Source organism: Promicromonospora sp. NPDC090134, assembly GCF_044746965.1.
GTDB lineage: Bacteria > Actinomycetota > Actinomycetes > Actinomycetales > Cellulomonadaceae > Promicromonospora.
The window spans coordinates 599,854-654,940 of the sequence record NZ_JBIVCZ010000002.1 but is presented as its reverse complement, the minus strand read 5'-3'; the positions used below and the strand labels follow the sequence as shown (position 1 = coordinate 654,940).

The window sequence follows — 55,087 nt, the reverse complement described above, 5'->3', positions numbered from 1 at the left end:
GATCGAGGACGTCTACGCGTTCGACCCTCTCCCGGCGGAGCTGGTGCCGCAGGCTGAGGGCGACCGGACCGGGCGGCTGCTCGGCGCGCAGGCCCAGGTGTGGACCGAGCACCTCGACAGCGCGCGCCGCGTCGACTACGCGACGTACCCCCGGCTGGCCGCGTTCGCCGAGGTCGCCTGGTCGCCGCGCGGCGACCGGGAGCCGGGCTCGGCGGCGTCGAAGGAGTTCCTGGACCGGCTGGAGCGGCACCACCTTCCCCGCCTCGACGCGTACGGCGTCGAGTACCGGCCGCTCGCCGGGCCGCACCCCTGGCAGACCCGGCCCGGCGTCCAGGGCTACCCGCGGGACCTCGCGGCCGAGACCGCCGTCGGCGGCTGGGCCGGGCTCGGCGGCTGGCGGGAGGACGGCGGCGTCGAGAACCTTCCGGAGCGCGACACGTGACCGGCACCGTCCACGTCCGCGGCGCCCGCCTGCCGCAACCCGACGGGACCCTGTCCGAACCCCTGGACCTGCACGTCGTGCGGGGCCGGATCGCGGCGATCACCCGCCCGGGCGCGCGGGACGACGCCGCCCCGGACGGCCCCGAGCCCGACACCCGGACCCTCGACGCGAGAGGCCGCGTCGCCCTGCCCGGGTTCGTGGACGCGCACACCCACGCCGAGGCCGCCGTCTTCGAGCCGGACGTGCAGCTCGCGATGCTCCGCCAGGGCATCACGACGGTCGTGACCGGGCAGGACGGTGTGTCCTTCGCGCCGTCCGACCCCGCGACCTACGCGTGGGCGAGCACGTACTTCGCCGCGATCGACGGCGACCACCCCGTGTTCGCGGGCGGGTCCGTGAGCGACCTCCTGACGACCTACCACCGCACCGTCCCCGTGAACGTCGCCTACCTCGCGCCCCACGGCACCCTCCGGTACCGGGTGCTGGGGGCGGCGCAGCGGCCGGCGTCGGACGACGAGATCGCGGCGATGGCGGGCCTGCTGGAGCAGGCCCTGGACGACGGCGCCTGCGGCCTGTCGACGGGCCTCGAGTACGTGCCCGCCGCCTACGCCGACGAGCGGGAGCTGATCGCGCTCGCCCAGGTGGTCGCCGCGCGCGGGCTGCCGCACGTCAGCCACATGCGCGGCTACGAGGACAAGGGCGTCGCGGGGCTGGACGAGCTGCTGCGGATCTCCCGCGCGTCCGGCGTCGCCACCCACGTGTCGCACCTGCACGGCCCCGCGCGGGACCTGCTGGAGCGCATCGGGGCGGCGCGCGCCGCGGGCCACGACCTGACCTACGACTCCTACCCCTACCTGCGCGGCTGCTCGATCCTGTCGATGGTCTCGCTGCCCACGTGGCTCCCCGTGGCCGACGCCGCCGCGACCGTCGCCGCCCTCCGTGACCCCCTCCTCGCCGGACGCCTGGGCGACCACTTCGCCGGCCTCACGGACCTCTGGCCGCGCATCACCTTCGCGTCCGTGCCCGGCATGGAGTGGGCCGAGGGCATGACCCTGCCCGACGTCGCCGCCCGGCTCGGGCGCTCGGCCCCCGACACCGTGGTCGAGATCCTCACGACCACCGCGCTGCGCGCGAGCTGCGTGTTCGCGCAGCCGCCCACCAACTCGCCCGAGTCGGTCCGCACGCTCGCCGGCTACGAGGGTCACCTCGCCGGGTCCGACGCGATCTACTGGGGCGGCCGGCCGCACCCCCGCGGCTGGGGCGCCTTCGCGCGGTTCCTCGACGAGCACGTGCGCCGCGGCTCGTGGAGCTGGTGGGACGCGGCCGAGCACCTGTCGGCCCGGGCGGCGCGCCGGTTCGGCCTCGCGGGCCGCGGCCGGCTCGTGCCCGGGGCCGTGGCGGACCTCGTGCTCGTGGACCCCGGCCGGGTCCAGGACGAGGCGACGTACGAGCTGCCCCGCACCCCGGCCACCGGCATCGAGGACGTGCTGGTGGCCGGGGTGCCCGTGCTCGCCGGCGGATCGCTCACCGGCGCGACGCCGGGGCACGGCCTGCGGCCCGGCACGGGGGAGTGACGCCCGGCGGACGGACCGTGTCGTCGGCACTCCCACCCGCACGGCAAGATGGGGGCGTGCTGCGCATCGACGACCCCTCGTTCTCCTGGCCCTTGCTGACGCTCGACGAGCCGGCACTGGACCACAACATCGCCACCGTCGCGGGCGCCTTCGCCGCCGCTGGCGTGGAGCACGCCCCGCACGTCAAGACCCACATGTCCCGGCAGATCTGGGAACGGCAGGTCGCCGCCGGGGCGTGGGGCGCCACCGTGGCCACGCCCGCCCAGCTCCGCACGACGCTCGGCTGGGGCCTCCCCGGTGCCGGGCGGCGCGCCTTCCTCGCGAACGAGCTCGTGGATCCCCGCGAGATCGCGTGGCTCCGCACCGCCCTGGGCGACGGCACCGCGGACGAGGTCTGGGTCTACGCCGACTCCGCGCGCGGCGTCGACCTGCTCGCCGCCGGGTTCGCGGGCGCCGCCCCCGAGGTCGCGGCGCGGCTCGGCGTGCTCGTCGAGCTCGGCGTCCCGGGCGGTCGCACCGGGGTACGCACCGTGGCCGACATCGTCGCGCTCGCGCGCCGCGTGCACGACGCCGGGCTGCGCCTGGTCGGCGTCGCCGGCTACGAGGGTCCCGTGGCCGGCGGGACCAGTGCCGAGGAGCTGGCCGCCGTCGGCCGCTGGTGCGACGGGCTGCGGGACGCCGGGGCGCAGGTCGCGGACCTCGTCGACGGGCCCGTGGTGCTGAGCGCGGGCGGCAGCGCGTTCGCCGACGTCGTGACGCGGCGGCTCGGGGAGCCGCTCACGGGCGCGGACGGCGGACCCGTGCCCTCCCGGGTCGTGCTCCGGTCCGGCGCCTACGTGACCCACGACCACGGCCACTACCTGCGCACCGACCCGTGGACCCGCCTGGGCGCCGAGCCGCTGCGCCCCGCGATCACGGTCTGGGCCTCGGTGCTGTCCGCACCCGAGCCCGGGCTGGTCATCTGCGGGATGGGCCGCCGCGACGTCTCGTTCGACATCGACCTGCCGACGCCGCTCGTCGTGCGCCCGGCCGACGCCGACGGCCGGCTCGGCGACGCCCGCGAGCTGTCCGGCGTGGCCGTGACCGCGCTCAACGACCAGCACGCCTACCTGTCCCTCGACGCGGCGGCCGACGGTGCGCTGCTGCCCGGTGACGTGGTCGGGTTCGGCATCTCGCACCCGTGCACCACGCTCGACAAGTACCGCACCGCCCTGGTGACCCGCGGCGACGAGGTCGCCGAGCAGGTCACGCTGAGCTTCTGACCGAAACACCGAACGCAAGGAGAACCACATGACCGCGAAGACCGCCATCTCCACCCCGGACGCCCCGGCGCCCGCGCACACCTTCCACCAGGGCGTGCGCAAGGGGCCGTTCGTGCAGGTCTCGGGGCAGGGCCCCATGGACCCGGCGACGAACGAGTACGTGCACCTGGGCGACGTGGCCGCGCAGACCACCCGCACCCTCGAGAACGTCCGGGCGATCGTCGAGGCCGCCGGCGCGACGTTCGACGACGTCGTGATGCTGCGGGTCTACCTCACCAAGCGCGAGGACTTCGGAAAGATGAACGAGGCCTACGGCGAGTTCGTGACCAAGTACTGCCCTGGCGGCGTGCTGCCGAGCCGCACCACCGTCTTCACGGGGCTCCCGCACGAGGAGATGCTCGTGGAGATCGACGCGCTCGCGGTCACCGACTGACCCGGGCTACTCCGCGGGTGCGGGCTCGGGCTCCGCGGCGGGGGAGCCCGGGCCGCCGGAGCGGCCCTTGGTCAGCTGCCGGCGCACGCCGACCACCGCCAGCAGGACCAGGCCGGCCAGCAGGAGCCACGGCGTGATCGCGCCGAGCACGAGCACCACCACGTTGAACGTGCTCACCAGGGCGCTCCACCCCGCGGACAGGCCGCCGAGGAACCCGCCGGGCTGGGCCTGCGCCGCCGGCGTGCCCTCCGCGACGATCTCGACGTGCAGGGTGGACATGGCCACCTCGTCCGAGAGCCGGTTCCGCTCCGACACCCGCGAGTCCAGCTCGGCCTGACGCGTCGCCAGCTCCGCCTCGATCTCGATGAGGTCGGCGGTGCGGTCGGCGTCGGCCATGAGCTCGCGCAGCCGGTCGGTCGAGGCGCGCAGCGCCTCGATGCGGGCGTCGAGGTCCTGCGCGGTGCCGGTCACGTCCACCGTCTCGACGTGCCGGTCGCGCACGTCGCCTAGCTCGTCGAGCGCGTCCAGCGTGGCCGAGACACGGTCGGCGGGGATGCGGAGCGTCATCGACGCGCTGCCCAGCTCGTCGTCGGTCTCGGCCCGCTCGTCCCGGGCCTCGACGCGGCCGCCGGCGTCCTCGACCAGGTCGGCGATCTGCTCGGCCGCGCCGAAGGGGTCCTCTACCACGAGCGTCGCGTTGCCGGTGGTGACGAGCTCGCGGTCGACCGCCTCCTCGCGGGCCTCGGCGACGCCGATGGCGCCGGTGGCCGACTCGGCCGCGTCCCCCGCGGTGTCGGGCGCGGCCATCTCGCTGCGTGCGGCGCCGCCGTCGGTCGCCGCCTCGGAGCCGCTGGAGTCCCCTGCTCCGCCGCCCGAGCATGCTGCCAGGGACACGGCGAGCGTGCCCCCGACGACTGTGGCCACGAGCGCTCGGACGAGTCGGCGCGCGGGCGGGCCCGCGTCCCCCTGAGCAGACCGGTTGAGCTTCATGGGACGAGAGTAGGAGCCCGACTGTGTCGGAACCCGCCTCACCTGAGAACTGTGATCCCTTTGTGAACTTGTGGCCCTGGTGACCCGATTTTTCATCGGTTTTGCACGGTTCTTGATCACGTTCCGGTCACGTCGTGCTCCGCTCGCCCGCGTGCGGCAGGCTCGCTTTCGTCAGGCACGTGAAGTAATCCGTCCACGTCGAACAGGGTGTGTCCCAGGCCAGGAGCAGCGTGACCCAAGTAACAGTCTTGTTACGGGTCATACCGGGCAATGGACAGGGACTCTGTTAAGGAGGTCTACTAACAAACATGGCGACGGCGACAGGACGCAGCGGCACCGGGCGAGGGCTCGGGGCACGGCTGCGCGCGACGTCCAAGGTGCTCCCCGAGCACGCCAGGGCGCACAACCGGTCCTTGGTGCTGCAGCACCTCTTCCACGAGGGGCCCACCTCCCGGGCCGACCTCGCACGAGCCACCTCGCTCACCCGCGTCACGATCTCCGACCTGGTCTCGGTGCTCATCACCGAGGGCCTGGTCGAGGAGCTCGGTACGCGGCCCGGCCAGCGCGTGGGCAAGCCCGCGATCCTGGTGGGCCTGCGCACGGACGCCTACCAGATCGTGGCGGTCGACCTCACCGAGCACGGCCACATGCGCGGCGCGGTGCTCAGCCTCACCGGCGAGATCATGGTGCGCCGCCAGCTCGACATCGACGGGCGCACGGGGGACGAGCTGGTCGACCTGCTCACCCGCTTCGTCCGCCGGCTCGTCGCGGCGGCGAGCCACCCCGTGATCGGCGTCGGCGTGGGTTCGCCCGGCATCATCGACCTGGACGGGCGCGTCGTCGAGGCGCCGAACCGCGGCTGGTACGACGTGCCGCTGGCGGAGATCCTGGGCGAGCGCCTGGGCCTGCCCGTGCACGTCGCGAACGACGCCAACACCGCGGCGCTCGGCGAGTTCACCTACGGCGGGGCGACCGGCAGCATGCTGGTGGTCACCGTGGGTGCGGGCGTCGGCGCGGGCGTGGTGGTCGACGGCGTGCGGGTGCACGGCCAGCGCGACGCCGCCGGCGAGATCGGCCACGTCACCGTGGTCGACGACGGCGAGCCGTGCGCCTGTGGCCGCGTCGGCTGCCTCGAGACGGTGCTGTCCGTGCCGGCGCTGCGGCGCGCGGTCGCGGACAAGAGCCCAGAAGATTCCGACGCCGCCCTGGCGTCGGCAGGCCGGGTGCTGGGCGTGACCCTCGCCCCGGTCGTCAGCGCGCTCAACCTCACGGAGGTGCTGCTGAGCGGTCCGCGCGACCTGCTCGACGGCCCCCTGCGCGAGGCTGCGCTGGACACCATCCGACAGCGCACCATGCCGGCCATCAACACGGGCCTGCAGCTGCGGATGGCCGCACTCGACGAGGACGTGGTGCTGGCGGGTGCCGCCGTCCTCGTGCTTTCCGCCCAGCTGGGGGTCTCGTGAGCAGCAGTGCGCACGTGTGGGCGGCGGGCATCCCATCGAGCTTTCCCTTTGTTCCGCGACACACGGTCGTATCCCGGGAGGAACCCACACGTGAACACAAACCGTCTCGTCGGCGCTGCGGCGTCGGCGATCACCCTGACGCTCGCGCTCAGCGCCTGCGGTAACGCCGGCGGTGCCGCCGCCCCCGAGGAGACCGGTCCCGGCGAGGTCCGGGTCTGGCTCGTCGGTACCGACACGCCCCCCGAGGCGCGCGACTACCTCAAGAAGACCTTCGAGGAGGAGAACCCGGGCAGCACCCTCACGATCGAGGAGCAGGCCTGGGACGGCCTGGTCGACAAGTACACGACGGCGCTGGCCGGCTCGGACGCCCCTGACGTGGTCGAGATCGGCAACACCCAGGCCGCCGCGTTCACGTCGGCGGGCTACTTCCGCGAGATCACCGCGGACGAGTTCGAGACGCTGGGCGGCTCCGACCTGCTCCCGGGCTTCGTCGAGGCCGGTGACTGGGAGGGCAAGCACTACGCCCTGCCGTACTACTCGGGCTCGCGCGTGGTCTTCTACTCCGAGCAGGTCCTGGGCGACACCAAGGTGCCGACCACGCTCGACGAGTACGTCGAGACCGCCGTCGACCTGAAGACGGACGACCTGTCGGGCGTGTACTGGCCCGGCCAGGACTGGTACAACGCGCTGCCCTTCATCTGGGAGAACGGCGGCTACGTCGCCGAGCAGGCCGAGGACGGCACGTGGGACGCCGGCTTCTCCTCCGAGGGCGGCCTCGCCGGCCTGGAGCAGATCCAGACCATCATGACGAAGGGCAACAACGCCCCGTCCGACGCGCAGGAGACCGACCTGCAGGTGCCGTTCTGCGAGGGCAAGGTCGCCTTCCTGTCGGCACCGAGCTGGATCCAGTGGTCCATCAACGCGCCCGAGAAGCCCGAGGACCCGGACGGCGTGCCCGGCTGCGCCTCCACCTACGGCTCGGACCTCCAGGGCCTCGCCCTGCCGGGCAAGAACGGCGGCGCCGCGCAGGTGTTCGCCGGCGGCTCGAACATCGCCATCGCGCAGAAGTCGGCCCGTCCCGACCTGGCGATGGGCGCCTACGAGATCCTGCTCAGCGACGAGTACCAGTCCATCCTCGCCGGCATCGGGCTCTTCCCGGCCAAGACCTCGCTCTTCGAGAAGGTCGACCAGTCGACCTCGATCGGCAAGGCCGCCGCCGAGGCCGCTGCGAACGCCAAGCTCACGCCGGCCTCCCCGAAGTGGGCCGACGTCGAGTCCCAGAGCCTGCTGCAGACCGCCTTCTCGCGGATCGCCGCCGGTGATGACGTGAAGACGGTGGCCGAGAAGTTGGACGCCGACATCGAGGCGATCCTCAACAGCTGATCGTCGGTCAGCACGACTTCCCGTCCCGCCCGGCGATCCACGAGATCCCGGGCGGGACGGGACACCACTGCCCGTCTGACGCCCTTCGGCCGCTCCCTCGCGGAGCGCGGCTGTCGTGCGCCTCGCAGGAAGACAGGACATGAGCTCCACACTTCTCGACCCACCGGTGGCCGCGCCCCACCAAGAGATCCGGCAGAAGAACCGGACCCCCTACCTGCCGTGGCTGATGCTCTCGGCCACGATGGTCCTTCTCGGCGTGCTGACGGGCTACCCCGTCGTCCGCCTCGTCGTGATGTCGTTCCAGGAGTACGAGCGCGCCCAGCTCATGGGCCTGCCTGCCGAGTGGGTCGGGTTCGACAACTACGCGACGATCCTCACCGACGTCGACGGTTTCTGGACCGTCCTGCTGCGCAGCTTCGTGCTCATGGTCGTCCTCGTGGTGATCACGATGGTGATCGGCATGCTCGTGGCGTTGTTGATGATGCGCGTCGGCAAGGCCCTGCGACTCCTGGTGTCGGTGGGCCTGCTGCTGGCCTGGGCCATGCCGTCGCTGGCCGCGACCACCGTGTGGGGCTGGATCTTCGACACCCAGTACGGCGTGGTGAACAACCTGCTCACGGCGATCACCGGGGACCGGTGGTTCGGCTACTCCTGGCTGCTCAACCCGTTGTCGTTCTTCACGATCCTCACCTGCATCGTCGTGTGGGGAGCCGTGCCGTTCGTCGCGTTCACGCTGTACGCCGGCCTGACGCAGGTCCCGGAGGAGGTCATGGAGGCGGCGCAGCTCGACGGCGCGAGCGCGTTCCAGCGCTTCCGGCTCATCCAGGTGCCCTACGTGCGCAGCATCATCACCGTGCTCGTGGTGCTGTCGATGATCTGGGACCTGAAGCTGTTCACGCAGGTGTTCGTGCTGCAGGACATCGGCGGCGACCGTGAGCTGACCAACACCATCGGCGTCTACATCTACCAGATGGGCATGGCCCAGGGGCACTACGGCCTGGCGAGCGCGATCGGCGTCGTCTTCGTCGTCGTCATGCTGGCCATCGCCTATCCCTACGTGCGGCGCACGCTGCGGGAGGACGAGCAGTGATCAAGATCCGCAAGCGCCTGGCCGACACCGGGTACGGCGTCATCGCCGTGATCGTCTTCGCCCTGTCGGCGTTCCCCGTGTACTGGATGGTCAGTACGTCGTTCCTGCCGAACAACCGGATCCGCGGCGAGAACCTGGCGTTCTTCCCGACGCCGGACGTGTTCACCCTGGACAACTACCGCTCGGCGATGTTCGGCCAGGTGCGGGCGCCCTTCCCGCCGGCCGTGGCGAACTCCGTCGGTGTCACGTTCCTGACTCTCGTCATCACCCTGGTCGTGGGCTTCGTCGCGGCGCTGGCCCTCACCCGGTTCCAGTTCAAGGGCCGCCGGACGTTCATCGTGCTGATCCTGGTCGTCCAGATGATCCCGGGAGAGGCGATGATCATCTCGATGTTCCGGATCATCGACGGCTGGCAGCTCCTGAACACGATCATCGGCCTGACCATCGTGTACGCGGCGGGTGTGCTGCCGTTCACCGTCTGGACGCTGCGCGGATTCGTGAACGGTGTACCCAAGGAGCTGGAGGAGGCTGCCATGATCGACGGGTGCTCCCGGGTGGGCGCGTTCTGGCGGGTCACGTTCCCGCTGCTCGCACCGGGCCTGGTGGCCACCGGCGTGTTCGCCTTCATCCAGGCGTGGAACGAGTTCGTCATGGCGCTGGTGATCATGCAGCGGCCCGACTCGATGACCCTTCCGCTCTGGCTGCGGACGTTCGTGCAGGCCACGCAGGCCACCAACTGGGGTGCCGTGATGGCCGCGTCGGTGCTCATCGCCATCCCCGCGGTGATCTTCTTCCTGATCGTGCAGGGCCGGATGACCGGCGGTCTGGTCTCCGGCGCGGTGAAGGGCTGATGGGCGGTAGGCGGAAGTCCAGAGGTGGCAGTTCCACGGGTGGGTCCAGCAAGCGAAAGGTCGGGATGGGAAAGTACACGGTCGGCCTCGACATCGGCGGCACCAAGATCCTCGGTGCGCTCCTCGACCCGGCGGGCGAGGTGGTCGCCACGGTGCGCCGGTCCACGGTGCACGGCGCCGAGGGCCTGGTCGCCGGCGCGGCGCAGGCGGTGCGGGACGTGGTGGAGTCCGGCGGGGTGGAGCTCGCGGCCGTGGCCGGCGTCGGGCTGGGCATCCCCGGCATCGTCGACCACGTGTCCGGCACCGTGAAGCACGCGGTCAACCTGGGGGTGCACGACGACGAGCTGCCGCTCGCCGACCTGCTCTCCCTGGCCCTGGGCGGCGTGCCGGTGGTGGTCGAGAACGACCTCAACGTGGCCGCCGTCGGCGCCGCGCACGTGCTGGAGCGCTCGGAGACCCAGGCCGGCGGGGCGCCGGAGCACGAGGACCTCGCGTTCCTCGCCCTGGGTACGGGCCTCGCGTCCGGCCTGGTGCTGGACGGCGAGCTCCGCCGTGGCGCGAGCGGCGCGGCCGGCGAGATCGGGCACATCCCGGTGGACCCGCTCGGGCCGGAGTGCCCGTGCGGCCAGCGCGGCTGCCTGGAGCGGTTCGCGTCGGGCAAGGCGCTGGAGGCGGCGTGGCCGTCGCGGTACGGCAAGCCCGCCCCGGTGGAGCTGTTCGAGGCGGCGCGGGCCGGCGACGAGGAGGCGATCGCGGTCAAGGACCGGTTCGCGTCCGCGACGGCGTCGGCCGTGCGCCTGCTGGTGCTGGCCACCGACGTGCGGCACGTCGTGCTCGGCGGCGGCGTGGCGCTGCTCGGCACCGAGCTGCTGGACGCGGTGCAGGACGCGCTGCGCGAGCAGGCCAAGGTGTCGTCGTTCCTCGGGTCGCTGAAGCTGGCGGAGCGCGTCAGGCTGGCGCCGACGCACGTTCCGGTCGCGGCGGTGGGCGCCGCGGTGCTGGGGAGGAGGAGCTGATGGAGGTCGTGATCGCGCCGGCGGCGGAGCTGGCGAGACTGGCGGCGGACGCCGTGGAGGGTCTGCTGCGGGGCAACCCCGAGGCGGTGCTGGGGCTGGCCACGGGATCGTCGCCGCTGGCGGTGTACGACGAGCTGGCCACCCGGCACAAGGAGGGCCTCTCGTTCGCGCGGGCCCGGGCGTTCATGCTCGACGAGTACGTCGGCCTGGGCGCCGACCACCCCGAGCGGTACCGCAACGTGATCGAGAAGGAGTTCGCCTCCCGCGTCGACCTCGCGCCCGGCGCGGTGCAGGGTCCCGACGGCCTGGCGGACGACCTGCCGGCGGCGTGCGCCGCCTACGAGCAGGCGATCACGGACGCCGGGGGAGTGGACCTGCAGATCCTGGGGATCGGCACGGACGGGCACATCGCGTTCAACGAGCCGGGCTCCTCGCTCGCGTCGCGCACCCGGATCAAGACGCTGACGAAGCAGACCCGGGAGGACAACGCCCGGTTCTTCGGCGGGTCGGTCGAGCAGGTGCCGCGGCACTGCCTGACCCAGGGGCTGGCGACGATCATGTCCGCGCGCCACCTGGTGCTGCTGGCCACCGGGCGGGCCAAGGCCGAGGCCGTGCACCAGCTCGTGGAGGGCCCGGTCTCGGCGATGTGGCCCGCCACGATCATGCAGCTGCACCCGCACGCGACCGTGCTGGTCGACGACGCGGCGGCCTCCCGCCTGCAGCTCGGCGACTACTACCGGCAGACCTACGCCGACAAGCCGGCCTGGCAGGGTCTGTAGCGTCCGACCCGTCAGAGGTAGTTTCCCGCGACCGGCGCGGGCTTCCACCGGCCGGACGTCGCCACGTCGGCGACCCGGCCGGTCGTGAGGCCGTCGGGGCCGTGCTCCAGGATGGAGCGGCGGGCCACCTCGCGCAGGTCGGCGCCCGTGGCCCCGTCGAGGTAGGACGCGACCAGGTCCACGTCGACGGGGGCGTCCGGCGGCAGGAAGAGCCGCAGGATCTCCGTGCGCCCCGCCTGGTCCGGCGGCGGCACCTCGATGATGGTGTCGAAGCGCCCGGGACGCTTCACGGCCGGGTCAAGAGCGTCCGGGTCGTTCGTGGTGGCGAGGGTCAGCACGTCGTCCGAGCTGCGGGTGCCGTCCAGCGCGTCGAGGAACTCGGCGAACGAGGTGTCGCCGCGCGACCCCTTGGAGGCGACCGAGTCGATCTCCTCCAGCACGACGAGGCACGCCCCGAGGCCGCGGATCTCCTCGTACAGCTCGGTCATCCAGGTGCGCAGCACCTCGGCCGTGACGAGCACCACCGTGAGCGGCCCGGCGAGCTCCGTGGCGATGACCCGCGTGAGCTTCGTCTTGCCGACGCCGGGCCGGCCGGCCAGCAGCAGACCGCGCGAGGTGGTGTGGCCCAGGGCCCGCAGCGCCTCGCGGCGCGTGGTCACGCTGGAGCAGAACAGGTCGACCTCGCGCCACAGCTCGGCGGGCAGCACCACGTCGCCGCGTACCTGGACGGTGTGCCGGACCGGGGTGAGCTCGACGGTGCCGTTCCCGGACCTGGCCGACAGCACCCCGCCGCGGTACGGGTGGTCCGCCTCCAGCGTGCGGGTCAGGTCCGCCAGCACGCGCTCGGCCAGCGCCAGCCCGCCGGGCGGGGTGAAGGCGGTGATCGTGGGCGTCCCGTAGCGGTAGGCCACCTCGACGGCGACGGCCGTGTCGTAGGCGGACCCGGCCGGGAACAGCACCGTGGCGACGGCGGGCACGCTGACCGAGGTGCCGTCGCCGAGGTCGAGCGCGGCGCGCTGTGGTGCTCCGCCGGGGCCGAACACGGCGACGTCGTCGGGGTACCGGTCCACCCAGCGCTGGAGCGCGTAGGCGTGCAGCCGCTGCAGGGTGCGCGACAGGTCGCGGGAGACGTTGACGAGCGTGCTCTCGTCGACGTCCCACCGGCGGGCCAGCCACTCGCCCGACGAGCGGGGCTCCTTGGGGCGGTCCGGGACGGGGCGGCCGAGCATGGCCGCGACGGCGGCGACGGCGCGGCGCGCGGCCTCGTCGTGGTCGCCGAAGTCGGGCCAGACGGGGTCGGGCGCGCCGCGGGGGATCAGGTCGGTCGCGGAGGTGGCGCCGTCGTCGGGCAGGGTGAGGCTCCTCTCGGGGCGGGGATGTGACATGCGGACAGTTATATCCGTCGTCACCGACACGACCGCAAGGATTTCCGCGCACCAGTTGCCCGAACAGTGGTCGCGGGGGGCGTGCCGACGGCATCGGTGTCGGTGGTCCCGCGTAGACTTATGCGCATGACCGAACCTCTCTCCAACCCGCAGGACGACCCCGTGACACAGGGCGCTACGAGCGTCCTCGAGCGCGAGGAGACCCGGGAGGAGACGGAACCGGGAGACCACGAGCGTTTTGCGCACTACGTGCGCAAGGAGAAGATCATGCAGTCCGCCATGAGCGGCAAGCCGGTGATCGCGCTCTGCGGCAAGGTCTGGGTCCCGGGGCGTGACCCGGGCAAGTTCCCGGTGTGTCCCCGGTGCAAGGAGATCTACGACGGTCTCCGCGATCCGCAGGACGGCGGCGAGGGCGACTCCACCAAGTGACGAGCCAGCCGCAGCAGCTGCCCCACACACCGTCGTCTGCGGCCGCTTCGTCGCTCAGCCCTGCCTTTCCACGTCGTGCCCCCTGGGGTACGGCGTCGAGTCTGCGCGCCTGGCAGGCGGAGGCCCTGGAGCAGTACCGCGTGACCAACCCGCGGGACTTCCTGGCCGTCGCCACCCCGGGCGCGGGCAAGACGACGTTCGCGCTCCGCATCGCCACCGAGCTCCTCGAGCAGGGCATCGTCCGGCGGGTCACCGTCGTGGCCCCCACCGAGCACCTGAAGACCCAGTGGGCCGACGCCGCCGCGCGTGTGGGCATCCGCATCGACCCGGCGTTCAAGAACTCGCAGGGCCGGCACGGCTCGCACTACGACGGCGTCGCCCTCACCTACGCACAGGTCGCGGCCAAGCCGGCGCTGCACCGGGCCCGCACGGAGGCGGCGCGCACCCTGGTGATCCTCGACGAGGTGCACCACGGCGGTGACGCCCTGAGCTGGGGCGACGCCGTCCGCGAGGCGTTCGAGGGCGCCGAGCGCCGCCTGGCGCTCACCGGCACCCCGTTCCGCAGCGACACGTCCGCCATCCCGTTCGTCCAGTACGAGGCCGACCGCGAGGGCATCCGCCGCTCCAAGGCCGACTACACGTACGGCTACGGCGAGGCGCTGCGCGACCACGTCGTGCGCCCCGTGCTGTTCCTGTCCTACGCCGGCGACATGCGCTGGCGCACCAAGATGGGCGACGAGGTCAGCGCCCGCCTCGGCGAGGCCATGACCAAGGACATGACCGGGCAGGCCTGGCGCACCGCGCTGGACCCCGAGGGGCAGTGGATCCCGTCGGTGCTCGCGGCCGCGGACAAGCGCCTCACCGAGGTGCGCCGCACGGTGCCCGACGCCGGCGGCCTGGTCATCGCGACCGACCAGGACAACGCGCGCGCCTACGCCACGCACCTGCAGGAGATCACCGGCAAGCGCCCCGTCGTCGTCCTGTCCGACGACGAGGGTGCCTCCGGGCGCATCGAGGAGTACGCGCAGGGCGAGGACCGCTGGATGGTGGCGGTCCGCATGGTGTCGGAGGGCGTGGACGTGCCGCGCCTCGCCGTCGGCGTGTACGCCACCAGCGCCTCGACCCCGCTGTTCTTCGCCCAGGCGATCGGCCGGTTCGTGCGCGCCCGCAAGCGTGGCGAGACGGCGTCGATCTTCCTGCCGAGCGTCGCGCCGCTGCTCAACCTGGCGAACTCGATGGAGCAGGAGCGCGACCACGCGCTCGACCGGCCGCGCACGGCCGAGGAGCAGGGCATCGAGTACGACCCGGAGGCCGCGCTGATCGCGGAGGCCAACAAGGAGGAGAAGGCGTCGAGCGAGCTCCTGGGCTCGTTCCAGGCGCTGGAGGCCCAGGCCACGTTCGACCGCGTCCTGTTCGACGGCGGCGAGTTCGGCACGTCCGCAGACCTCGGCTCCGCGGAGGAGCAGGACTTCCTCGGTCTGCCCGGGCTCCTGGAGCCCGACCAGGTGGCGACGCTGCTGCGGCAGCGCCAGGCCGACCACCTCAAGGCGCGCGGCGGTGCCCCCACCGCGCGCGAGGTGGAGAACGAACGGTCCGAGCAGGAGCACCGCCGCGCGGGCGAGCTGCGCAAGGAGCTGTCCAAGCTCGTCTCGGCGTGGGCCAAGCGCAGCGGGCAGCCGCACGGCGTGATCCACACCGAGCTGCGCCGCAAGTGCGGCGGGCCCGAGGTGCCCCTGGCGACCGCGGACCAGCTGGAGGCGCGCGTGGCCCAGGTCCGGCGCTGGTTCGTCGGTCAGAAGTAGTGGGGAGCGCCACGATCCGCATGGTGAGACAAGACACCGTCAGGGGCCTGTTCATACCGCCCGGGCCAGTTCTCTGGCCTACCGTGAGTCCATGACCGACGAGCTTCGGAGCATCGGCGCTCCGCTCACAGACTCGTGGCCTGCGTACGACAACGGTGTCGGTGAACCGCGGCCGCTCCCCGCAGCACCCCTTCCGGCGGTCCGCCCGTCGGTCGCCCTGCTGACCGACCGCTACGAGCTCACCATGCTCCAGGCGGCGCTCGCCGACGGCACCGCCCACCGGCACTGCGTGTTCGAGGTGTTCACACGGCGCCTGCCCGCGGGCCGCCGCTACGGCGTCCTGGCGGGCACCGGTCGTGTCCTGGAAGCGCTGCCACACTTCGTCTTCGAGGACGCCGAGCTGGCGTACCTCGAGGACAACGGCGTGGTGGACCGCAGGACGCTCGACTACCTCGCGAACTACCGCTTCACGGGGACCATCCAGGGCTACGTCGAGGGCGAGGTGTTCTTCCCCGGTTCGCCAGTGCTGCAGGTCGAGGGGTCGTTCGCCGAGGCCGTGCTGCTGGAGACCCTGATCCTGTCGATCCTGAACTACGACTCGGCGGTGGCCTCGGCGGCCTCCCGCATGACGAGCGCGGCCGGGAGCCGGCCCGTCCTGGAGATGGGCTCCCGCCGGGCGAGCGAGCAGGCCGCCGTCGCGGCGGCCCGGGCCGCCGTCATCGGCGGCTTCGCCGGGACGTCCAACCTCGAGGCCGGCATGCGGTACGGGCTCGACACCATCGGCACCGCCGCGCACGCCTTCACGCTGTTGCACGACAACGAGCGGGAGGCCTTCGAGTCGCAGGTCGCCTCGCTGGGCCCGGGTACCACGCTCCTGGTCGACACCTACGACGTGCGGCAGGGCGTGGCGACCGCCGTCGAGGTGGCGGGGACCGGGCTGGGCGCGGTGCGCCTCGACTCGGGCGACCTCGGGGGACTGGCGGGCGAGGTCCGCCGTCAGCTCGACTCGCTCGGCGCGCGGGACACCAAGATCGTCGTCACCTCCGACCTCGACGAGTACGCCATCGCGTCGCTGGCCGCGGCCCCGGTGGACGTGTACGGCGTCGGCACGTCGCTGGTCACGGGGTCGGGCGCGCCGACCTGCGGCATGGTCTACAAGCTGGTGGCGCGCGCCGACGCGTCGGGCGTGCTGCAGCCGGTGGCCAAGGCGTCGGCCAACAAGGCGTCGGTGGGCGGCCGCAAGGCCGCCGCGCGGCGCTACGGTCGCGACGGGTACGCCGTCGAGGAGATCATGGTGACCGGTCCGGACACCGCGGTGGCGGAGTGGACGCCGCAGAGCGACGACCTGCGGCCGCTGCTCGCGCCGCTGGTCGTGGACGGCGCCGTCGACTCGCGCTGGGTGGGTCCGTACGGCGTCGCGAACGCCGCGATCAACCACGGGATGGTGCGTGCCGAGCTGCCGCGCGGCGCCCGCCGGCTGTCCAAGGGCGACCCGGCGATCCCGACCGTGGACCTCCGGCTCGACGACCTCCGCGACTGAGGTCACAGCCCGGCGACAACTTGGTGGGAATCTCAGACAGGGGTGTCCAGTCCAGGGACGAAACAGCCTAGAGTGAGACCTGTGACAACTTCCCCGCTGCCGCTGCTCACGCCCCTGGGGTCAGCCGGGACGGCGGTCGAGGAGGACACCGAGGAGGCGCTCGCCTCCGGGATCGCCGACCCGTGGGTGACGATCGTCTGGAACGACCCGGTGAACCTGATGTCCTACGTGACGTACGTGTTCGAGAGCTACTTCGGGTACCCACGCGCCAAGGCGGAGCGGCTCATGACGCAGGTGCACAAGAACGGTCGCGCAGTCGTGTCCAGTGGTGGGCGCGAGCGCATGGAGGTGGATGTGCAAGCGATGCACGGGTTCGGGTTGTGGGCGACGCTGCAGGAGTCGGGCGCGCGGGGAGCCGCATGACACCGTTCCGCGCCATGCGGCGGGGCTACGAGGCTCGGTTCGAACCGGTGGAGCGCGTCGTCCTCGCCAAGGTGGCACGCGACGTCTCCGCGATGCTCCGCGAGGAGGCGGGCCTGGACCTGTTCGCCGACGACGACCCGGGGCCGTCGTCGCACCCCGCGCCGGGCAAGGGGCAGGCCTGGGCCAACGGCCTCCTCGCGCCGGACGAGCTGACCGACGCCGACCTGGCCCGGCTCACGGGGGTGACCGGCGTGGGGCGCGTGCCGACGGACCCCGCGGCGCAGCGGCTCCTGCCGGACGCGAGCAAGGACGACGCGGACATCGCCGACGAGTTCCGCCGGCTCACGCAGAACGACGTCGCCCAGGCCAAGGTGGACCGGCTCGAGGCGTTCGCCGCGCTGCTCGACCTGCCGTCGGGCGAGGACGCCCCCGAGCCGCTGGGCCGGCACGGGGCGCCGCCGCCGGTACGGGTGCCGCGGGAGGACGCGGAGCAGTTCGCCGGGGCGCTCACGGACGTGCGGCTGGTGATCGCCGAGCGGCTCGGCCTGAAGACCGACGACCAGGTCATGCAGCTCACCGACGAGATCATGTGGGACCGGCAGGCCGGCCGCGAGATCCCGGTGGCCACCGACGGGCGGGCCGCCCGCCGGTTCTGGTCCGGGGTGTTCGTCGCGGCGGGCTACGCCCAGGAGACCCTCATGGACGTGATGCTCGCGGAGCTGCGCGGACGGCGGCCCCTGGCCTAGCGGGTCCCGTCAGAGCTCGTAGACGGTGCCCGGGACCGCGACGTCCACCGGGCCCGCGTACGAGCCGCGGGCCTCGGCCAGGGAGTCCTCCGGGTCGTTCCACACGGGCAGGTGCGTGAGGAGCAGCCGGCGGGCGCCGGCCTCGGTCGCCACCTGCCCGGCGCGGTGCCCGGTGAGATGGATCCCGCGCTCCACGACGTCGTCGCGCCCCTCCAGGAACGCCGCCTCGCTGAGCAGCAGGTCGGCGTCGCGCGCGAGCTCGACCACGGAGGTGCAGGCGTCGGTGTCGCCCGTGTAGGCGAGCGTCGTCGTGCCGCCGGACGACGACGGTCCGGTGACCCGCACGCCGTACGTCTCGACCGGGTGGTACACCCGGTACGGCTCGATGGTCAGCGGGCCGATCCGGACCAGCTTGTGGTCCGCCCACGACTGGAAGTCGAAGTCGTTCTTCATCGACTCGCCGTCGCTCAGCCCGTAGGACAGGGCGACGTGCCGCTCGGCGGTCGACGGCCCGTAGACGGGCAGGGGCTTGTCCCGGCGCCCGGCCCGCAGCGACCCGTGCTCGGGGTGGTAGCGCAGGTAGACGTAGAGACCCGCGAGGTCCGCGCAGTGGTCGGGGTGCAGGTGCGAGATCGACACCGCGTCGAGCGCGTGGGGGTCGACGTGCTGCTGCAGCGCGCCGAACGCGCCGTTGCCGAGGTCGAGCAGGACGTTCCAGTCGCGCGCCTCGTGGCCGGCCGCGGCCGCCTCCGCCGCGGTGACCTGCACCAGGTACGACGACGCGGGCGTCGCGGGTCCGGGGAACGAGCCGGAGACCCCCAGGGGGATGAGGCGCATCAGACGGCCTCCACGAGGGACACCTCGGGGCCGAGGAACCGGCTGGCAAGCTGCCCGAACGGTGCCGGGTCCCCGGTGGTAAGGAACTTGTGCACCGGGGCGCCGGAGTCGGGGGAGCGCTCCAGGTCGTGCGCCACGAGGGTGCGGTACACGTCCTTCGCGGTCTCGTCGGCGCTGGAGACCAGCGTGACGTCCTCGCCCATGACGTAGGAGATGGCGCCCGCGAGCAGCGGGTAGTGCGTGCAGCCGAGCACGAGCGTGTCGACGCCGGCCGCCTTGACCGGGTCGAGGTACTCGTGCGCGAACTTCTGCACCTCCGGGCCCGACGTGCGGCCCTCCTCGACGAAGCGCACGAACTCGGGGCACGCCTGGCTGGTGATCGTCAGGCCGGGGGTCACGTGGAACGCGTCGTCGTACGCGCGCGACTGCACCGTGGTGCGCGTGCCGATGACGCCGATCCGGCCCGTGCGGGTGGCGGTCACCGCGGCCCGGGCCGCGGGCAGGATCACCTCGACCACGGGGATGCCGTGCCGCTGCTCGTACCGCTCGCGCGCGTCGCGCATCATGGCCGACGACGCCGTGTTGCACGCGATGACCAGCATCTTCACGCCGTCCGCCACGAGCCGGTCCATGGCGTCCAGGGCCATGGCGCGCACGGCCGCGATCGGCTTGGGGCCGTACGGGCTGTTGGCGGTGTCGCCGAGATAGCGGACCTGCTCGTTGGGTAGCTGGTCGAGGATGGCGCGCGCGACCGTGAGGCCGCCGAGGCCGGAGTCGAAGATCCCGATGGGCGCGTCGTTCACGGGGTGAAGCCTAGCGACGACATCGTGTCGGAACCGTTACCGGCGCCACGCGGTGTGCGTGACGCGCGACACGTTCGGGCAGGTCAGCGGCGTGCTTTCCGGAGCACGAAATGATCGCCCCCGCCTACCACCTAGGCTGGGCGCATGACCTCCAGCACCGACGAGATCGTGCGCGCCGACGGGCGCGCCACCGACCAGCTCCGCCCCGTGAAGATCACCCGGGGATGGCTCGACGAGGCCGAGGGTTCGGTGCTCGTGGAGTTCGGGCGCACGCGCGTGCTGTGCGTCGCCTCGTTCACCGAGGGCGTGCCGCGCTGGCGCAAGGGCTCGGGCGAGGGCTGGGTCACCGCGGAGTACGCGATGCTGCCGCGCGCCACCAACGAGCGCAGCCAGCGCGAGTCCGTGAAGGGCAAGATCGGCGGGCGCACGCACGAGATCTCGCGGCTGATCGGCCGCTCGCTGCGCGCCGTCGTCGACATGAGCGCGCTGGGCGAGAACTCGATCGTGCTGGACTGCGACGTCCTGCAGGCCGACGGCGGCACCCGCACCGCTGCGATCACCGGCGCGTACGTGGCCCTCGCCGACGCGATCGCGTGGGGCCGCCGCCACGGGCACGTCAAGGGCGGCAAGCAGGTGCTCGCCGACTCCGTCGCCGCCGTCTCGGTGGGCATCATCGACGGCACCCCGATGCTCGACCTGCCCTACGTGGAGGACGTGCGCGCCGAGACCGACATGAACGTGGTGGTCACGGGCGGCGGCAAGTTCATCGAGGTGCAGGGCACGGCGGAGCACGCGCCGTTCGACCGCGCCGAGCTCGACGCCCTGCTCGACCTCGCGGTGGGCGGCACGGCCGAGCTCGCCAAGATCCAGCAGGACGCGCTCGCGCAGGAGCTGGCATGACGGCCCGGATCGTTCTCGCCACGCACAACGCCAAGAAGGTCCCTGAGCTGCGCGCGATCCTCACCGAGGCGGGCCTGGACCTGCCCGACGGCGAGCTGGTCACCTCGGGCGAGGTGGGCGCGCCGGAGCCCGTGGAGGACGGCGTGACGTTCGCCGAGAACGCCCTCATCAAGGCGCGCGCCGTGTGCGCCGCGACCGGGCTGCCCGCCGTCGCCGACGACTCGGGCCTGGCCGTCGACGTGCTGGGCGGGGCGCCCGGCATCTTCTCGGCGCGCTGGGCCGGCAAGCACGGGGACGACCTCGGCAACCTGGAGCTGCTCCTCGGCCAGCTCGGGGACGTGCGCGCCGAGCACCGCCAGGCCGGCTTCGTGTGCGCGGCCGCGCTGGTCACGCCCGACGGGCGCGAGGAGGTGCGCCTCGGCGAGATGCGCGGCGTGCTCGCCACGGCGCCGCGCGGCGCCAACGGCTTCGGCTACGACCCGATCCTGGTCGTGGACGGGGTCCGGACCGCCGCGGAGCTGTCCGCGGACGAGAAGAACGCGATCTCCCACCGCGGCAAGGCGTTCCGCGCCCTGGCGCCGGTGGTCGTCGAGGTGCTGGGCGCCTAGCTCGCCGCCGCGCGGGCCTGGCCGCGGCGGATCCCCGCGACCAGGCCGCGCCAGCCGAGCATCGTGATCGCCAGGAAGATCGCGGTGACCAGCGCGAACGACCACGCCAGCCCTCCGCCCGTGACGCCGCGCAGCGCCAGGCCGCCGAGCACGGTGACGGCCCAGATGATCACACCGGTGGGCCAGACGCGCGCCGGGTCGCGCCACGCGCGGGACACGGCCCAGCCGATCGCCGCGGCCAGGGCGAAGGGCCACACGACGCGGCCCAGGGCGGCGACCAGCGAGCCGTCGTGCGACGCGATGCCGACGACCGTGAAGACGAGGACGGCGACGGCGTCGGCCACGGCGGCGGGCCAGACGGGAATCGCGCGGGAGATCGGTGCGGGGGTGCTCACGCGTCGAGCGTAGTCCGCTGCCCGCGCCGGACCGCGCCTTGTCGGCTGGCACCAGAGATCGGCGCGTGTCGGAAGAAATTTACATCCCGGACATATGTGGCTCTTGCGGTCGAATCGTCCAGACCGCAGGATCACGCTGGCCGCCGTCTGGCGGCCAGCGTGATCTAGGAGGCAGCATGCGAAGCAACCTCTCCCGTACCTTGCTGGGAGCCGTGGCGGCCCTGGCGCTCGGCGGCAGCGTGGCCGTCGCGTTCGGTGCGCCGTCGCAGGCGAGCGAGAGCGTCAGCGATGTCGCGGTGCACAGCGCGGCGACCAGCCAGGCCGCTCAGGACAGGGTGGCCGAGTACTGGACCCCGAAGCGGATGCGTGACGCCCTGCCCGCCGAGGTGCTGGTGGCCGACAGGGAGAAGTCCTCGGCCGGTGGCACAGTGGCCGCGGGCAAGCCGACCGTCGTCCCGCAGGCGGCGCCCAAGCCGGCACCCTCCGCGGCGTTCGTGGGCGGCTACTACTCGGGCGGCGGTGAGGTGGTCGACACCACGGGCAAGGTGTTCTTCACGCTCGGCGGCGCGAACTACGTCTGCTCGGGCAGTGCCGTGAGCTCCGGCAACAAGGACGTCGTGCTCACCGCCGGTCACTGCGTCAACGAGGGGCCGGGGGCGTTTGCCACGAACTGGGCCTTCGTCCCCGCGTACGACGACGGCGCCCGCCCCTACGGTACGTTCACCGCGCGCCAGCTCACCACCACCACCCAGTGGCAGAACAGCGGCGACTTCGACTACGACGTCGCGTTCGCGGTGCTGAACACGCTGAACGGCGCCCACCTGACCGACGTCGTGGGCGGGCAGTCCATCGGCTTCAACCAGCCGCGTGGCCAGTACATGTACTCGTTCGGCTACCCGGCGGCCAACCCGTACGACGGCTCGGACATCGCGTGGTGCCACGGAACCGTCGTGCAGGACACGTTCGGCGGCAGCTCCGACCAGGGCCTGGACTGTAACCTGACCGGCGGCTCGTCGGGCGGCCCCTGGTTCGTCAACTACACCGAGTCCACCGGCGTGGGCGTGCTCAACTCGGTGAACTCCTTCAAGTACCGGGGCGGCAGCATGCGCAACTACATGTTCGGCCCGTATCTCGGCGACGTCGCCCAGTCGCTGTACAGCTCGGCCTCGTCACTCTGACGCGCTGAGCACGGTCGGGCTCGCGGCGCCTCCGCGCGAGGACGCCGCGGGCCCGGCCTGGCTCGCCGGCCCGCCGACTTCGGGCCCGGCAGCGGTCCCCCGTAGGCTGGGCGGATGCACCTCGTCGCCCAGGACCTCGGTTTCGCCTACCCCGGGCGGCCCGTCATGGACGGGGTCTCCTTCACGGTTTCCCCGGGTGGACGGCTCGGCGTCGTCGGCGAGAACGGCTCGGGCAAGTCCACCCTGCTGCACCTGCTGGCCGGCGACCTGCTGCCGAAGTCGGGCGAGGTGCGCCGGCAGGGCACCGTCGCGCTGGTCGAGCAGGAGCTGCACCCCGCCCCGGGGCAGACCATCGGCGACCTGGTCGCCGGGACGCTCGACGGCCTGCGGAGCGCCGCAGCCGAGCTGGAGGCCGCCGCGGCGGCGTTCGACCACGGTTCCGGCGACCTGGCGGTGCTGGAACGGACGCTCTCGCTCGCGGAGCACCTCGCCGTCTGGGACGCCGACCGCCGCGTCGAGGTGGCCCTCACGCGCCTGGGCGCCCCGCGCGACCCCGCCCGCCGGCTCGACCGGCTCAGCGTGGGGGAGCGGTTCCGGGTCCGGCTCGCCTGCCGCCTCGCGGAGCGCGCCGACCTGCTGCTGCTCGACGAGCCCACCAACCACCTCGACGACTCCGCGATCGAGTTCCTCACGGGCGAGCTCGTCGCGTGGCGCGGCGGCGTGGTGCTCGTGACGCACGACCGCGAGCTGCTCGACGACGTCGCCACCGCCATCCTCGACCTCGACCCGTCGTGGGACGGCAAGCCAGTGCTCTACGGGCAGCCGGGCTACCTGGCCTACCGGTTCGCCAAGAACCAGGCGCTGCACCGGTGGCGCCAGCGCTACCGGGCCGAGCGCAAGCGGGCGGCGACCCTGGCCGAGCGGCTCGACGAGTCCTACGAGGGACTGTCGGACGAGTGGCGCCCGGGCAAGGGCTCGCAGAAGCACCGCCGGGCCACCCGCGCCCGCATCCACGTCAAGGCCGCCGACCGGCTGGTCCAGAAGCTGGAGGCCGAGGCGATCGAGGTGCCCAGGCCGCCCGTCGAGCTGGGGTTCCCCGACCTGCCCGCGATGTCGCCGGGCTGGGACCCCAGCAACCCGGTCGTGGAGGTTCGCTCCCCGCGCGTCGGGGACGACGCCGCCGCCCGGCTCGACCTGCCTGGTACGCGGGTCGCGATCCCGCCGTCGGGCCGGCTGCTCGTGGTGGGGCCGAACGGGACCGGCAAGTCGACGCTGCTCGCGGCGCTCGCCGGCACGCTGGAGCTGGACCGGGGCAGCCGCACGGTCGCGCCGGGCGCCCGCATCGGCGTCGTGGGCCAGGAGAGCGAGGCCATCACCGGAAAGGCGCGCCTGCGGACCGGGTTCGAGACGTACGCCGACGAGGCGCTGCGGCTGCTCGCCTCGAACGAGCTGGACCCCGACCACGTGGTCCCGGTCGCGGGCCTCGGGCTGCTCGGCGAGGAGGACCTGGACCGGCCGCTGGCCGAGCTGTCCGCGGGGCAGCGCCGCAGGTTCGAGCTGGCGCGGGCGCTGCTGCACGCACCGCACCTGCTGCTGCTCGACGAGCCGACGAACCACCTGTCGATCGACCTGGTGGACGAGCTGACCCGGGCCCTCCAGGTCACGCCGTGCGCCGTCGTCGTGGCGACGCACGACCGCCGCATGCGGACCGACCTGGAGGACTGGCCGGTCCTGGACCTGACGCAGGCGGGCTGACTCCCGTTGCGGGGCTGGACGGCGGCGGCCTATCCTGATGCCAGCCCACCGCGCTAAGCGGAGGGAAGTGAGCCCGAGAGCCAGCCGGACGGCTGTGCGCTCGGGCTTCGCGCATCTCAGACGTCGACCACCTTCGTCACCATCTCCTCGCACCGCGGCCGCCATTCGCCGCCACGGGCCCAGGCCCAGGCAATGGCGTCAGGAAGTGCCAGCAGGGGTTCGCTCGCGGCTCGGTCGTGACGGTACAACAGGGTGTCCTCGGAGCGGTGGGCCTTCGTCACGGTTATCAGGACCCTGCGATCCACCTGGATCATGCTGGCGTCGTGCTCGAGGCAGATGGTGGTTCGCGCGTCCCGGATCGCCCCGGTGACGAGCTCCTCGAGACATGCCCTGCGCCGCTCGGCCTCCTTGCGCCGCGGCCGGTCGGCGTCGACGGCCCGGAAGATCGTGGCCTCGACCGGGAGTCGTGAGATGGCTGCGAGGATCTTTCGCCTACGCGAGTCGCTCTCGCGGTGCATGTGCAGTCGCGCCTGGCCCGGCATCGTCAGCGTTCTGATCTCGGCCCGAGCCGCCCTGAGATCAGCGCTGTCGAGCGCGACGGCGACGAGAAGGTAGTCACGAGCCTTGGTCTCGTCGACGAACACGTGCCCGCTCAATCGAGCCTCTCCTTGATCGGTCTGGTGGCGGGCTGTTGCGTATACGCAACGGGAACCGACATCTTCAGGTATCAAGGATCAGGCTAGGTGCACTCCTGGCAGAGCGCTCGTCCAGACGAGTGCCCAAGCCCCCCGAGCGGGAGGTCTTGGGCTGGTGCGGCCCCGGCTCAGGGCAGCCGGCCCACGTGGGCCATCGCCTGCTTGATCAGCATCCCCTGGCCGTTCATCATCTCGGCCTGGACGTCGTCCGCGCAGGCCTCCTCCGGGGTGAGCCAGGCGAGGTCGAGCGCGTTCTGCTGCGGGCGGCAGTCGCCCGTCACGGGCACCACGTAGGCGAGCGAGACGGCGTGCTGGCGCGGGTCGTGGAACGCGGTGATCCCCGGGGTGGGGAAGTACTCGGCGACGGTGAACGGCTGGGGCGACGGCGGCACCTGCGGCAGCGCGACCGGACCGAGGTCCTTCTCGATGTGCCGCAGCAGCGCGTCCCGGAGGCGCTCGTGGTACATGACGCGCCCGGAGACCAGGGCCCGCGTCATCGCGCCCTGCGGGTTCACCCGCAGGAGCAGCCCGACGGCGACCACGTCACCCGAGTCGTCGACCCGGACCGGCACGGCGTCGACGTACACGAGGGGGAGCTGCGCGCGTACGACGGCGAGGTCCTCGTCGGTCATCCAGCCCGACACCGGGGCGGGCTCGCGGTAGAAATCGTCGGCTGGGTAGTCGGCAGTGTCCGTCACGGGTCCGTTCTACCAGTTCGGGCGTTGCGGTGCCTGACCCCGCGCCGCCCGATCGGTGCCGGGATGTGACACGGATCGCCGAACCGCCGCTCCTGGAATAGCAGAGGGTGGGGCTGTGCTTCACCTGGTAGACGCCCAACGAAAGGAAGCGTGACATGGCAACTGTCGATATCACCGACGCCACGTTCGAGAAGACCGTCAGCGACAACGGGATCGTGCTCGTGGACTTCTGGGCCACCTGGTGCCCGCCGTGCAAGATGTTCGGACCTGTCTTCGAGGCCTCCTCGGACAAGAACGACGACATCGTGCACGCCAAGATCGACACCGACGCCAACCCGGGCATCTCGGCCGCGGCACAGGTGACGTCCATCCCCACGCTCATGGCGTTCCGTGACGGCGTGCTCGTGTTCCGCCAGGCGGGCGCGCTGCCGGCCAAGGGCCTCGCCGAGGTCGTCGAAGCCGTGCGCGGGCTCGACATGGACGTGGTTCGCAAGGACCTCGCCGCGCAGCAGCAGAACTGACGCGACGGGCGGGCCTGGCGGCCCGCCCGCGGTGCGGCTACCGGCCGAGCGCCGTCTCGACGGCCCCGACCAGGTCGGCCGGGCTCCGCGTCTCCAGCTTCTCGCCGTCCAGGAAGAACGTCGGGGTGCCGCTGACGCCGAGCGCCCGGCCCTCGTCGAAGTCGCTCTGCACGCGCTCCGCCGTGGCCGGGTCGGCCACGGCGGCGTCGTACCGGTCCAGGTCGAGGCCGAGGTCCTGGGCGAAGCCCCGGAAGACCTCGGCCTGGGAGTCCTGGACCTCGCCCCACTCGGCCTGCGACTCGTACATCCGCTGGTACATGGGCTCCAGCGCGCCCTGCGCCGCGGCGGCCTCGACCGCGACGGCAGCGTTGACCGAGTTGGCGTGCGCGGGGATCGGGAAGTACCGGAGCACGACGGTCAGCTCCTCGCCGTACTGCTCCTTGAGCTGCTCGACGGTGGGGTAGTACGCGCGGCAGGTCTCGCACTCGAAGTCGAGGAACTCGACGAGCACGGCCTGCTCGTCGTCGGCCTGGCTCAGGACGTGGCTGTTCTCGCGCACGACCTGGGCGTCCCCGGGCGGGGCGTCGGGGCGGGAGCTCAGGATGAACCCGACCAGCAGCGCGATCAGGCCGAGCACGCCGACCAGGAGGACGAGCTGCAGTGCGAGTCGGGGCGTGAGACGGCGGGTGGTGCTCGGGCGGCGGGCGGCGGAGCCCCCCTTGGCGGTCGGGCGGTTGGTGGCAGTGCGCTTCGTGGTCACAGGGGTTCCTTCACGGGTAGCAGGGCGTGCCGGCGGCCGGGTCGGGCCCGGCGGTCGGTGGTGGTGGGCGGACGACGGCGTCCGCCGGACGCCCTGCCTACGTGCGGCTGATGCCCCAGAGCATGGGGTCGTGCCCGAGCGCGCGCGCCAGCGTGTGGGCGTGTGGCGCGCGGTTCCCCGCGGTCGCCGGCGCCGGCGCCGCGACCCGGTAGGACGGCGCGCAGAGCGCCGGCTCGGTCCCGGTGCCGAGCGGCACGCGCAGGCTCAGCAGCCCCAGCGTCTCGCCGTGCTGTGACCCGTGGGCCGGGCAGTCGTCCGGTGCGTCATGGTTCGGGGCGTCGCCGTGGTGCTGCACCACGGCGACTGCCGGGGCCGCGCTCGCGGTGGTCGTACCCAGCGTGATCACGCCCACCAGCCCGGCCAGCGCGAGCAGCAGCACGACGAGCACGGACCGCGGGGCGGTCGCGCTCGATCGTGGCCGGGACGAGAGGGTCATGTCGGGGCGATCGTAGACGAACCGCCAGAGCTCCGGGGCTTGACGTGCTGAGGGTGCGCGAGGCGGGACTCGAACCCGCACGTCCGAGGACACCAGGACCTAAACCTGGCGCGGCTGCCAATTACGCCACTCGCGCGCGGCGCTCAGTCTACGGCCAGGTGAGCGTGCAGGTCAGCGGAACGCGGCGAGCCCGGTGAGGTGTCGTCCCAGCACGAGCGTGTGCACCTCGTCCGTGCCCTCGTAGGTGCGCACCGACTCCAGGTTGCTGGCGTGGCGCATCGGCGAGTGGTCGAGCGTGACGCCGTTGCCGCCCAGGATCGTGCGGGCGGTTCGGCAGACCTCGATGGCGATGCGGGCGTTGTTCAGCTTGCCGGCCGAGATCATGTGTCCCTCCAGCCGCCCCGAGTCCTTGAGCCGGCCCAGGCGCAGGGCCATGAGCTGTGCCTTGGTGATCTCCAGTGCCATGTCGACGAGCTTGGCCTGCGTGAGCTGGAAGCCCGCGATCGGCGTGCCGAACTGCTCCCGGCCCTGCGCGTACGCCAGCGCCGCCTCGAACGCGTCCCGGGCCGCGCCCACCGCGCCCCAGACGATCCCGTAGCGGGCCTCGTCGAGGCACGCGAACGGCCCGGCCAGGCCGGGGTGCTCGGGCAGCAGGGCGTCCGCGGGCAGCCGCACGCCCTCCAGCGTGATGTCGCACTGCACGGACGCCCGCATCGAGAGCTTCGGCTCGATGGGGACGGCGGTGAACCCCGGGGTCGACGTCGGCACCACGAATCCCCGCACCCGGTCGCGCTCGCTCCCGTCGTCCTGCGGCTCGCGGACCTTGGCCCAGATGATCGCGACGTCGGCGAACGAGGCCATGCCGATCCAGCGCTTGGCGCCGTCCAGGACCCACTCGCCTCCGGCGTCGCCGCCCTCCGAGCCGGGCTCGAAGCGGGCGCGCGTGGTCATGCTCGCCGGGTCGGAGCCGGCCTCCGGCTCGGTGAGCCCGAAGCAGCCCACGGCCTCGCCCGTCGCCATGCGCGGCAGCCACTGCTGCTTCTGGGCCTCGGAGCCGTGCTTGTGGATCGCGGACATCGCCAGCGAGCCCTGCACGGAGACGAACGTGCGGATGCCGGAGTCGCCGGCCTCCAGCTCCTGCGCCGCCAGGCCGTACTCGACGGCGGACCGCCCGGCGCAGCCGTAGCCGTCCAGGTGCATGCCGAGCACCCCGAGCTCGCCCAGCTCGGGGACGAGCTCGCGCGGGAAGTGGGCGTCGGCGAACCACCCGGCGATGTTCGGGCGGACCCGGCGGTCCACGAACTCCCGCACGCGGGCGCGCGTCGCGAGCTCGGCCTCGCTGAGCTCGGAGTCGACGTCGAGCAGGTCCGCCGGGCCGCCCATCAGGCGTCGAGCCCGAGAACCTTGCGGATGCGGGCCACGTGGCCCGTCGCCTTGACGTTGTAGAACGACTCGGCGACCGTCAGGTCCGGGTTCACCACGACCGTGGAGCGGATCACGCCCACGTACGTCTTGCCGTAGTTCTGCTTCTCGCCCCAGGCGCCGTACGCCTCCAGGGTCGCGTGATCCTCGTCGGAGGCCAGCGGGAACGTCAGCGTCTCGTCCTGCGCGAACTTGGCCAGCTTGGCGACCTTGTCGGGGGAGATGCCGACGACGGCGTAGCCCGCGCCCAGGAGGGACGCCTCCGAGTCGCGGAAGTCGCACGCCTCCTTGGTGCACCCCGGCGTCGCGGCGGCCGGGTAGAAGTACACGATGACGCCCTTGTCGGTGCTCTTCGCCAGGTCGGCGAGGCGGACGGAGGCGCCGTCGGCGGTCGGGAGGGTGAAGTCGGGAGCCTTGTCCCCGGGCTCGAGGCGAGTCGTCATGCCCGTAACGGTAGTCGCCATCGCGGGTCCTCGTGCCCCGTGCGACCGCGGCCTGTGGACAACCCGGATCGCTGGTCGCGTAGCGTTGTCCTGTGAGCACCTCCGCCGTGACCGACTCCGTGACGAAGCCCGGAAACCTCCCGATCCGCATGCTGCACGACCGGCTCCTGGTCGAGCCCGAGACGGACTCGGCGGAACGGCAGTCGACGGCCGGCCTCGTCATCCCGGCGACCGCCGTCGGCCCCAAGCGGCTCGCCTGGGCGACCGTCGTGGCCAAGGGGGAGCACGTGCGTCAGGTCGACGTCGGCGACCGCGTCCTGTTCGACCCGGAGGACCGCGCCGAGGTGGACCTGGCAGGCACGGACTACGTGCTCCTGCGCGAGCGCGACGTGCACGGCGTGGCCGAGAGCGCCGAGGCCGACGGTTCGACGGGGCTTTACCTGTAGGTCCGCGCACCGTGCCCGGCTGTCGTGCAGTTCACAGGGCGGGCCCGCTCGTTCGGTTACCGGTGACGCCCCTGGTCCTGGTAGTGTTTCTCTCCGTTGCGCGCCATTAGCTCAATAGGCAGAGCAGCTGACTCTTAATCAGCGGGTTCGGGGTTCGAGTCCCTGATGGCGCACCAGCACGACGGCTTCGCGGCCCTCTCTCGCCCAGTGGCGGCAGGGTGGATCACGGTCGTTCGTGAGGCGCAGAAATCGGTGCGCCGAGGGTCCCAGTCCCTGGTAATCTTCCCGTCGCAGGCGCCATTAGCTCAATTGGCAGAGCAGCTGACTCTTAATCAGCGGGTTCTAGGTTCAAGTCCTAGATGGCGCACCACAGGACGAAGGCCCCCACCACGGTGGGGGCCTTCGTCGTTCCGGTACGAGGGCGGTCAGAGCAGGTCGACCGGGAACAGCTCGGTCCGCGCCACGACCCGCTCCCGCTCCGCCGTCAGCGCCGTGCGGCGGGGGTCCGCGAGGTACCCGTCGAGCTCCCGCTGCCCGGTGAACCGGTAGAGCTGGACCTCGTGCGGCCGGCCGTCCGCGCCGTCGGACGCAGCGCGCTGCAGCACCGTGCCGCCGTGCCCCGGGACCAGCGCCAGCACCTTGTCCTCGTAGGCCGTGAGGCCCGCCTCCTGGCCGGGCTGCGCCCACAGCAGGCAGCACAGCCGGATCTCGTCGTCGTGGTTCGCCATGGCCCGAGCCTAGAGCGCCGTCCGGCTCTCTCCGGGTACCCACTATTTGTCCGCTTGTTGCCTGCTGCACCTGTTCCGTTCACCCGGCCCGTCCAGGTTTGTCCTCCGGGCGTGCTCGGAGCCGTCCATCTCACGGACCACAGGGAGGACGGCCATGCGGCCAGTCACCAGAAGACAGCGGAGCCGGCAGCAGGCCGGCCTCGTCGCGGCGGTCACGGCGGCCACGCTCGCCATGACGGGCTGGGCGGCGACGTCGTCGTCCGCCGCCCCCGCGGACACCGCCCGGACGGACACCGCCGCGACGGCGACGGCCCCGCACGAGCCGGAGGCCCCGACGTCGGGCGCCCCGATCCTCACTCCGGACGACGGCGAGTTCCTCGAGGGCACCGTGCCCGTCGCGGCCGGGCCCGTCGCCCCCGGGGACGACGTCGCGAGCCTGACCGTCGACGGCGAGGACGTCCCGGGCGCCACGGAGACCCTCGGCACGTCGGTGCTCGGCTACACCGTCGGCACGAACTCGACCGAGGCGCGGTACAAGAACTACGTGTCGGTCAACGGCTCGGAGCCGATCCACCTGCCCGACGCCGTGAGCGAGCGCGTCGAGCTGGAGGTCCCCAACGAGTACCTCGTGACCGGCGAGAACACGGTCGAGGTCGTCGTGGGCACGATCAGCTCCGACTGCGGCATCAACCACGACGACTTCGTGCTGTCGGACTTCACGCTGGAGCCCCTCGGCGAGCTCGCCGACGGCGAGGAGAACGAGTACACGTACTCCTTCGGCGACGGCACCTGCGGCAGCAACACGAGCCTGTTGCTGCGCGCCGAGCTGTCGTTCTTCGTCCAGGGCGACCCGCAGGGCACCACCGGCCTGAGCGCGGACCTCGACACCACGACCCTGACCAACGGCGCGCACACGATCGAGGCCACGACGGCCGCCGGCGACAAGACCGCGCACCGGGTCCGCGTGAACAACGCGCCCGCCGGCGCGCCCCGCCTCTCGCCGGTCGACGGCACCCTCAGCCGCGGCACGGTCACCGTCACGGGCGCCCGCCCCGCGGACGGCGAGGGCGCCACGGCCCAGCTCACGGTCGACGGCGACGCGGTGGAGACCACCGAGACGCTCGGCGCGGGCGACGCGGCCTTCTCGTTCAACGTCGGCTCGAACGCCGTCGACGGCGGGGCCGCCAACCTGCTGGTCGTCAACGGCATCGAGACGCCGATGGGCGGCTCGTACGCGAGCCAGCGCGCCGACATCGCGATCCCCAACGAGTGGCTGCGCCCCGGCGACAACACGGTCAAGGTGGTCACCGGCACGTTCGCGGGCGACTGCAACCGCGACGACTTCACGATCTCGAACCTGGCGCTGACGCCCGCGGCAGGCACCGCCGCCGGCGTCGGGCTCAAGCCCTCGTACGCGATGGGCGACGGCACCTGCGGCTCCAGCGGCACCGCGCTGCGCGAGGTCACGCTGACCTTCACGGTCGACGCCCCCGCGCGCGGCCTGCGCGCCGACGTCGACACCGCCACCCTGCCGGACGGCGAGCACGAGCTCGCGGCGACCTCGACCACGGGGGAGACCGCCACCCGCGCGCTCTTCACCGACAACTCCGGCCCGGTGCTGGTGTCCGCGACCCCCGCGGACGGCGACCGGCTCACCTCCACGGTGCCGCTCGCGGTCGTCGTCGAGGACGCCTCCGGCGTGGTGCAGGGCCCGGACGTCACGCTCGACGGCGCGGAGATCGCCGTGGGCGACCCGGTCGGCCCCGGCCTGACCGCCGGTGCGCACACGCTCGCGGTGTCCGCGACGGACGGCCTCGGCAACGAGGTCACGCACGAGATCGACTTCGTGAGCGCCGGGATCCCGGACGTGCCGGCGGACGTCGCTCCGGCGTCGGGCACCGAGGGTGTGGGGCACACCGCCACGCTGAAGGCGACCGTGGCCGCGCCCGACGGCGGCGACGTCACCGCGCGCTTCTCCGCGGCGGAGATCCTTACCCCGAACCAGGCCTGGCAGGGCAGCACGAGCGCCGTGCCGACCACGCTGGACGTGCGCGGCCAGAAGAAGCTGAGCACCAAGGCGCTGGAGCCGGGCGACGGGAGGTCGGCCACGTCCCCGGCGTCGGGCGACGTGACCTACCAGCGGTTCGACGTGCCGGTCCGCGGCCGCGTCGAGGCGCCGGTGCTGCGCTGGGAGGGCACCGCCGACCCTGCGCGCCTGGTCAGCCTGCGGGCCTGGAACCCGGACACCGACACGTGGGACGTCGTCGCCTCCGCGCGCGGCGCGGTCGAGGGCGGCACCGTGCTGGAGGGCACCGTGTCCCGCGACTACGTGGACCGCGGCACGGTGCACGCGATGGTCACCGGCGAGGACCCGTTCGCCGACGACATCGACGCCGGTGACAAGGACCGGTTCGACGACCCGGACGACTACGACTTCTCGATGGTCCACTACACGGACACCCAGTACCTCACCGAGGGCGCCGTGGAGCAGGAGACGGCCGAGGAGCGTGCCGTCTGGGCGCAGGGTTACACCGGCGTCATGGACTGGATCGTCGACAACGCCGACGAGCGCAAGATCGCCTACGTGGCGCACACCGGCGACATCGTCGAGAACAACATCCGGGCGTTCCCGCCCGAGATGGAGGACCAGGTCATCGGCGAGTTCGAGTTCGCGTCGCAGGCGCAGGCCCGGATCGACGCCGCGGGCATCCCGAACGGCGTGGTCGCGGGCAACCACGACAACCAGTCCGGCACCGACCCGACGCTGTACGACGAGTACTTCGGCCCGGACCGGTACGAGGCGCTGTCCGAGGACTGGACCGACGCGTCCTACGGCGGCGTCATGGAGCCCGGCTCGAACGAGAACCACTACGACCTGTTCTCGGCCGGCGGCCTGGACTTCGTGGTGGTGGGCCTGTCCTACGGCGTGACGCGTGACGAGGCCGAGTGGGCGGCGTCGGTCTTCGACCGGTACTCCGACCGCAACGGCATCCTGCTCACGCACGACTACCTGGAGCCGTCCTCGTCGCCCGACGGGCGCGGCGCCAACTTCGGCGGGTCCGACGGGCCGCTGCTGTACAACCTGCTCGTCAAGGACAACCCGAACGTGTTCATGGTGCTCGCCGGGCACCGGCACGGCGTGGGCACCAACGTGCGCCCGCCCGTGGTCGGGGACATCGGCGGCGGCGTGGTCGAGCTGCTTGCGGACTACCAGTTCTACACGGTGTCCGCGGGCCAGCTCGGGCTCACCGAGATCGGCGGGTACAACCCCGGCGACCAGCTCCAGTTCGGCGCCTCGTTCTTCCGCATGCTGCAGTTCGACGTCGACCGCGGTGAGGTCTCCATCGACACCTACTCGCCGCTGCTGGGCGAGTTCGGCGCCACGGAGTACGACACCGAGCACCGCTACAACGGGCTCGAGGACAACATGGTGCTGCCGGTCGACCTGACCTCCCGCACCACGTCGTTCAGCACCGACTCGGTGGTGCTGTACGACCCGGTGGACGAGATCGGCCGGGACACCGTGGCCTCCGGTGAGGTCGCCTCGGTCCGCTGGTCGGGCCTCAAGCCCGACCGCACGTACGCCTGGTTCGTCACGGCCCGCACCTCCGGGGGCGGCACGACGACGGCGTCGCCGGCGTACTTCACCACGGCGCGGCGTTGAGGCTCGGCCCTCTCCGCGGACGCTCCGTGGCCCTGGCGGGGCTGCTCGCAGTACTGAGCAGCCCCGCCGTGGGGCAGGTCGCCTCGGCGCACGACGCCACCAGTGACGTCTACGCCGAGGTGACCACGGCGCCGTCGTCCTCCGGTCCGGAGGGCGGCGGGCCGGATGTCGTGGCCGTGCTCGACCTCGAGTACGACCTGCTCATGAAGTCCGCCTGGCTGCGGGCCGAGGCGTACGAGGCGACCGGCCGGGACGACCAGCTCGCGCAGCTCGACGAGCACGAGGCCGAGGTGGACGGGTACGTCACCGACCGGTTCGCGGTCACGTACGACGGCGAGCCGTGCGGGCCTTCGCTCTCCGCTGCCGACATCGTCGAGCGGGGGGAGCGGGCCTATGCCTCGCTCACCTACTCCTTCGCCTGCGACGGCGAGCCCGAGGGCGTGCACGAGGTCTCCAGCGCCCTGTTCCCGGACGCCGAGTCGTTCGTGCACTCGACCGAGACGATCATCCGGTACTCGCTCGACGAGGAGGACGGCTCGGCGGTGCTCACCGCGGCGTCGCCCACCCTGACGACGGGGGAGAACCGCCTGCTGAAGCAGGTCGGGGAGTTCTTCGTGCTGGGCGGTGAGCACCTGCTGTTCGGCATCGACCACGTGCTTTTCCTGCTGGCGCTGCTGATCGGGTCGCGCCGGCTGCGCGACGTCGTCCTGACGGCCACGGCGTTCACCGTGGCGCACTCCGTGACGTTCCTGCTCGCGGCCCTCGGCGTCGTGTCGGTGCCGGCGATCGTGGTCGAGCCGGTGATCGCGGCGTCGATCGCTGTCGTGGCGCTGGTGGACCTGGTGCTGATCCGGCGGGGCGGGGCGGGGTCCGGAGGCGGCGCGGCCTCGGGTCTCGTGCGGGACGCCCTGCGCTGGCGGGCCCCTGCGGGGACGCGCGACGAGCACACCGCGTGGGACCGGTGGCGGCTGCCGGTCGTGTTCGTCTTCGGGCTGGTGCACGGCGTCGGGTTCGCGGGCGCGCTCGGGATCGACGCGGCCTGGTCGTGGACCCTGCTGTGGTCGCTGCTGTCGTTCAACGTGGGCATCGAGGCGGTGCAGCTCGGCATCATCGCGGTGGTGTTCCCGCTGCTGGTGCTGCTGCGGGTGCGAGCGCCGCGCACGGCCAGCTGGCTGCTCCTGTCGGCCTGCGCGGCGATCGCGGCGGTGGCCCTGTACTGGGTCGTGGACCGCCTGGCCGGCGCCGGCTAAGGGTGCGCCGACCAGAAGGTCTCGAGCTCCGCGTCGAGGGCCGGGGCGACCTGCATGGGCAGCGAGTGCGTGGTGTCCGGCCAGATCTTGACCTGTGCGTCCGGGATGAGCCGCGCCTTCTCGGCCGCCGCCTCGCCGCCCGCCAGCGACGAGTCGCTCGCGATCGCCACGTACACGGGCATGGCCAGCCCCCTCAGGTCGGCGTCGCTCAGCACGGAGGGGCTGGGCAGCCCCGACGAGCTGTAGCTCTTGGAGCCGACGGCGATCATCCGCGCCAGCGGGTCGTCGGGGTCCACCTCGTCGTCCGACACGCCGCCGATCCGGTTCAGCGCGGACTCGCGCCACGAGTCCGGGAAGAACGGCAGCGACACCGGGATGGTCGTCAGGATGACGGAGAGCGGCATCACGCCCAGCGTCATGACCGGTTCGAGCAGGGTGAGGCTGGCCAGCCGTTCCGGGTGCCGGACGGCGACGGCCGCTGCCAGCCCGCCGCCCTGCGAGTGCCCCACGAGGTGGACCCGGTCGAGGTCCAGCCCGGCCATCGCCTCGTCCACCCAGCGTGCGGAGTCGCCCATGTCGCGCAGCGGGACCGCCTGCTCGGACAGGCCCGTGTCGCCGAGGGTGTCGAAGGCGTAGACGGTCCGGTGCTCGACGAGGTCTGGCAGGTTGTCGCCCCACATCGGGGCCGCGGCGGAGCGGCCCGGCAGCAGGACGACGGGGGTCGCGTCGGGGTTCCCGGGATGCACCCAGGCGTAGGCGCGGACCGTGCCGAAGCTCGTCTCGACGTCGTGCGTCGCGGTGGGCTCGGGCAGGCGGCCCAGGGCGTCGGCGTACGCGTCCTCGTAGGCCTGGCGGGCCTCGGGGGTACGGAAGTGGCCGACGCCGGGGCCGCCCGCGGCGACGAGCAGCACCAGCCCGCTCGTGGACACCGCCGCGACGACGGCCAGCAGGACGGTCGGCCAGCGGCGGCGCTTCGGGCCGGTGGTTGAGGTGCGCATCGGAGGTCCTTCCGGGGCCGGACGGTTTTTACAATACGGTCGCATCGTAACAGGTAACGATGCGACCGCATTGCTATCCTCGTCGTATGCCGAGAGTCGTGGACCATGAGGAGCGTCGCTGGGAGATCGTCTTCGCGCTCTGGCTGGTCATCGCCCAGCACGGGATCGAGGGCGTCAGCCTGCGCCACGTGGCCGCGGAGGCCGGCGTCTCGATGGGGCGCATCCAGCACTACTTCGGCACCAAGGACGCCCTCGTCCTGGCCGGCTGCACCGCCCTGGTCGACCGCGCCCACGGCGGGTACCAGGAGACCGCCGACGCCGCCCCGCGCGAGCGGCTGCTGCACGTCATGACCCAGCAGATCCCGCGGGACGACGCCGGGCGCGTCGGCGTCACCGTCTGGTACGCCTACGTGGCCAAGTCGATCAACGACGCCGCCGTCCGCCAGGTGCTGGCCGAGGCGCGGCGGGGCGCCGAGGACGAGTGCGTCCGGCTGATCGTCGCCGACCGTGGCGCGAGCGACGGGCAGGCGCTGACCCAGGCCCGGCGGCTGCTGGCCCTCGCCGACGGGCTCACGCTGCGGGTGCTGGTCCGAGACCTGGAGCCGGGCGAGGCGGTGGGGATGCTGGAGGCGGAGGTGAGCCGGGCGTGACCGGCCCGGGCGTGTCTCTCAGTCTGAGCGGTCCGGACTGCTGAACAGGTCGCCGAAGGCCTCGTCGGCCTGGCGCGCGACCTCCACGTCCCGTACCAGGCGGGCGCCCCGGTCGACGGGCCCGTCCCAGGCGCGAGGGTCCCGGGCCGGGCCGTCGAGGAGCCCGCGCCGGATCCAGCCCAGGACGAGCTGCGGCCCGGAGGTACCGCTCCGGGCCGCCATGGTGGTGAGCTGGTCGCCGTCGGCGTCGGAGAGGTCGACGACGATCCGTCGCCCGTCGAGCTCCACGCGCGTGCAGGAGCCGCGGTCGGTCATGCGTGGTTCCGATCGGATGGGACTGACGACATGGTCACGACGGTCGGCTGTCGTCCGGTCCCGGGATCGTCGATCTGAGGATCTCGTCGGTGCGCGAGGCGAAGATCGGGTCGCCGCTCGAGACGAGCGGGAGGTCGACTGGTTCGTCCCGCTCGCAGTCACGCGGAAGGGCGGCCTTCTTGTGGGGTCGTGCTCCGGGTGCGATGGCGAGCATGCGTTGCTTCCTGACTCTGCGGGCTGAGGCGGCTGCGCCCAGCCTGCCCGGCGCGCCCGCGGGTCCGCACGTCGGGCCGGGAATCGGTGCGGATACGCAACGCCCGCCCGCGACCTCGTACGCTTTTCCCGTGAGTCAGCCCGCTTCCGCCCAGCCCGACACCGCGCGTCAGGACACCGAGACCCCGCTCGACCTCTCGGGGTTCCGGACCAAGCCGGTGTCGTTCGTGCGCCGCTCCGGCCGGCTCACGGACAAGCAGAAGCGGCTCTGGGCCGAGCGCCGCACGGCCTACGTCGTCGACGTGCCCCGCGCGATCGCGCGCACCTCCGTGCACCCGGAGTACGTGCTGGACGCGGTGGCGCTCTTCGGGCGCACGGCCCCGCTCGTGGTCGAGATCGGCTCGGGGCTGGGCGACGCCGTCGTCGGGGCGGCCTCGACCGATCCCGACCGGGACTACCTCGCCGTCGAGGTGTACCAGCCCGGGCTGGTGCACACGATCGCGCGCGCCGAGCGGGCCGGGGCGGCCCTCGGGCAGGACGGGCTGCCGAACCTACGGCTCGTGCAGGCCAACGCGGCCGAGCTGCTGGAGACCACCGTCGCGGCCGGCTCGGTGGACGAGCTCTGGGTCTTCTTCCCCGACCCGTGGCACAAGGCGCGCCACCACAAGCGCCGCCTGGTCACGGCGGAGTTCGCGGCGCTCGCGGCGCGCGTGCTGCGACCCGGCGGCACCCTCCGCCTCGCGACCGACTGGGCCGAGTACGCCGAGCAGATGGTGGAGGTGCTGGAGGCCGACGAGAACCTCGTCAACGCGCACGGTCCGGGCGTCCTGGCGCCGCGGTTCGAGCGTCGTGTGCTGACCGGGTTCGAGCGCAAGGCGCACGACGCCGGGCGGGGCATCGCCGACCTGGAGTACGTCCGCCGCTGACGTCGCGCTGACCAGGTCCTTCCCCGAGGCGGGGGGGCAGATACCGTTCGAATGTAACGACTTGGTCAAGTCCGGAAACGCGCCGTCTGAACTGTTTGCCCCCGGCGTGTGAGGTACGGCACATTGGGCCGGGTGCGAGATGCGCACATGGGCCGCGGCAGAGCGCGCGCCCCCATGAGCCAATGGAGGCGTCATGAGTGACGTACAGGCAGCAGGGCCTGCCGAAACCGATTACCAACGTGTCGAGCGATCGGACGAGTTCCAGAGCCTGCGCAGGGCGTTCCGGAACTTCGTCTTCCCGATGACGGCGCTGTTCCTCGTCTGGTACCTCCTGTACGCCCTCATGAGCACGTACGCGCACGAGTTCATGAGCATCCGCGTGTCCGGGACCATCACGGTCGGGCTGATCTTCGGGCTGCTGCAGTTCGTCTCGACGTTCGTGATCACCACGCTCTACGCGCGGTGGGCCAACAACAAGTTCGACGCCCGGGCGCAGGCCCTGCGCGAGGAGATCGAGGGGGGCGAGCTGTGAACGGGACAGTCATGGCGGCGGAGGCCACGAACGTCGGCAACACCTGGATCAACATCGGCATCTTTGCGGCGTTCGTGCTGGTCACGCTCGTCGTCGTCTTCCGCGTCTCCCGGCAGAACAAGAGCGCCGCGGACTTCTACGCCGGCGGCCGCAACTTCACCGGCACGCAGAACGGCACCGCGATCGCGGGCGACTACCTGTCCGCCGCGAGCTTCCTGGGCATCGCGGGCGCCATCGCCGTCAACGGGTACGACGGCTTCCTGTACTCCATCGGCTTCCTCGTCGCGTGGCTGGTCGCGCTGCTCCTGGTCGCCGAGCTGCTGCGGAACACCGGCAAGTTCACGATGGCGGACGTGCTGTCGTTCCGGCTCAAGCAGCGGCCGATCCGGATGGCCGCGGCGCTGTCCACGCTCGCGGTCGTGTTCTTCTACCTGCTGGCCCAGATGGCGGGCGCCGGCGGGCTCGTCGCCCTGCTGCTCGGCATCACGGACAAGGGCGGACAGGGCCTGGTCATCGCCGTCGTCGGCGCCCTGATGATCCTGTACGTGCTGGTGGGTGGCATGAAGGGCACCACCTGGGTGCAGATCATCAAGGCGACGTTGCTCATCCTGGGCGCCGGCGCCATGACCATCTGGGTGCTCGCGCGCTTCGGCTTCAGCCTCTCGGCCGTCATGCAGGAGGCCGTGAACATGGCCGGCGAGAACGGCGAGGCGATCCTCGAACCGGGCCTCCAGTACGGCGCCACGGCGCTGTCGCAGCTCGACTTCCTCTCGCTCGCGCTGGCACTGGTGCTCGGTACCGCGGGCCTGCCGCACGTGCTCATGCGGTTCTACACGGTGCCGTCGGCCAAGGAGGCCCGCAAGTCCGTGGTCGTCGCGATCTGGCTGATCGGCATCTTCTACCTGTTCACCCTGGTGCTCGGGTACGGCGCGGGCGCGCTGGTGGGCCCTGAGGCGATCCTCGCGGCGCCGGGCGGGCAGAACTCGGCGGCACCGCTGCTCGCGTTCGAGCTCGGCGGCGAGATCCTGCTCGGCATCATCGCGGCGGTCGCCTTCGCGACCATCCTCGCGGTGGTGGCCGGCCTGACGATCACGGCGGCGGCGAGCTTCTCCCACGACATCTACGCCTCGATCATCAAGAAGGGGCAGGTCTCGCCCGACGGCGAGGTCCGGGTGGCCCGCTGGACCGTGGTCGTGATCGGCATCATCGCGATCATCGGCGGCATCTTCGCCAACGGGCAGAACATCGCGTTCCTCGTGGCGCTGGCGTTCTGCGTCGCGGCGTCGGCGAACCTGCCGACGATCATCTACTCGTTGTTCTGGAAGCGGTTCAACACGTCGGGCGCGCTGTGGAGCATCTACGGCGGCCTCATCTCGACGGTCGTGCTGATCGTCTTCTCCCCGGTGGTCTCGGGGAAGCCCGCGGACCCCGTCACCGGGCTCAGCAAGTCGATGATCAGCAACCCGGCCATCGACTTCCACTGGTTCCCGCTCGACAACCCCGGCATCGTGACCATCCCGCTCGCGTTCGTGCTCGGCATCGTCGGCACCTACCTGAGCAAGGAGCGGTCGCACCCGGAGAAGTATGCCGAGATGGAGGTCCGCTCCCTCACGGGCGCGGGCGCCGAGAAGGCGGTCGCGCACTGATCCGGCACGCCTGAGGCGGCGTCCGGTTCGCTGCCCGACGACGGCCGTGGTCACCTCTCCCGGGAGGTGACCACGGCCGTCGTCGTGTCACGGCGGGTCACATGCGGCGGCGCACGACGTCGTCGACCGCAGGGGCGAGGTCGGGCCACCGGAAGGCGAAGCCCGCGGCGGTCAGCCGCTCGGGGAGCACCCAGCGGCTCTTGAGCACCAGCTCCGCCTCGTTCCGCAGCGCCCACACGGCGGGCTCCAGCAGCCAGCGGGGCGCAGGGATCCCGATCGGCATGCGGGTCGCGCGGCGCAGCTCCGCCATGAGCGTCCGGTTGTCGACCGGGTGCGGCGCGGCGAGGTTGACCGGCCCCGAGATCTCGTCGTGCTGCTCCAGGAACCGGACGGCCCGCAGGACGTCGTCGACGTGGATCCACGAGAACTTCTGCCGGCCGCCGCTGTGATGCACCGGCACGGGGCCGCCCGTCGGACGGTCGCCGATGCCGCGGTAGCGGCGGTGCTGGAACCACCAGCCGTCGAGCTGCGGGCCGCCCACGCCGAACCGCGCCAGCCGCGCGAGCATGTCCGACGCCGGGCCGCCCAGCACGATCGCCATGCGCAGGGCGACCCGCCGGGTCTCCGGCAGGCGCCCCGCGAAGAGCTCGTGCTCCCAGCTCCGCGCGACGTCCACGGAGAACCCGGCGCCGAGCTCGCCGCCGTCCTCGGTCTGCGGCCGGTCCAGCGCGTACCGGTAGATCGTCGCGGTGCTCGCGTTGAGCCACAGCCGCGGGGGACGGGCGGAGGCCGCGACGGCGTCGTGCAGCTGCCGGGTGGTGTCGACACGGGAGCGCAGGATCTCGTCACGGTTCCGGTCCGTGTACCGGCAGCCCACGCTCTTGCCCGCGAGGTTGACCAGCAGCTCGGCGCCGTCGACTACGTCCCGGAGGGTCGCCGGGTCGTCGGACCACCGCACGTCCGGGCCGCTACGACCGACGCGCGCGACGTCGTAGCCGCGCGCGACGAGGTCGTCGACCAGCGCCCGCCCGATGAAGCCGTTCCAACCCGCCACGACGGCCCGCTTCGCCTCGGTCATGCGCTGCAGGGTATCGGGAGTCCCCGTGGCGGGCTGGGGGTCAGGGGGCGATGGTCAGCTCCGCGATGCGGTCGGCGGTCAGGGTGTACCGGTAGCGCAGGTCGACCACGCCGCCCGGGAAGTCGCCCTCCAGGTGCCGCACGGCGGTCCAGTGCGTGTCGTCGTCCTGCCGGACGGCGGTGAGCTCGCTGGTGTAGGTGTACTCGCTCGCGGCGCGGGACAGCCAGGCGCGGATCGCCGCCAGCCCGCGGTACGTGCGGCCCTCGTCGGTGACGACGGCGTCGGCCGCGTAGCAGGCCAGCTCCCGCTCGGCGTCGCGGGCCTCGTGCGCCGCGAGGTGCGCGGTCAGGACGGCGGGCAGGGCCAGGCCCCCGGTGATGGATGCGTTCATGGTTCTTCCTTTCGTTGCTGGGTCTGTCGGACGACGTCAGCCGACCGTCGGGACGGTCCCGCCGTCGATCGTGTGCTCGGCGCCCGTGATGGCCGCCGCCCGGTCGCTGACGAGGAACGCGACGAGCTCGGCCACCTCCTCGGGCTCGCTCGGTCGCCCGAGCGGGATGCCGCCGAGCGAGTCCATGAGCTGCTCCAGCGCCGCCTCGCGGCTGATGCCCTGCCCGGCGGACAGGCGCTCGACCAGTGCCTCGGCGCTCGACGTGCGGATGAAGCCGGGCGAGACGACGTTGACCCGGACACCGTGCGGGGCGGCCTCGACGGCCAGCCCCTTGCTGTACGTCGTCAGGGCGGCCTTGGCCGCCGCGTAGCCGAGCGTGGCGGTGTGCAGCGGCAGCCGGCGCTGGATCGAGGAGACGTGCACCACCGCGCCCCTGCCGGCGGCGATCATGCCGGGCAGCAGGGCGCGGTCCAGGCGCACCGCGGCGAGCAGGTTCAGGGCGAGCTCGTCGGCCCAGTGGTCGTCCGTCATCGCCGCGAAGCCGCCCGACGGCGAGTGCGACCCGCCGAGCGTGTGGACCAGGACGTCGACGCCGCCGAGGTGCTCCGCGACGTGCTCGGCGACCCGGGCGGCACCATCCGGTGCCGTGAGGTCGGCCGCGACGAAGCCCGGTGGACCGGGGTGCGGGTCGGGTGCGGTGCGGGCCACGCCCAGCACCGTCGCGCCCGCCGCGCGCAGCCGCTTGGCGACCGCGGCGCCCGTGCCCTTGCTGGCACCGGTCACCAGGGCTCGCCGGCCGTCGAGGCGGTCGCTGAGGGAACCGTTGTTCTCTGGGGTGAGCATGTCCCCAGGCTGGGGTCTCCCGCAGGGAGAGGGTCAAGGCCCTCCGCGACCGGTCGAGCCTCCCGCCGGGGGAGGGTGCACAGTGGTGCCGTGACCCGAGGCCTGACCATCGGCGAGTTCGCCGAGCTCACCCACCTGAGCGTGCGGACGCTGCGCCGCTACCACGACTCCGGTCTGCTCGAGCCCGACCGGGTCGACCCCTTCAGCGGCTACCGCTACTACACGGCCGCGCAGATCCCGCCGGCCCAGGTGATCCACCGGCTGCGCGAGCTGGACGTGCCGCTGGCCGAGGTGCGGCAGATCCTCGCCACGTCGGACGCCGACGCGCGGGCCGAGCTGGTCGCCGGGCACCTGCGCCGGCTGGAGGCGGAGCTGGACCGGACGCGCACCGCCGTCGCCTCGCTGCGGCAGCTGCTCAGCCCGGCGCAGCCGCCTGAGGTGGTGCTGCGCGCGGAGCCGGCCCGCCTGGTCGCGGCGATCACGGGCGTCGTCGCGCACGACGAGGTGCTGACCTGGTACGCCGACGCCATGGCCGAGCTGGACGCCGCCGTCGCGGGCCACGAGCGGCTCGGGCCGCCGGGCGGGCAGTATGCCAACGAGCTGTTCCGCGACGGCCGGGGTTCGGTCCTGGTCCACCGGCCCGTCGTTGACCCGCCGGAGCGCGGCCGGGTGCGGCCCGTGGAGCTGCCCGCCGCGGAGCTCGCGACCGTCGTCCACCACGGCCCGCACGACGACATCGACGTCACCTACGGGCGGCTCGGCGCCTGGGTCGTCGACCACGCCCTCGCCGTCGACGGCCCCGTGCACGAGACGTACCTGGTCACCCCGGCCGACACGGCGGACCCCGCCGCCTGGCGCACGGAGCTGGCCTGGCCGGTCTTCCGCCTCACTCCCTGACCCGTCTCGCCAGCACTCGATGGAGTGGGTTCAGCGGGCCTGCCGACGATCATCTACTCGTTGTTCTGGAAGCGGTTCAACACGTCGGGCGCGCTGTGGAGCATCTACGGCGGCCTCATCTCGACGGTCGTGCTGATCGTCTTCTCCCCGGTGGTCTCGGGGAAGCCCGCGGACCCCGTCACCGGGCTCAGCAAGTCGATGATCAGCAACCCGGCCATCGACTTCCACTGGTTCCCGCTCGACAACCCCGGCATCGTGACCATCCCGCTCGCGTTCGTGCTCGGCATCGTCGGCACCTACCTGAGCAAGGAGCGGTCGCACCCGGAGAAGTACGCCGAGATGGAGGTCCGCTCCCTCACGGGCGCGGGCGCCGAGAAGGCGGTCGCGCACTGACCCGTCCCTGACACGCCCGGCGTGCAGCAGTCCGACGACGGCCGGGGTACCCCGGCCGCCGTCGTTCCCGTGGACCCGGTCACCGGCCGCCCAGCATCTACGATCCGACGGCCGGTAGGGCCTGTCAGGGGCGGGGGACGGCCAGCTGCACACCGTCGTTCCCCAGGCCGAGGAGGCTCTCCTCGGGGTGGCTCAGCGGGGTGAGGCGGATGGTCCCGTCGGGTGCCGTCCGGAGGACGTTGGCGGCCCCGCCGATCAGGGCCGAGCCGACCAGGACGGTCCGCCCGACGACGACCGGCGCCTCGGCCCAGCCCGCCTGGCCGCGGACCACGGTCGTGGACCCGGTCCGACGGTCCATCACGTACAGCTCGGTGGCTGTCCCGGTGGCGGTATCCGACCCGAGGAACCCTCCGGCCGTGTCAGCGTTCGCCTGGCCGGTCTCGCCGCCCATGCACCAGACGAGGATCTCCGCGGAGCCGGCGAGGCAACCTACCCGTCCGACGGATCCCTCGATCGGGGAGGCGACGGCGAGCCTCGCGACGGCGGCGCTCGTGCCGCCCACCCGGTGGGACGTGATCGTGAGCCAGTTCGGGTCCTCCGATCCGTCGGGTGTCGCGGTGAGGATCTCCTCGGCGTTCGTGGCGACGGCGTCCGCCCCGTCGGTCAGGACGGTAGGCGTCCCGGACCCGTCCAGCGGAGCGAGCCGGACCGCGCCCTGCTCGTCCTGCCAGACGACCCGGTCGTCCGTCAGCCACACCCGTCCGAGCCGGCCGGGCGAATCGGCGACGTGCTCCCTGCCGCCGTCGGCGGAGATCGTCGCGATGCTGAGCACGTCGTCGTTCTCGTCCCGCACGGCGTACGCCAGCACGCCCCGGCGGGCGGCGGTCGCGATGAGGGTGTGCTGGTCGGGGGCGACGTCCTCCCCGTACAGGAGAAGGCTCGCACCTCCCGGCTCGGTGCGGACGAACCCCGCCTCTTCGCCGGCCGGCCCGTTCGGGACGAGGCCGGGCCAGTCGATCTGCCAGAACACGCCGGTCTCCTCGAAGGCTCCCCAGGCCTGCGCGGGCGTGTAGCCCGCCGGGTCGCTCGTCGGCGCGTGCACGACCGTGGCATCCTCGGCGGTGAGCCGGCATGCGCCGGGGAGCCGGTCTGCCCCGGGTGACACCTCGGGCACCTGGACCACACCTGCCAGGACGGCCCCGTTCGTGACGAACGACCACTCGTCCACCGGGCCGACGACCGCGGGCTCCGCGGGTGCGCACCGCGCGATCGCCCCGGGCGGCAGCTCGTCCGTCGTACCGGACCGGTCGGCCTCCGCCACCGGGTCGAGGCCGATCCACGAGCGCAGCATGTCGGCACCGGGCAGTACCCGGGCTGACGTCGGCCACCAGGCCGCTGCGCCCAGGGCGAGGACCACCACCAGCAGGGCGGCGGCGGAGACCGCTGCGGCGCGGCCGACAGCGTGGCGGCGGGCCGCGGCCCTGCTGCTGGACAGCACGGCCTCCTCGTCGAAAGGCGCGACGGTGATGGTGTCGACGCTGCGTGCCGCGGTGGCGTCCAGCAGGTCACGCAACCGGGCCAAACCTCTGGACGTGGCTGCCTTCACAGTGCCCTCGGCGATCCCGAGCTCGGCGGCGACTGCCGCGGTGGGCAGGTCGTACAGATGACGCAGCACCACGACCCGGCGCTCGTTGCGGGGAAGTTGCTGCAGCGCCCGGACGAGCTCGTCGCGCACGAGTACCGCAGGGGTCTGGTCCTGGAACGGCGGGACGGGCAGCGACTCGTCGCCCGTGAGCACCTCGCGCGACCCGCGGCGCCACGCGGAGACGCGGTGGTTCATCAGGACCTTGCGCGCGAAGGCGCGGGCCGTCTCCGGCCGGACCGTTGCCCAGGACCGGTAGACCCGCTCGTACGTGGCCTGGACGAGCTCCTCGGCCACGTGGGGCACGCCGGACAGCAGGAGCGCGGTGCGGTACAGGTAGGCGTGGTTCGCCCGGACGAAGTCGGTGAACTCGTCGTCAGGATGTCTGTCCCGGCGCGGAGCGACGCGCACCCGGACGCGGTCGTCGTCGGCGGTCTTGTTGTGCATGGTCATACGAACCCTACGCACGGGCCTGGCGGGAGGTTGGGTCCGGTGTGGGACCCGGCGTCAGCCGTTGGCGGGCTCCAGGCGGATCACCACCGACTTCGAGGCCGGGGTGTTGCTCTGGTCCGCCGTGTGGTCCAGGGGGACCAGCACGTTCGTCTCCGGGAAGTACGCCGCGGCGCAGCCGCGCGCCGTCGGGAACGAGATGGCGCGGAAGCCCTCGGCCCGGCGCTCGTCGGTCCCGCCGCCCGGCCCGGGCCACTCGCTGACCAGGTTCACCGTGTCGCCGTCGGCCAGACCGCCGGAGGCCAGGTCGTCCGGGTGCACGAACACGACGCGCCGCCCGTTCTTCACGCCGCGGTACCGGTCGTCGAGGCCGTAGACCGTGGTGTTGAACTGGTCGTGGGAGCGGACGGTCTGCAACAGCAGGCGACCCTCCGGCACCTGGACGATCTCGAGCTCGTTGACCGTGAAGTTGGCCTTGCCCGTCGTCGTCGGGAACAGCCGGGCGTCGCGCGGCGGGTGGGGCAGCACGAACCCGCCGGGCTCGGCGACCCGCCGGTCGAAGTCCTCGAAGCCCGGGACCACGCGGGAGATCGAGTCGCGGATCCGGGAGTAGTCGGCCGCGAACTCCTCCCACGGCGTCGGATCCGCCGGGCCGAGCACGCGCCGGGCCAGGTCGCAGAGGATCGCGGTCTCGCTGCGCAGGGCGTCCGAGACCGGGGCCAGCCGACCGCGCGACGCGTGCACCACGCTCATGGAGTCCTCGACGGTGACCACCTGCTCGCGCCCACCCGTCGTGTCCCGCTCGGTGCGGCCGAGGCACGGCAGCACCAGCGACCGCCTGCCGGGCAGCACGTGCGAGCGGTTCAGCTTGGTCGACACGTGCACCGTGAGCGGCACCTCGCGCAGCGCGGCCTCGGTGACCGCGCTGTCCGGGGTGGCCGCGGCGAAGTTGCCGCCCACCGCCATGAAGACCCTGAGGTGCCCGTCGCGCAGGGCCCGGACCGTGTCGACGACGTCGTACCCGTGGGCGCGCGGCGGCTCGAAGCCGAACTCCGTGGCCAGCGCGTCCAGGAAGGGCTCGGTGGGCCGCTCCCAGATGCCCATGGTGCGGTCGCCCTGCACGTTGCTGTGGCCGCGGACGGGGCAGGCGCCCGCGCCCGGGCGGCCGACGTTGCCGCGCAGCAGCAGGAAGCTGACCACCTCGCGGATGGTCGCCACGGCCTGTTTGTGCTGGGTCAGGCCCATCGCCCAGCAGACGATGATGCGGTCGGCGGCCTTCACGTCGTCGACGAACGCCTCGATCTCCGCCCAGTCCAGGCCCGTGGCTCGCTCGACGTCGGCCTGGTCGACGGCGCGCCAGGCGGCCACCGCCTCCGGGAAGCCCGAGGTGTGCTCGGCGATGAACTCGTGGTCCAGCACAGGGGCGTGCCCGGCGGTCCGGGCGTCGTCGTCGGCCTCGACCAGCAGGCGGTTCACCGCCTGGAACAGGGCCAGGTCGCCGGCGAGGCGGACCTGGAGGAACCGGTCGGCGAGCTTGGTGCCCCGCCCCACGACGCCCCGCACGCGCTGCGGGTTCTTGAACGTCTGCAGCCCCGCCTCGGGCAGCGGGTTGATTGCCACGATCCGGGCGCCCCGGTCCTTGGCCTCCTCCAGCGCGGTGAGCATGCGCGGGTGGTTGGTCCCGGGATTCTGGCCGACGACGACGATCAGGTCGGCGTGGTCGGTGATGTCCTCCAGGGACACGCTGCCCTTGCCGATGCCCAGCGTCTCGACCAGGGCGGTGCCGGACGACTCGTGGCACATGTTCGAGCAGTCGGGCAGGTTGTTCGTGCCGAGCTTGCGCGCGAGCAGCTGGTAGACGAACGCCGCCTCATTGCTGGTGCGGCCGGACGTGTAGAACGCCGCCTGGTCGGGGGTGTCCAGGCCGCGCAGCTCGCCGGCGACCAGGTCGAGGGCCTCGTCCCAGGACACCGGCCGGTAGTGGTCGGCGCCCTCCTCGCGCAGCATCGGCTCGGTGATCCGCCCCGACTTGCCCAGCCGGTGGTCGGTCCACGTCGCGAGCTCCGAGATCGCGTGCTCGGCGAAGAACGCGGCGTCCGCGCGTTTGCGGGTGGCCTCCTCGGCCACCGCCTTGGCGCCGTTCTCGCAGAACTCGGCGAGGTGCGGCTTGCCGGGCTCCGGCCACGCGCAGCCGGGGCAGTCGAAGCCGCGCTGCTGGTTGATCAGGGGCAGCGTGCGCAACCCGCGCCCCACGCCGGCCTCCTCGAACACGTGGGCCAGGCCGTGGACCACCCCGGGCACGCCAGCGGCCGCCGTCTTGGGCGGCCCGATGCGCAGGGTCTTCTCGGGGGCGTCGGTGCGGGCCACGTCGCTCACGTCGGTCACGATGTCGACCCTACGCCGGTTCCACCTGGGCCGGGAGAGCGCGATCAACACCTGCCGACCATGGGTGGGATGGCGCCCACGTCCGAGCGGCGGTTGACTGGGATCAACTCCGGACGGCCTGTCCTGGGCCATCCGGTTGCCCCATTTGTTCCTCGGGAGGCACACCATGGGACAGGCACGTGAGTTGATGAGCAGGTTCACCGGAGCATTGGTCGCCGGAGACCTCGACGCGTTGCGGGAGGTCTACGACACGGACGTCGTGGTCACCACGCCGGACGCCGGGACACTGCACGGCATCGACGCCTTCATCCAGTGGAACCAAGACTTCGTCAGCGCGTTCTCGGACCGGGACTATCGCTCCGAGCGGGAGCTGGAGACGGACGAGTCCGCCATCGATCAGGGCGAGCTCAGCGGAACCCACACCAGTCCGATGAAGCTGCCCGACGGGCAGAGCGTTCCGCCGACCGGCAAGCGGATCCGTATGCGCAGCGTCGACATCGCCACGGTCTCCGACGGGAAGATCGTCCGGCACGACTTCTACTTCGACCAGCTTGACCTCCTCGACCAGCTCGGGCTGACGCCGACGACCTGACGACACCGGCCTGACGTCGCCGGGCCGGACATATCGGTCACGAAAGTGTGTGGCGAAGGTGCGAGACTGGCCGTATGGGAGTCGTCACCGACCGACGCCGCGTGGTCCGCGTCCGCGAGGGCGCCCGCGCGGCGCGCCCGGACACGCTCGCCGTCGAGGAACCGCTCATGGTCCGGCTGGTCGGGCCCGGCGATCTCGTCAGCAGGGCACGGCCGCTCGGCGCGGTCCCGGCCGGCGGCGTCGTCCCCGTGGGCGGCGTGCTGCCGGACGGCGTCCTGCCGGGCGCCCGACCTGCCGGGAGCACCCTCACCGTCACGATGCGGACCCCGGGCGACGACTTCGACCTCGTCGCCGGCTGGCTGGTCTCGGAGGGCGCCGTCACGGCCCGCGAGGACATTGCGGGGATGCGCCTGTGCCCCGACGAGGACAACACCGTCGAGGTGGCGCTCGCGCCCGGCGTCGAGCCCCCGCGCCAACGGGCGTTCGCGACGACGAGCGCGTGCGGGGTGTGCGGGTCGGACACCGTGGTGGAGGTGCGGGCCGCGCTGCGCTGGCCCGTCGCGCGCGACGCCGTCACGGTCGGGACCGGCGTGATCGCCGCCCTGCCGGACCTGCTGCGCGAGCGCCAGCGGGCCTTCGACCGCACCGGCGGCCTGCACGCCGCGGGCCTGTTCACCGCCGACGGCGAGCCGCTGTACGTGCGCGAGGACGTGGGCCGGCACAACGCCGTCGACAAGGTGGTGGGGGCCGCCCTGCGCGACGGCGCCCTGCCCGCTGCCGGGACGGTGCTCCAGGTCAGCGGGCGGGCGTCGTTCGAGCTGGTGCAGAAGGCCGCGCGGGCCGGGATCCCGGTGCTGTCCGCGATCTCCGCGCCGTCGACCCTCGCCGTGGACCTGGCCGAGGAGTGCGGCCTGACCCTGCTGGGCTTCGTGCGCGGCGACTCGATGAACGTCTACACGCGGGCGGACCGGCTGCGCTGAGCCGGCCCGCCCCCGGCACCTCACCCCGTGAACAGCGGGATGACGCTCCGGACCGTCTGGAACAGCCCGTAGGCCAGCGGGACGGTCACCACGAGCCAGGTGAGGACCAGCCGCGGGACCTGGTTCGGCGGCTGCTCCGGCGTGCGCTCCTGGGTCTGCTCGACCATGGTCACACCTTCCCTTCGATGAACTCGTCTACCCGGCCCGGCCGCTCGTGGAACCGCGCCGCGACGGGCCGTACCAGGGCGTTGGCCACGAAGCCGACCGCGAGCACGGCCACCATGGTGAACAGCGCGGGCCGGTAGTCCGCGGCGACCAGCTCGCCGGGCGTGCCCTGGGCGTCGAGGAACCCGTTGATGATCAGCGGGCCGGCGATGCCGGCGGCCGACCACGCGGTGAGCAGCCGGCCGTGGATCGCGCCCACCTGGAAGGTGCCGAACAGGTCGCGCAGGTACGCGGGGACGGTGGCGAAGCCGCCGCCGTAGAACGACAGGATCACGGCCGCCACCAGCACGAAGATCACCGTGGACGTGTGGCCGACGGTGGCCAGGAGCACGTACAGGATCATCCCGACGCCGAGGTACATGACGTAGATGGGCTTGCGGCCGATGTAGTCCGACGTGGAGGACCACACGAAGCGGCCGGCCATGTTGAACAGGGACAGGAACGCCACGAACCCGGCCGCCGTCGCCGGCGCGACGGACGAGACGCCGTCCACCCGGAAGAAGTCCTGGATCATGGGCGCGGCCTGCTCCAGGATGCCGATGCCGGCCGTCACGTTGCAGAACAGCACGGTCCACAGGAACCAGAACTGCGGGGTCCTGATCGCGTTCGCCGCGGAGACGTTCGCGGTCGAGACCATCGGCTTGGCGGCGACCGCGGCGGCGTCGAACCCGGCGGGCGTCCAGCCGGGCGGCGGGACCTTCACCGTGAACACGCCCAGCATCATCACCAGGAAGTACACGATGCCCAGGGTCACGAAGAGCGCGGTGACCGCGCTGCCCGACGCCACCGAGGTGGGGTCGGTGGGGTCGTAGCCGCTGTCGTAGGCGGCCATGAGCTGGCGGGACAGCGGCGAGGCGATGAGCGCGCCGCCGCCGAACCCCATGATCGCCATGCCCGTGGCCAGGCCCGGCCGGTCGGGGAACCACTTGATCAGCGTGGACACCGGCGAGATGTAACCGATGCCGAGCCCGATGCCGCCGATGAACCCGTACCCGAGGTAGACCAGCCAGAGCTGCGACGTCGCGATGCCGAGCGCCCCGACGAGAAACCCGGACGCCCAGAAGCAGGCCGAGGCGAACATGGCGGCGCGGGGGCCGGCGCGCTCCACCCAGGTGCCCAGCACCGCGGCCGAGAGGCCGAGCATGACGATGGCGATGGAGAAGATGACGCCGATCGCGGTGAGGCTGGTCTCGAAGTGGGCGACCAGCGCGCTCTTGTAGACGCTGGTGGCGTAGGCCTGGCCGATGCACAGGTGGATGGCGAGCGCGGCCGGCGGGATGAGCCACCTGCTGTAGCCGGGCTTTGCCACCGTGTGCTCCCGGTCGAGGAACGACAGTGCCATCAAGCACCTCCTCGTGCTCAGGGGATCAGGTCGCAGTAAGTGCGGTTTCTCCCGTTTGCGTGGGCACGCTACTGGCGCTGGATGCCCGGGTCAATGGTCGACGCCGTCGCGCTGGGCGCGCGTGGCCCGGCTCAGTGCTGCGGGTTGCGCACCGCGGCCAGGAACAGGGGAAGGTGCGTCTCGGTGTGGGCGATCCGGAGCAGGTAGGGGCGGTCGACCGTCATGCGGACCGCGGGTTCGCCGGTTGCTCCGCTGGTCGCCACGGCGCCGATCTCGGTGACGGCGGCCGCGACCGTGCCCTCCTCGTCCAGGCTGAGGTAGGCCTGCTGCATCACCTGGCTCACCCGGAGCCGTTCCGTGGTGCTGATTCCCGAGAGATCCGGACCGTCGTACAGCCCGCCGAGCCCCGCCTGGTCCAGGGCAGGGGCCAGGTCGAGCGTCGGCGGTTCGAGCTCCAGGGTGGGCATGGCGAGCTCTACCGGCTGGGGCGCCGCGTCGTCGAGGGCGGTGGTGAGGGCGGTCAGCGTCCCGGGCGCGACGTCCGCCGGGTCGGTGCCCTCCGGCGGCAGGACCACGTCGGCGTGGAACGCCTCGCCGTAGGGGAGGCGGACGGCGGCCCAGCCGTCGTGCTCGGCGTACCCCCAGGACTCGGTGCCGTGCAGCATCTCGACGGGCTCGGTGCCGGCGGGGCCGGTGAAGTCCTCGTCCCGGGTGGCATGCTCCGCGAACGGCGTGTCCCAGCGGGCCGCGAGCAGGATCGCGTTCTGCAGCACCAGGCGCAGCATCGGGTCGGGCTCGATCGCCGACTCCTCGATCAGGCCGCCCGTGTGGTGGTCCACCCAGGCGTCCAGGACCTTCTTGCCCTCGCCGGTGCCCAGGTCGGTGCGCTGCACGCCGGCATCGAACGCGGACGCGAGCGCGTCCAGGTAGTCCTGCTCCACGACGAGCTGGTCGTCCAGCACGGCCTGGTTCGCGAGGTGCAGCACCGGGCGGTCGGGGAGCTCGTCGTCCTGCGCGACGCCGGGGTCGCCGTCGTACCTGGCGAGCTCGGCCGCCAGGGCGTTGTAGGCCGCGGTGCGATCCGCGCCCGAGGCGCCGAGCGCGGCGTCCAGGGCCGCCGCGGCCTCGCCGCGCGCACCCTCGGCGAGCAGCGCCAGCGCGAAGGTGAGGGACGCGGGGGAGACCAGGGCGTTGTCGTCCGGCTCGGCCGTCGCGCGCAGCGCGAGCACGCCCAGCGACTCGGTCGCGGCGACGGCGTCGGCGCTCGCGGGGGCCTCGGCGACCGTCACGGCGACCCGTGCCACGTCCGACCGCTCCAGGCCCTCGTCCGCCGCGGGCCCGCAGGCGGCGAGGGCGAGGACGCCGGCTGTGCCGACGGCCGTCCACGTCGTCGCACGGCGACGGGCGCGCCGCCCGCGACGGCATGTGGCGGGATGCGCGGCTGAGTCGCGACGCTGCACGGTTTCCTCCAGGTCGGTGGCCTCGTGTTGACGGGCGGGTCCTGCTCCTGATGTGTCGTGGCGCGTTCCGGTCTTGCACCACGCCTGGGCGGATGCGACAGATGTCAGTGGCGCCGGGCACAATCTGTCCCGACCATCCCGGTGGGTTCGACCCCCTGAAGTGAGGTAGTGGACGTTGGCAAGCATCAACCAGCGCATCGCCGAGGAGCTGGGCGTTCGGGAGGGGCAGGTGACCGCGGCGGTCGACCTGCTCGACGGCGGCGCGACCGTGCCGTTCATCGCCCGCTACCGCAAGGAGGTGACGGGCACCCTCGACGACGCGCAGCTGCGCACCCTCGAGGAGCGGCTGCGGTACCTGCGCGAGCTCGAGGAGCGGCGCGCGGCGATCCTGGCGTCGGTGCAGGAGCAGGGCAAGCTCACGGACGAGCTGCGGGCCCAGATCCTGGCGGCGGAGACCAAGTCGCGTCTGGAGGACATCTACCTCCCGTACAAGCCCAAGCGGCGCACCAAGGCGCAGATCGCGCGCGAGGCCGGGCTGGAGCCGCTCGCCGAGGCGCTGCTCGGCGACCCGTCGCTCGATCCGACGGAGGCCGCCGGCCCGTACGTCGACGCCGACAAGGGCGTCGCCGACCCGGCAGCGGCCCTCGACGGCGCGCGGGCGATCCTGGTGGAGCGGATGGGGGAGGACGCCGACCTGATCGGTACCCTGCGCGAGCGGCTGTGGAAGCGCGGGCGCATGCTGTCCGCCGTCCGCGACGGGGCGCAGGACAAGGGCGCGAAGTTCTCGGACTACTTCGAGTTCGCCGAGGCCCTGTCCAGCCTGCCGTCCCACCGCGTGCTCGCCCTCTTCCGGGGCGAGAAGGAGGACGTGCTGGACCTGACGATCGAGCCGGAGGAGGGCATCGAGCCCGGCGTGCCGACGTCGTACGAGGCCACGATCGCCCACCAGTTCGACATCGCCAACCAGGGCCGCCCGGCCGACCGCTGGCTGGGCGACACCGTCCGCTGGGCCTGGCGCACCAAGATCCTGGTGCACCTCGGCATCGACGTGCGGCTGCGGCTGCGCTCCGAGGCGGAGGACGAGGCCGTGCGCGTGTTCGCCGCCAACCTGCGCGACCTCCTGCTCGCCGCGCCCGCCGGCACGCGGGCCACGATGGGTCTCGACCCGGGCCTGCGCACGGGCGTCAAGGTCGCCGTCGTGGACGCCACGGGCAAGGTCGTGGAGCACGCGACGATCTACCCGCACCAGCCCGCCAACCGCTGGGACGAGTCGCTGGCCGTGCTGGCCCGCCTGGCCCAGAAGCACAAGGTGGACCTGGTGGCGATCGGCAACGGCACGGCCTCGCGCGAGACCGAGCGGCTGGCCGCCGACCTCATGAAGAAGGTGCCGGAGCTCGGCCTGACCAAGGCGGTCGTGTCCGAGGCGGGCGCGTCCGTGTACTCGGCGTCCGCCTACGCCAGCGCGGAGCTGCCCGACCTGGACGTGTCCATCCGTGGCGCCGTCTCGATCGCGCGCCGCTTGCAGGACCCGCTCGCCGAGCTCGTGAAGATCGACCCCAAGTCGATCGGCGTGGGCCAGTACCAGCACGACATCACCGAGACCAAGCTGTCGCGGTCGCTGGACGCCGTGGTGGAGGACTGCGTGAACGGCGTGGGCGTGGACCTCAACACCGCGTCGGTGCCGCTGCTCTCGCGCGTCTCGGGCATCACCTCGACGCTCGCCGAGAACATCGTGGCTCACCGGGACGCCAACGGCCCGTACGTGTCGCGGGCGGCGCTCAAGAACGTGCCGCGCCTGGGCCCCAAGGCGTTCGAGCAGTGCGCGGGCTTCCTCAAGGTCTCGGGCGGCGACGAGCCGCTGGACGCGTCGTCGGTGCACCCCGAGGCGTACCCGCTGGCGCGGCGCATCGTGACGGCGTCGG

The 55,087-nt window shown here is 72.6% G+C and carries 54 protein-coding genes, 3 tRNA genes and 1 pseudogene (2 of these 58 running past the window's edge); 34 read left to right on the top strand and 24 right to left on the bottom strand.

Annotated elements, in window-relative coordinates:
• The 4 genes in view from ACIPN7_RS09300 to ACIPN7_RS09285 are tightly spaced (at most 56 nt apart) and all read left to right on the top strand, a layout consistent with a single transcriptional unit that may run on beyond the window.
• Window positions 1-442, top strand: partial view of a beta-N-acetylhexosaminidase gene (locus ACIPN7_RS09300; protein WP_400540276.1) — the final stretch only. The gene continues 1,319 nt to the left of window position 1, outside the view; only the last 442 of its 1,761 coding nucleotides appear in the window; its start codon lies off the left edge, out of view; it ends in the stop codon at window positions 440-442.
• Complete coding sequence (locus ACIPN7_RS09295; RefSeq protein ID WP_400540274.1) at window positions 439-2,016, top strand: amidohydrolase family protein; 1,578 nt, start codon at window positions 439-441, stop codon at window positions 2,014-2,016. Before ACIPN7_RS09300 ends, ACIPN7_RS09295 begins: the two co-directional genes overlap by 4 nt.
• Window positions 2,017-2,072: 56 nt before the next feature.
• Window positions 2,073-3,278, top strand: coding sequence for an alanine racemase (locus tag ACIPN7_RS09290; protein WP_400540272.1), 1,206 nt, complete (start codon window positions 2,073-2,075; stop codon window positions 3,276-3,278).
• Between the two features lie 28 nt (window positions 3,279-3,306).
• Window positions 3,307-3,711, top strand: a complete 405-nt coding sequence (locus ACIPN7_RS09285) for a RidA family protein (RefSeq protein ID WP_400540270.1) — start codon at window positions 3,307-3,309, stop codon at window positions 3,709-3,711.
• 6 nt (window positions 3,712-3,717) lie between these two features.
• Here ACIPN7_RS09285 and ACIPN7_RS09280 read toward each other — a convergent pair whose 3' ends face one another.
• The gene (locus tag ACIPN7_RS09280; protein WP_400540269.1) at window positions 3,718-4,701 is read right to left on the bottom strand and encodes a DUF4349 domain-containing protein; all 984 of its coding nucleotides are present in this window, start codon (window positions 4,699-4,701) and stop codon (window positions 3,718-3,720) included.
• Window positions 4,702-5,009: 308 nt separating this feature from the next.
• Between ACIPN7_RS09280 and ACIPN7_RS09275 the strand changes: the two genes are divergently transcribed.
• The 6 genes from ACIPN7_RS09275 to nagB all read left to right on the top strand — a co-directional run bounded on the left by ACIPN7_RS09275 (window position 5,010) and on the right by nagB (window position 11,283).
• Entirely contained in the window at window positions 5,010-6,164 is a 1,155-nt protein-coding gene (locus ACIPN7_RS09275; RefSeq protein ID WP_400540267.1) for an ROK family protein, read from the top strand.
• A gap of 90 nt (window positions 6,165-6,254) precedes the next feature.
• On the top strand, window positions 6,255-7,547 hold the full coding sequence (locus ACIPN7_RS09270) for an extracellular solute-binding protein (RefSeq protein ID WP_400540265.1): 1,293 nt from the start codon (window positions 6,255-6,257) through the stop codon (window positions 7,545-7,547).
• Window positions 7,548-7,686: 139 nt separating this feature from the next.
• Window positions 7,687-8,637, top strand: a complete 951-nt coding sequence (locus ACIPN7_RS09265) for a carbohydrate ABC transporter permease (RefSeq protein ID WP_400540263.1) — start codon at window positions 7,687-7,689, stop codon at window positions 8,635-8,637.
• On the top strand, window positions 8,634-9,488 hold the full coding sequence (locus ACIPN7_RS09260; protein WP_285102902.1) for a carbohydrate ABC transporter permease: 855 nt from the start codon (window positions 8,634-8,636) through the stop codon (window positions 9,486-9,488). The genes ACIPN7_RS09265 and ACIPN7_RS09260 overlap by 4 nt, the downstream gene beginning before the upstream one ends.
• Window positions 9,489-9,553: 65 nt before the next feature.
• On the top strand, window positions 9,554-10,504 hold the full coding sequence (locus ACIPN7_RS09255; RefSeq protein WP_400540261.1) for an ROK family protein: 951 nt from the start codon (window positions 9,554-9,556) through the stop codon (window positions 10,502-10,504).
• Window positions 10,504-11,283, top strand: coding sequence for a glucosamine-6-phosphate deaminase (nagB, locus tag ACIPN7_RS09250; protein WP_400540259.1), 780 nt, complete (start codon window positions 10,504-10,506; stop codon window positions 11,281-11,283). The genes ACIPN7_RS09255 and nagB overlap by 1 nt, the downstream gene beginning before the upstream one ends.
• Window positions 11,284-11,294: 11 nt before the next feature.
• Here the strand turns inward: nagB and ACIPN7_RS09245 are convergent, their stop codons facing one another.
• A complete protein-coding gene (locus tag ACIPN7_RS09245) occupies window positions 11,295-12,668 on the bottom strand; it encodes an AAA family ATPase (RefSeq protein ID WP_400540257.1) in 1,374 nt (457 codons plus the stop codon).
• A gap of 126 nt (window positions 12,669-12,794) precedes the next feature.
• Between ACIPN7_RS09245 and ACIPN7_RS09240 the strand changes: the two genes are divergently transcribed.
• The 5 genes from ACIPN7_RS09240 (at window position 12,795) to ACIPN7_RS09220 (ending at window position 17,608) form a co-directional block, all read left to right on the top strand.
• Complete coding sequence (locus tag ACIPN7_RS09240) at window positions 12,795-13,097, top strand: DUF3039 domain-containing protein (RefSeq protein WP_400540255.1); 303 nt, start codon at window positions 12,795-12,797, stop codon at window positions 13,095-13,097.
• Window positions 13,094-14,899, top strand: a complete 1,806-nt coding sequence (locus tag ACIPN7_RS09235) for a DEAD/DEAH box helicase (RefSeq protein WP_400540253.1) — start codon at window positions 13,094-13,096, stop codon at window positions 14,897-14,899. Before ACIPN7_RS09240 ends, ACIPN7_RS09235 begins: the two co-directional genes overlap by 4 nt.
• A gap of 91 nt (window positions 14,900-14,990) precedes the next feature.
• A complete protein-coding gene (locus ACIPN7_RS09230; RefSeq protein WP_400540251.1) occupies window positions 14,991-16,439 on the top strand; it encodes a nicotinate phosphoribosyltransferase in 1,449 nt (482 codons plus the stop codon).
• 114 nt (window positions 16,440-16,553) lie between these two features.
• Entirely contained in the window at window positions 16,554-16,862 is a 309-nt protein-coding gene (gene clpS, locus ACIPN7_RS09225; protein ID WP_397393825.1) for an ATP-dependent Clp protease adapter ClpS, read from the top strand.
• Window positions 16,859-17,608, top strand: coding sequence for a DUF2017 family protein (locus ACIPN7_RS09220; protein WP_400540249.1), 750 nt, complete (start codon window positions 16,859-16,861; stop codon window positions 17,606-17,608). The genes clpS and ACIPN7_RS09220 overlap by 4 nt, the downstream gene beginning before the upstream one ends.
• A 9-nt stretch (window positions 17,609-17,617) precedes the next feature.
• Here ACIPN7_RS09220 and ACIPN7_RS09215 read toward each other — a convergent pair whose 3' ends face one another.
• Entirely contained in the window at window positions 17,618-18,445 is an 828-nt protein-coding gene (locus tag ACIPN7_RS09215) for an MBL fold metallo-hydrolase (RefSeq protein ID WP_400540247.1), read from the bottom strand.
• Complete coding sequence (murI, locus tag ACIPN7_RS09210; protein ID WP_400540245.1) at window positions 18,445-19,248, bottom strand: glutamate racemase; 804 nt, start codon at window positions 19,246-19,248, stop codon at window positions 18,445-18,447. The genes ACIPN7_RS09215 and murI overlap by 1 nt, the downstream gene beginning before the upstream one ends.
• Window positions 19,249-19,392: 144 nt before the next feature.
• On the opposite strand from murI, the gene rph reads away from it, so the two are divergent.
• Both rph and rdgB read left to right on the top strand, forming a co-directional pair.
• A complete protein-coding gene (gene rph, locus ACIPN7_RS09205; protein ID WP_400540243.1) occupies window positions 19,393-20,148 on the top strand; it encodes a ribonuclease PH in 756 nt (251 codons plus the stop codon).
• On the top strand, window positions 20,145-20,756 hold the full coding sequence (gene rdgB, locus ACIPN7_RS09200) for an RdgB/HAM1 family non-canonical purine NTP pyrophosphatase (RefSeq protein ID WP_400540241.1): 612 nt from the start codon (window positions 20,145-20,147) through the stop codon (window positions 20,754-20,756). Before rph ends, rdgB begins: the two co-directional genes overlap by 4 nt.
• Here rdgB and ACIPN7_RS09195 read toward each other — a convergent pair.
• Window positions 20,753-21,151 carry a DUF3054 domain-containing protein gene (locus tag ACIPN7_RS09195; protein WP_400540239.1) on the bottom strand — a complete coding sequence of 133 codons (399 nt, stop codon included), beginning with the start codon at window positions 21,149-21,151 and terminating at the stop codon, window positions 20,753-20,755. The two genes, rdgB and ACIPN7_RS09195, sit on opposite strands and share 4 nt — an antisense overlap.
• 176 nt (window positions 21,152-21,327) lie before the next feature.
• Here ACIPN7_RS09195 and ACIPN7_RS09190 point away from each other — a divergent pair, with 176 nt between their 5' ends.
• Entirely contained in the window at window positions 21,328-22,329 is a 1,002-nt protein-coding gene (locus tag ACIPN7_RS09190) for a trypsin-like serine peptidase (RefSeq protein WP_400540237.1), read from the top strand.
• Between the two features lie 114 nt (window positions 22,330-22,443).
• Window positions 22,444-24,084, top strand: coding sequence for an ATP-binding cassette domain-containing protein (locus ACIPN7_RS09185; RefSeq protein ID WP_400540235.1), 1,641 nt, complete (start codon window positions 22,444-22,446; stop codon window positions 24,082-24,084).
• Window positions 24,085-24,200: 116 nt separating this feature from the next.
• Here the strand turns inward: ACIPN7_RS09185 and ACIPN7_RS09180 are convergent, their stop codons facing one another.
• Together ACIPN7_RS09180 and ACIPN7_RS09175 are read right to left on the bottom strand one after the other, a co-directional pair.
• On the bottom strand, window positions 24,201-24,728 hold the full coding sequence (locus ACIPN7_RS09180) for a hypothetical protein (protein WP_400540233.1): 528 nt from the start codon (window positions 24,726-24,728) through the stop codon (window positions 24,201-24,203).
• A gap of 179 nt (window positions 24,729-24,907) precedes the next feature.
• Window positions 24,908-25,477: an NUDIX hydrolase family protein gene (locus ACIPN7_RS09175; RefSeq protein WP_182614170.1), complete on the bottom strand. Its 570-nt coding sequence runs from the start codon at window positions 25,475-25,477 to the stop codon at window positions 24,908-24,910.
• 155 nt (window positions 25,478-25,632) lie between these two features.
• Between ACIPN7_RS09175 and trxA the strand changes: the two genes are divergently transcribed.
• The gene (trxA, locus tag ACIPN7_RS09170; RefSeq protein WP_400540231.1) at window positions 25,633-25,998 is read left to right on the top strand and encodes a thioredoxin; all 366 of its coding nucleotides are present in this window, start codon (window positions 25,633-25,635) and stop codon (window positions 25,996-25,998) included.
• A 37-nt stretch (window positions 25,999-26,035) separates the two neighbouring features.
• On the opposite strand, the gene ACIPN7_RS09165 is transcribed toward trxA, so the two are convergent.
• The 5 genes from ACIPN7_RS09165 to bcp all read right to left on the bottom strand — a co-directional run bounded on the left by ACIPN7_RS09165 (window position 26,036) and on the right by bcp (window position 29,119).
• Window positions 26,036-26,635, bottom strand: coding sequence for a DsbA family protein (locus ACIPN7_RS09165; protein ID WP_400540429.1), 600 nt, complete (start codon window positions 26,633-26,635; stop codon window positions 26,036-26,038).
• Between the two features lie 220 nt (window positions 26,636-26,855).
• Window positions 26,856-27,254, bottom strand: coding sequence for a hypothetical protein (locus ACIPN7_RS09160; protein ID WP_400540229.1), 399 nt, complete (start codon window positions 27,252-27,254; stop codon window positions 26,856-26,858).
• 54 nt (window positions 27,255-27,308) lie between these two features.
• Window positions 27,309-27,390, bottom strand: a tRNA-Leu gene (locus ACIPN7_RS09155).
• Window positions 27,391-27,425: 35 nt separating this feature from the next.
• Window positions 27,426-28,637 carry an acyl-CoA dehydrogenase family protein gene (locus ACIPN7_RS09150; protein WP_400540227.1) on the bottom strand — a complete coding sequence of 404 codons (1,212 nt, stop codon included), beginning with the start codon at window positions 28,635-28,637 and terminating at the stop codon, window positions 27,426-27,428.
• The gene (bcp, locus tag ACIPN7_RS09145; protein ID WP_400540225.1) at window positions 28,637-29,119 is read right to left on the bottom strand and encodes a thioredoxin-dependent thiol peroxidase; all 483 of its coding nucleotides are present in this window, start codon (window positions 29,117-29,119) and stop codon (window positions 28,637-28,639) included. The genes ACIPN7_RS09150 and bcp overlap by 1 nt, the downstream gene beginning before the upstream one ends.
• Before the next feature lie 149 nt (window positions 29,120-29,268).
• On the opposite strand from bcp, the gene ACIPN7_RS09140 reads away from it, so the two are divergent.
• The 3 genes from ACIPN7_RS09140 to ACIPN7_RS09130 all read left to right on the top strand — a co-directional run bounded on the left by ACIPN7_RS09140 (window position 29,269) and on the right by ACIPN7_RS09130 (window position 29,935).
• A complete protein-coding gene (locus ACIPN7_RS09140; protein ID WP_400540427.1) occupies window positions 29,269-29,565 on the top strand; it encodes a GroES family chaperonin in 297 nt (98 codons plus the stop codon).
• Window positions 29,566-29,665: 100 nt separating this feature from the next.
• Window positions 29,666-29,741: transfer RNA gene (locus ACIPN7_RS09135), tRNA-Lys, on the top strand.
• A gap of 118 nt (window positions 29,742-29,859) precedes the next feature.
• Window positions 29,860-29,935: transfer RNA gene (locus ACIPN7_RS09130), tRNA-Lys, on the top strand.
• Between the two features lie 55 nt (window positions 29,936-29,990).
• Here the strand turns inward: ACIPN7_RS09130 and ACIPN7_RS09125 are convergent.
• Window positions 29,991-30,293 carry a hypothetical protein gene (locus ACIPN7_RS09125; RefSeq protein WP_400540223.1) on the bottom strand — a complete coding sequence of 101 codons (303 nt, stop codon included), beginning with the start codon at window positions 30,291-30,293 and terminating at the stop codon, window positions 29,991-29,993.
• A 154-nt stretch (window positions 30,294-30,447) separates the two neighbouring features.
• Between ACIPN7_RS09125 and ACIPN7_RS09120 the strand changes: the two genes are divergently transcribed.
• The gene (locus ACIPN7_RS09120) at window positions 30,448-33,957 is read left to right on the top strand and encodes a hypothetical protein (RefSeq protein ID WP_400540221.1); all 3,510 of its coding nucleotides are present in this window, start codon (window positions 30,448-30,450) and stop codon (window positions 33,955-33,957) included.
• A gap of 26 nt (window positions 33,958-33,983) precedes the next feature.
• Window positions 33,984-35,207, top strand: coding sequence for a HupE/UreJ family protein (locus ACIPN7_RS09115; RefSeq protein WP_400540219.1), 1,224 nt, complete (start codon window positions 33,984-33,986; stop codon window positions 35,205-35,207).
• Here ACIPN7_RS09115 and ACIPN7_RS09110 read toward each other — a convergent pair.
• Entirely contained in the window at window positions 35,204-36,205 is a 1,002-nt protein-coding gene (locus ACIPN7_RS09110; RefSeq protein WP_400540217.1) for an alpha/beta fold hydrolase, read from the bottom strand. The genes ACIPN7_RS09115 and ACIPN7_RS09110 overlap by 4 nt on opposite strands.
• A gap of 86 nt (window positions 36,206-36,291) precedes the next feature.
• On the opposite strand from ACIPN7_RS09110, the gene ACIPN7_RS09105 reads away from it, so the two are divergent.
• Window positions 36,292-36,855 carry a TetR/AcrR family transcriptional regulator gene (locus ACIPN7_RS09105; protein WP_400540215.1) on the top strand — a complete coding sequence of 188 codons (564 nt, stop codon included), beginning with the start codon at window positions 36,292-36,294 and terminating at the stop codon, window positions 36,853-36,855.
• Window positions 36,856-36,873: 18 nt separating this feature from the next.
• On the opposite strand, the gene ACIPN7_RS09100 is transcribed toward ACIPN7_RS09105, so the two are convergent.
• Window positions 36,874-37,170 (bottom strand): hypothetical protein, encoded by a 297-nt coding sequence (locus ACIPN7_RS09100; protein ID WP_400540213.1) that lies wholly within the window; start codon window positions 37,168-37,170, stop codon window positions 36,874-36,876.
• A 34-nt stretch (window positions 37,171-37,204) separates the two neighbouring features.
• Window positions 37,205-37,384 carry a hypothetical protein gene (locus ACIPN7_RS09095; RefSeq protein ID WP_400540211.1) on the bottom strand — a complete coding sequence of 60 codons (180 nt, stop codon included), beginning with the start codon at window positions 37,382-37,384 and terminating at the stop codon, window positions 37,205-37,207.
• Window positions 37,385-37,514: 130 nt separating this feature from the next.
• Here ACIPN7_RS09095 and trmB point away from each other — a divergent pair, with 130 nt between their 5' ends.
• The 3 genes from trmB (at window position 37,515) to ACIPN7_RS09080 (ending at window position 40,487) form a co-directional block, all read left to right on the top strand.
• Window positions 37,515-38,309, top strand: coding sequence for a tRNA (guanosine(46)-N7)-methyltransferase TrmB (gene trmB, locus ACIPN7_RS09090; RefSeq protein ID WP_400540209.1), 795 nt, complete (start codon window positions 37,515-37,517; stop codon window positions 38,307-38,309).
• A 193-nt stretch (window positions 38,310-38,502) separates the two neighbouring features.
• Window positions 38,503-38,841: a DUF485 domain-containing protein gene (locus tag ACIPN7_RS09085; protein ID WP_397392813.1), complete on the top strand. Its 339-nt coding sequence runs from the start codon at window positions 38,503-38,505 to the stop codon at window positions 38,839-38,841.
• An 11-nt stretch (window positions 38,842-38,852) separates the two neighbouring features.
• Window positions 38,853-40,487 (top strand): cation acetate symporter, encoded by a 1,635-nt coding sequence (locus ACIPN7_RS09080; protein ID WP_400540425.1) that lies wholly within the window; start codon window positions 38,853-38,855, stop codon window positions 40,485-40,487.
• Between the two features lie 97 nt (window positions 40,488-40,584).
• On the opposite strand, the gene ACIPN7_RS09075 is transcribed toward ACIPN7_RS09080, so the two are convergent.
• From ACIPN7_RS09075 to ACIPN7_RS09065, 3 genes are read right to left on the bottom strand one after another with little or no spacing between them, the layout of a single operon-like run.
• Window positions 40,585-41,565 carry an epimerase gene (locus ACIPN7_RS09075; protein WP_400540207.1) on the bottom strand — a complete coding sequence of 327 codons (981 nt, stop codon included), beginning with the start codon at window positions 41,563-41,565 and terminating at the stop codon, window positions 40,585-40,587.
• 40 nt (window positions 41,566-41,605) lie between these two features.
• A complete protein-coding gene (locus ACIPN7_RS09070; protein ID WP_400540205.1) occupies window positions 41,606-41,956 on the bottom strand; it encodes a nuclear transport factor 2 family protein in 351 nt (116 codons plus the stop codon).
• Window positions 41,957-41,992: 36 nt separating this feature from the next.
• Entirely contained in the window at window positions 41,993-42,799 is an 807-nt protein-coding gene (locus ACIPN7_RS09065; RefSeq protein ID WP_400540203.1) for an SDR family oxidoreductase, read from the bottom strand.
• A gap of 90 nt (window positions 42,800-42,889) precedes the next feature.
• Here ACIPN7_RS09065 and ACIPN7_RS09060 point away from each other — a divergent pair, with 90 nt between their 5' ends.
• Window positions 42,890-43,696: a MerR family transcriptional regulator gene (locus ACIPN7_RS09060; protein ID WP_400540201.1), complete on the top strand. Its 807-nt coding sequence runs from the start codon at window positions 42,890-42,892 to the stop codon at window positions 43,694-43,696.
• Between the two features lie 3 nt (window positions 43,697-43,699).
• Window positions 43,700-44,089: pseudogene (locus ACIPN7_RS09055) on the top strand (cation acetate symporter); the annotation flags it as partial.
• Between the two features lie 124 nt (window positions 44,090-44,213).
• Here ACIPN7_RS09055 and ACIPN7_RS09050 read toward each other — a convergent pair.
• Together ACIPN7_RS09050 and ACIPN7_RS09045 are read right to left on the bottom strand one after the other, a co-directional pair.
• On the bottom strand, window positions 44,214-46,178 hold the full coding sequence (locus ACIPN7_RS09050) for a sigma-70 family RNA polymerase sigma factor (RefSeq protein ID WP_400540199.1): 1,965 nt from the start codon (window positions 46,176-46,178) through the stop codon (window positions 44,214-44,216).
• 60 nt (window positions 46,179-46,238) lie between these two features.
• On the bottom strand, window positions 46,239-48,566 hold the full coding sequence (locus ACIPN7_RS09045) for an FdhF/YdeP family oxidoreductase (RefSeq protein WP_400540197.1): 2,328 nt from the start codon (window positions 48,564-48,566) through the stop codon (window positions 46,239-46,241).
• Window positions 48,567-48,753: 187 nt separating this feature from the next.
• Between ACIPN7_RS09045 and ACIPN7_RS09040 the strand changes: the two genes are divergently transcribed.
• Both ACIPN7_RS09040 and fdhD read left to right on the top strand, forming a co-directional pair.
• On the top strand, window positions 48,754-49,158 hold the full coding sequence (locus ACIPN7_RS09040; protein ID WP_400540195.1) for an ester cyclase: 405 nt from the start codon (window positions 48,754-48,756) through the stop codon (window positions 49,156-49,158).
• Window positions 49,159-49,232: 74 nt separating this feature from the next.
• On the top strand, window positions 49,233-50,138 hold the full coding sequence (gene fdhD / locus ACIPN7_RS09035) for a formate dehydrogenase accessory sulfurtransferase FdhD (RefSeq protein ID WP_400540193.1): 906 nt from the start codon (window positions 49,233-49,235) through the stop codon (window positions 50,136-50,138).
• Window positions 50,139-50,158: 20 nt separating this feature from the next.
• Here the strand turns inward: fdhD and ACIPN7_RS09030 are convergent, their stop codons facing one another.
• From ACIPN7_RS09030 to ACIPN7_RS09020, 3 genes are all read right to left on the bottom strand, one after another.
• Window positions 50,159-50,305 carry a hypothetical protein gene (locus ACIPN7_RS09030; protein WP_400540191.1) on the bottom strand — a complete coding sequence of 49 codons (147 nt, stop codon included), beginning with the start codon at window positions 50,303-50,305 and terminating at the stop codon, window positions 50,159-50,161.
• A 2-nt stretch (window positions 50,306-50,307) separates the two neighbouring features.
• Window positions 50,308-51,705, bottom strand: coding sequence for an OFA family MFS transporter (locus ACIPN7_RS09025; protein ID WP_400540190.1), 1,398 nt, complete (start codon window positions 51,703-51,705; stop codon window positions 50,308-50,310).
• A gap of 131 nt (window positions 51,706-51,836) precedes the next feature.
• Window positions 51,837-53,165 (bottom strand): serpin family protein, encoded by a 1,329-nt coding sequence (locus ACIPN7_RS09020; protein ID WP_400540188.1) that lies wholly within the window; start codon window positions 53,163-53,165, stop codon window positions 51,837-51,839.
• A gap of 175 nt (window positions 53,166-53,340) precedes the next feature.
• On the opposite strand from ACIPN7_RS09020, the gene ACIPN7_RS09015 reads away from it, so the two are divergent.
• Window positions 53,341-55,087 carry the 5' portion of a Tex family protein gene (locus ACIPN7_RS09015; protein WP_400540186.1) on the top strand. It continues 662 nt past the right edge of the window, so 1,747 of the gene's 2,409 nt are visible here — the first part of the coding sequence; its start codon is at window positions 53,341-53,343; the stop codon falls past the right edge of the window.

Bases quoted from the DNA above. Each gene is read 5' to 3' on its own strand.
- ACIPN7_RS09120 (WP_400540221.1), top strand. From the start codon at position 30,448: ATGCGGCCAGTCACCAGAAGACAGCGGAGCCGGCAGCAGGCCGGCCTC.
- trxA (WP_400540231.1), top strand. From the start codon at position 25,633: ATGGCAACTGTCGATATCACCGACGCCACGTTCGAGAAGACCGTCAGC.
- ACIPN7_RS09100 (WP_400540213.1), bottom strand. From the start codon at position 37,170: ATGACCGACCGCGGCTCCTGCACGCGCGTGGAGCTCGACGGGCGACGG.
- ACIPN7_RS09280 (WP_400540269.1), bottom strand. From the start codon at position 4,701: ATGAAGCTCAACCGGTCTGCTCAGGGGGACGCGGGCCCGCCCGCGCGC.
- rph (WP_400540243.1), top strand. From the start codon at position 19,393: ATGACCTCCAGCACCGACGAGATCGTGCGCGCCGACGGGCGCGCCACC.
- ACIPN7_RS09125 (WP_400540223.1), bottom strand. From the start codon at position 30,293: ATGGCGAACCACGACGACGAGATCCGGCTGTGCTGCCTGCTGTGGGCG.
- ACIPN7_RS09190 (WP_400540237.1), top strand. From the start codon at position 21,328: ATGCGAAGCAACCTCTCCCGTACCTTGCTGGGAGCCGTGGCGGCCCTG.
- rdgB (WP_400540241.1), top strand. From the start codon at position 20,145: ATGACGGCCCGGATCGTTCTCGCCACGCACAACGCCAAGAAGGTCCCT.
- ACIPN7_RS09075 (WP_400540207.1), bottom strand. From the start codon at position 41,565: ATGACCGAGGCGAAGCGGGCCGTCGTGGCGGGTTGGAACGGCTTCATC.
- ACIPN7_RS09025 (WP_400540190.1), bottom strand. From the start codon at position 51,705: ATGGCACTGTCGTTCCTCGACCGGGAGCACACGGTGGCAAAGCCCGGC.
- ACIPN7_RS09215 (WP_400540247.1), bottom strand. From the start codon at position 18,445: ATGCGCCTCATCCCCCTGGGGGTCTCCGGCTCGTTCCCCGGACCCGCG.
- ACIPN7_RS09275 (WP_400540267.1), top strand. From the start codon at position 5,010: ATGGCGACGGCGACAGGACGCAGCGGCACCGGGCGAGGGCTCGGGGCA.
- ACIPN7_RS09140 (WP_400540427.1), top strand. From the start codon at position 29,269: ATGCTGCACGACCGGCTCCTGGTCGAGCCCGAGACGGACTCGGCGGAA.
- nagB (WP_400540259.1), top strand. From the start codon at position 10,504: ATGGAGGTCGTGATCGCGCCGGCGGCGGAGCTGGCGAGACTGGCGGCG.
- ACIPN7_RS09050 (WP_400540199.1), bottom strand. From the start codon at position 46,178: ATGCACAACAAGACCGCCGACGACGACCGCGTCCGGGTGCGCGTCGCT.
- ACIPN7_RS09230 (WP_400540251.1), top strand. From the start codon at position 14,991: ATGACCGACGAGCTTCGGAGCATCGGCGCTCCGCTCACAGACTCGTGG.
- ACIPN7_RS09255 (WP_400540261.1), top strand. From the start codon at position 9,554: ATGGGAAAGTACACGGTCGGCCTCGACATCGGCGGCACCAAGATCCTC.
- ACIPN7_RS09240 (WP_400540255.1), top strand. From the start codon at position 12,795: ATGACCGAACCTCTCTCCAACCCGCAGGACGACCCCGTGACACAGGGC.
- ACIPN7_RS09285 (WP_400540270.1), top strand. From the start codon at position 3,307: ATGACCGCGAAGACCGCCATCTCCACCCCGGACGCCCCGGCGCCCGCG.
- ACIPN7_RS09040 (WP_400540195.1), top strand. From the start codon at position 48,754: ATGAGCAGGTTCACCGGAGCATTGGTCGCCGGAGACCTCGACGCGTTG.
- ACIPN7_RS09110 (WP_400540217.1), bottom strand. From the start codon at position 36,205: ATGCGCACCTCAACCACCGGCCCGAAGCGCCGCCGCTGGCCGACCGTC.
- ACIPN7_RS09065 (WP_400540203.1), bottom strand. From the start codon at position 42,799: ATGCTCACCCCAGAGAACAACGGTTCCCTCAGCGACCGCCTCGACGGC.
- ACIPN7_RS09070 (WP_400540205.1), bottom strand. From the start codon at position 41,956: ATGAACGCATCCATCACCGGGGGCCTGGCCCTGCCCGCCGTCCTGACC.
- ACIPN7_RS09080 (WP_400540425.1), top strand. From the start codon at position 38,853: ATGGCGGCGGAGGCCACGAACGTCGGCAACACCTGGATCAACATCGGC.
- ACIPN7_RS09105 (WP_400540215.1), top strand. From the start codon at position 36,292: ATGCCGAGAGTCGTGGACCATGAGGAGCGTCGCTGGGAGATCGTCTTC.
- ACIPN7_RS09150 (WP_400540227.1), bottom strand. From the start codon at position 28,637: ATGGGCGGCCCGGCGGACCTGCTCGACGTCGACTCCGAGCTCAGCGAG.
- ACIPN7_RS09265 (WP_400540263.1), top strand. From the start codon at position 7,687: ATGAGCTCCACACTTCTCGACCCACCGGTGGCCGCGCCCCACCAAGAG.
- ACIPN7_RS09095 (WP_400540211.1), bottom strand. From the start codon at position 37,384: ATGCTCGCCATCGCACCCGGAGCACGACCCCACAAGAAGGCCGCCCTT.
- ACIPN7_RS09085 (WP_397392813.1), top strand. From the start codon at position 38,503: ATGAGTGACGTACAGGCAGCAGGGCCTGCCGAAACCGATTACCAACGT.
- fdhD (WP_400540193.1), top strand. From the start codon at position 49,233: ATGGGAGTCGTCACCGACCGACGCCGCGTGGTCCGCGTCCGCGAGGGC.
- ACIPN7_RS09185 (WP_400540235.1), top strand. From the start codon at position 22,444: ATGCACCTCGTCGCCCAGGACCTCGGTTTCGCCTACCCCGGGCGGCCC.
- ACIPN7_RS09245 (WP_400540257.1), bottom strand. From the start codon at position 12,668: ATGTCACATCCCCGCCCCGAGAGGAGCCTCACCCTGCCCGACGACGGC.
- ACIPN7_RS09160 (WP_400540229.1), bottom strand. From the start codon at position 27,254: ATGACCCTCTCGTCCCGGCCACGATCGAGCGCGACCGCCCCGCGGTCC.
- ACIPN7_RS09220 (WP_400540249.1), top strand. From the start codon at position 16,859: ATGACACCGTTCCGCGCCATGCGGCGGGGCTACGAGGCTCGGTTCGAA.
- ACIPN7_RS09030 (WP_400540191.1), bottom strand. From the start codon at position 50,305: ATGGTCGAGCAGACCCAGGAGCGCACGCCGGAGCAGCCGCCGAACCAG.
- bcp (WP_400540225.1), bottom strand. From the start codon at position 29,119: ATGACGACTCGCCTCGAGCCCGGGGACAAGGCTCCCGACTTCACCCTC.